At 49.4% G+C, this 57,671-nt stretch carries 54 protein-coding genes and 3 tRNA genes (2 of these 57 cut by a window edge); 15 read left to right on the forward strand and 42 right to left on the reverse strand.

All coding sequences use genetic code 11. From position 1 onward, the window contains the following. On the forward strand, positions 1–1,381 hold the 3' portion of the coding sequence (locus AC566Q_RS16275; RefSeq protein ID WP_499608172.1) for a PilZ domain-containing protein. 962 nt of this gene lie to the left of the window's left edge; 1,381 of the gene's 2,343 nt are visible here — the last part of the coding sequence; its start codon lies beyond the left edge, outside the window; the stop codon is at positions 1,379–1,381. Here the strand turns inward: AC566Q_RS16275 and AC566Q_RS16280 are convergent. Further along, the gene (locus AC566Q_RS16280) at positions 1,374–2,168 is read right to left on the reverse strand and encodes an SDR family NAD(P)-dependent oxidoreductase (protein ID WP_499608175.1); all 795 of its coding nucleotides are present in this window, start codon (positions 2,166–2,168) and stop codon (positions 1,374–1,376) included. The genes AC566Q_RS16275 and AC566Q_RS16280 overlap by 8 nt on opposite strands. Positions 2,169–2,427: 259 nt before the next feature. On the opposite strand from AC566Q_RS16280, the gene AC566Q_RS16285 reads away from it, so the two are divergent. From AC566Q_RS16285 to AC566Q_RS16305, 5 genes are read left to right on the forward strand one after another with little or no spacing between them, the layout of a single operon-like run. Beyond that, positions 2,428–3,084: a methylamine utilization protein gene (locus AC566Q_RS16285; RefSeq protein WP_499608181.1), complete on the forward strand. Its 657-nt coding sequence runs from the start codon at positions 2,428–2,430 to the stop codon at positions 3,082–3,084. Further along, entirely contained in the window at positions 3,081–4,673 is a 1,593-nt protein-coding gene (locus AC566Q_RS16290; protein WP_499608185.1) for a sensor domain-containing diguanylate cyclase, read from the forward strand. Before AC566Q_RS16285 ends, AC566Q_RS16290 begins: the two co-directional genes overlap by 4 nt. A 6-nt stretch (positions 4,674–4,679) precedes the next feature. After that, the gene (locus AC566Q_RS16295; protein WP_499617530.1) at positions 4,680–5,402 is read left to right on the forward strand and encodes an EAL domain-containing protein; all 723 of its coding nucleotides are present in this window, start codon (positions 4,680–4,682) and stop codon (positions 5,400–5,402) included. Between the two features lie 10 nt (positions 5,403–5,412). Beyond that, the gene (locus tag AC566Q_RS16300) at positions 5,413–6,249 is read left to right on the forward strand and encodes a DUF3034 family protein (protein WP_499608189.1); all 837 of its coding nucleotides are present in this window, start codon (positions 5,413–5,415) and stop codon (positions 6,247–6,249) included. Beyond that, on the forward strand, positions 6,243–6,662 hold the full coding sequence (locus AC566Q_RS16305; RefSeq protein WP_499608191.1) for a group I truncated hemoglobin: 420 nt from the start codon (positions 6,243–6,245) through the stop codon (positions 6,660–6,662). Before AC566Q_RS16300 ends, AC566Q_RS16305 begins: the two co-directional genes overlap by 7 nt. 278 nt (positions 6,663–6,940) lie before the next feature. Here AC566Q_RS16305 and istB read toward each other — a convergent pair whose 3' ends face one another. From istB to AC566Q_RS16355, 10 genes are all read right to left on the reverse strand, one after another. Then, a complete protein-coding gene (istB, locus tag AC566Q_RS16310) occupies positions 6,941–7,681 on the reverse strand; it encodes an IS21-like element helper ATPase IstB (RefSeq protein ID WP_123324632.1) in 741 nt (246 codons plus the stop codon). A 9-nt stretch (positions 7,682–7,690) separates the two neighbouring features. Continuing rightward, the gene (gene istA, locus AC566Q_RS16315) at positions 7,691–9,223 is read right to left on the reverse strand and encodes an IS21 family transposase (RefSeq protein WP_499608196.1); all 1,533 of its coding nucleotides are present in this window, start codon (positions 9,221–9,223) and stop codon (positions 7,691–7,693) included. A 102-nt stretch (positions 9,224–9,325) separates the two neighbouring features. Continuing rightward, positions 9,326–9,643 carry a hypothetical protein gene (locus AC566Q_RS16320; RefSeq protein ID WP_499608200.1) on the reverse strand — a complete coding sequence of 106 codons (318 nt, stop codon included), beginning with the start codon at positions 9,641–9,643 and terminating at the stop codon, positions 9,326–9,328. A 40-nt stretch (positions 9,644–9,683) separates the two neighbouring features. Then, positions 9,684–10,184, reverse strand: coding sequence for a hypothetical protein (locus AC566Q_RS16325; protein WP_499608203.1), 501 nt, complete (start codon positions 10,182–10,184; stop codon positions 9,684–9,686). A 476-nt stretch (positions 10,185–10,660) separates the two neighbouring features. Further along, positions 10,661–10,737, reverse strand: a tRNA-Arg gene (locus AC566Q_RS16330). A gap of 19 nt (positions 10,738–10,756) precedes the next feature. After that, positions 10,757–10,833: transfer RNA gene (locus AC566Q_RS16335), tRNA-Arg, on the reverse strand. A gap of 21 nt (positions 10,834–10,854) precedes the next feature. Further along, a tRNA-Ser gene (locus tag AC566Q_RS16340) sits at positions 10,855–10,945 on the reverse strand. Between the two features lie 280 nt (positions 10,946–11,225). Beyond that, positions 11,226–11,417, reverse strand: a complete 192-nt coding sequence (csrA, locus tag AC566Q_RS16345; protein ID WP_105936514.1) for a carbon storage regulator CsrA — start codon at positions 11,415–11,417, stop codon at positions 11,226–11,228. 125 nt (positions 11,418–11,542) lie between these two features. After that, entirely contained in the window at positions 11,543–14,140 is a 2,598-nt protein-coding gene (gene alaS, locus AC566Q_RS16350) for an alanine--tRNA ligase (RefSeq protein WP_499608206.1), read from the reverse strand. A gap of 203 nt (positions 14,141–14,343) precedes the next feature. Next, positions 14,344–14,799, reverse strand: a complete 456-nt coding sequence (locus tag AC566Q_RS16355; RefSeq protein WP_499608209.1) for a regulatory protein RecX — start codon at positions 14,797–14,799, stop codon at positions 14,344–14,346. Between the two features lie 94 nt (positions 14,800–14,893). On the opposite strand from AC566Q_RS16355, the gene AC566Q_RS16360 reads away from it, so the two are divergent. Both AC566Q_RS16360 and AC566Q_RS16365 read left to right on the forward strand, forming a co-directional pair. Then, complete coding sequence (locus AC566Q_RS16360) at positions 14,894–16,129, forward strand: GNAT family N-acetyltransferase (RefSeq protein WP_499608212.1); 1,236 nt, start codon at positions 14,894–14,896, stop codon at positions 16,127–16,129. Between the two features lie 15 nt (positions 16,130–16,144). Then, the gene (locus AC566Q_RS16365) at positions 16,145–18,217 is read left to right on the forward strand and encodes a M13 family metallopeptidase (RefSeq protein WP_499608215.1); all 2,073 of its coding nucleotides are present in this window, start codon (positions 16,145–16,147) and stop codon (positions 18,215–18,217) included. A gap of 82 nt (positions 18,218–18,299) precedes the next feature. Here AC566Q_RS16365 and AC566Q_RS16370 read toward each other — a convergent pair whose 3' ends face one another. After that, entirely contained in the window at positions 18,300–18,599 is a 300-nt protein-coding gene (locus AC566Q_RS16370) for a hypothetical protein (protein ID WP_105936509.1), read from the reverse strand. A gap of 179 nt (positions 18,600–18,778) precedes the next feature. Between AC566Q_RS16370 and AC566Q_RS16375 the strand changes: the two genes are divergently transcribed. Further along, a complete protein-coding gene (locus AC566Q_RS16375; RefSeq protein WP_205664812.1) occupies positions 18,779–19,552 on the forward strand; it encodes a 3-keto-disaccharide hydrolase in 774 nt (257 codons plus the stop codon). Positions 19,553–19,603: 51 nt separating this feature from the next. On the opposite strand, the gene AC566Q_RS16380 is transcribed toward AC566Q_RS16375, so the two are convergent. Next, on the reverse strand, positions 19,604–20,458 hold the full coding sequence (locus AC566Q_RS16380; RefSeq protein ID WP_105936508.1) for a LysR family transcriptional regulator: 855 nt from the start codon (positions 20,456–20,458) through the stop codon (positions 19,604–19,606). A 132-nt stretch (positions 20,459–20,590) separates the two neighbouring features. Between AC566Q_RS16380 and AC566Q_RS16385 the strand changes: the two genes are divergently transcribed. The 3 genes from AC566Q_RS16385 to AC566Q_RS16395 all read left to right on the forward strand — a co-directional run bounded on the left by AC566Q_RS16385 (position 20,591) and on the right by AC566Q_RS16395 (position 23,503). Beyond that, positions 20,591–21,274, forward strand: a complete 684-nt coding sequence (locus AC566Q_RS16385) for an FMN-dependent NADH-azoreductase (RefSeq protein ID WP_499608222.1) — start codon at positions 20,591–20,593, stop codon at positions 21,272–21,274. Between the two features lie 240 nt (positions 21,275–21,514). Then, positions 21,515–22,927 (forward strand): family 43 glycosylhydrolase, encoded by a 1,413-nt coding sequence (locus AC566Q_RS16390; protein ID WP_499608225.1) that lies wholly within the window; start codon positions 21,515–21,517, stop codon positions 22,925–22,927. A gap of 234 nt (positions 22,928–23,161) precedes the next feature. Then, positions 23,162–23,503 (forward strand): hypothetical protein, encoded by a 342-nt coding sequence (locus AC566Q_RS16395; RefSeq protein WP_499608228.1) that lies wholly within the window; start codon positions 23,162–23,164, stop codon positions 23,501–23,503. 55 nt (positions 23,504–23,558) lie between these two features. Here the strand turns inward: AC566Q_RS16395 and AC566Q_RS16400 are convergent, their stop codons facing one another. After that, complete coding sequence (locus AC566Q_RS16400) at positions 23,559–25,220, reverse strand: vWA domain-containing protein (protein WP_499608231.1); 1,662 nt, start codon at positions 25,218–25,220, stop codon at positions 23,559–23,561. 328 nt (positions 25,221–25,548) lie between these two features. Here AC566Q_RS16400 and AC566Q_RS16405 point away from each other — a divergent pair, with 328 nt between their 5' ends. From AC566Q_RS16405 to AC566Q_RS16415, 3 genes are all read left to right on the forward strand, one after another. Next, positions 25,549–26,418: a tyrosine-type recombinase/integrase gene (locus tag AC566Q_RS16405; RefSeq protein WP_499608236.1), complete on the forward strand. Its 870-nt coding sequence runs from the start codon at positions 25,549–25,551 to the stop codon at positions 26,416–26,418. Between the two features lie 10 nt (positions 26,419–26,428). Further along, a complete protein-coding gene (locus tag AC566Q_RS16410; protein ID WP_342632605.1) occupies positions 26,429–27,610 on the forward strand; it encodes an IS91 family transposase in 1,182 nt (393 codons plus the stop codon). 438 nt (positions 27,611–28,048) lie between these two features. Continuing rightward, positions 28,049–28,540, forward strand: coding sequence for a hypothetical protein (locus AC566Q_RS16415; RefSeq protein ID WP_499608242.1), 492 nt, complete (start codon positions 28,049–28,051; stop codon positions 28,538–28,540). A gap of 572 nt (positions 28,541–29,112) precedes the next feature. Here AC566Q_RS16415 and AC566Q_RS16420 read toward each other — a convergent pair. From AC566Q_RS16420 to fliJ, 28 genes are all read right to left on the reverse strand, one after another. Further along, positions 29,113–30,606: a methyl-accepting chemotaxis protein gene (locus tag AC566Q_RS16420; RefSeq protein ID WP_499608246.1), complete on the reverse strand. Its 1,494-nt coding sequence runs from the start codon at positions 30,604–30,606 to the stop codon at positions 29,113–29,115. A gap of 13 nt (positions 30,607–30,619) precedes the next feature. After that, complete coding sequence (locus AC566Q_RS16425; protein WP_105933547.1) at positions 30,620–31,150, reverse strand: PAS domain-containing protein; 531 nt, start codon at positions 31,148–31,150, stop codon at positions 30,620–30,622. Positions 31,151–31,361: 211 nt separating this feature from the next. Further along, positions 31,362–31,952, reverse strand: a complete 591-nt coding sequence (locus AC566Q_RS16430; RefSeq protein ID WP_499608250.1) for a DUF938 domain-containing protein — start codon at positions 31,950–31,952, stop codon at positions 31,362–31,364. Positions 31,953–31,957: 5 nt separating this feature from the next. Next, a complete protein-coding gene (gene metH / locus AC566Q_RS16435; RefSeq protein WP_499608253.1) occupies positions 31,958–34,582 on the reverse strand; it encodes a methionine synthase in 2,625 nt (874 codons plus the stop codon). A gap of 9 nt (positions 34,583–34,591) precedes the next feature. Beyond that, the gene (locus AC566Q_RS16440) at positions 34,592–35,647 is read right to left on the reverse strand and encodes a homocysteine S-methyltransferase family protein (protein WP_499608256.1); all 1,056 of its coding nucleotides are present in this window, start codon (positions 35,645–35,647) and stop codon (positions 34,592–34,594) included. Positions 35,648–35,650: 3 nt separating this feature from the next. After that, on the reverse strand, positions 35,651–36,589 hold the full coding sequence (gene metA, locus AC566Q_RS16445; RefSeq protein WP_499608258.1) for a homoserine O-succinyltransferase MetA: 939 nt from the start codon (positions 36,587–36,589) through the stop codon (positions 35,651–35,653). 359 nt (positions 36,590–36,948) lie between these two features. Continuing rightward, positions 36,949–37,365: a DUF2802 domain-containing protein gene (locus tag AC566Q_RS16450; RefSeq protein WP_499608262.1), complete on the reverse strand. Its 417-nt coding sequence runs from the start codon at positions 37,363–37,365 to the stop codon at positions 36,949–36,951. Positions 37,366–37,389: 24 nt separating this feature from the next. After that, positions 37,390–37,878 carry a chemotaxis protein CheW gene (locus AC566Q_RS16455; RefSeq protein ID WP_105933542.1) on the reverse strand — a complete coding sequence of 163 codons (489 nt, stop codon included), beginning with the start codon at positions 37,876–37,878 and terminating at the stop codon, positions 37,390–37,392. Positions 37,879–37,896: 18 nt separating this feature from the next. Continuing rightward, positions 37,897–38,661 (reverse strand): chemotaxis protein CheW, encoded by a 765-nt coding sequence (locus AC566Q_RS16460; RefSeq protein WP_499608265.1) that lies wholly within the window; start codon positions 38,659–38,661, stop codon positions 37,897–37,899. A gap of 1 nt (position 38,662) precedes the next feature. Next, positions 38,663–39,430 (reverse strand): ParA family protein, encoded by a 768-nt coding sequence (locus AC566Q_RS16465; RefSeq protein ID WP_499608269.1) that lies wholly within the window; start codon positions 39,428–39,430, stop codon positions 38,663–38,665. Positions 39,431–39,461: 31 nt separating this feature from the next. Beyond that, on the reverse strand, positions 39,462–40,634 hold the full coding sequence (locus AC566Q_RS16470; RefSeq protein WP_499608272.1) for a protein-glutamate methylesterase/protein-glutamine glutaminase: 1,173 nt from the start codon (positions 40,632–40,634) through the stop codon (positions 39,462–39,464). Positions 40,635–40,661: 27 nt separating this feature from the next. Next, the gene (locus tag AC566Q_RS16475; protein ID WP_499608274.1) at positions 40,662–42,917 is read right to left on the reverse strand and encodes a chemotaxis protein CheA; all 2,256 of its coding nucleotides are present in this window, start codon (positions 42,915–42,917) and stop codon (positions 40,662–40,664) included. A gap of 12 nt (positions 42,918–42,929) precedes the next feature. Beyond that, complete coding sequence (locus AC566Q_RS16480) at positions 42,930–43,679, reverse strand: protein phosphatase CheZ (RefSeq protein ID WP_105933537.1); 750 nt, start codon at positions 43,677–43,679, stop codon at positions 42,930–42,932. Positions 43,680–43,713: 34 nt separating this feature from the next. Further along, the gene (gene cheY / locus AC566Q_RS16485) at positions 43,714–44,097 is read right to left on the reverse strand and encodes a chemotaxis response regulator CheY (RefSeq protein WP_105933536.1); all 384 of its coding nucleotides are present in this window, start codon (positions 44,095–44,097) and stop codon (positions 43,714–43,716) included. Positions 44,098–44,141: 44 nt separating this feature from the next. Next, the gene (locus tag AC566Q_RS16490; protein WP_123326531.1) at positions 44,142–44,870 is read right to left on the reverse strand and encodes an RNA polymerase sigma factor FliA; all 729 of its coding nucleotides are present in this window, start codon (positions 44,868–44,870) and stop codon (positions 44,142–44,144) included. Between the two features lies 1 nt (position 44,871). Further along, positions 44,872–45,732 carry a MinD/ParA family protein gene (locus tag AC566Q_RS16495; protein WP_105933534.1) on the reverse strand — a complete coding sequence of 287 codons (861 nt, stop codon included), beginning with the start codon at positions 45,730–45,732 and terminating at the stop codon, positions 44,872–44,874. After that, on the reverse strand, positions 45,729–47,084 hold the full coding sequence (gene flhF, locus AC566Q_RS16500; protein ID WP_499608282.1) for a flagellar biosynthesis GTPase FlhF: 1,356 nt from the start codon (positions 47,082–47,084) through the stop codon (positions 45,729–45,731). Before flhF ends, AC566Q_RS16495 begins: the two co-directional genes overlap by 4 nt. A 33-nt stretch (positions 47,085–47,117) precedes the next feature. Beyond that, positions 47,118–49,220 carry a flagellar biosynthesis protein FlhA gene (gene flhA, locus AC566Q_RS16505; protein ID WP_105933532.1) on the reverse strand — a complete coding sequence of 701 codons (2,103 nt, stop codon included), beginning with the start codon at positions 49,218–49,220 and terminating at the stop codon, positions 47,118–47,120. A gap of 177 nt (positions 49,221–49,397) precedes the next feature. Then, complete coding sequence (gene flhB, locus AC566Q_RS16510) at positions 49,398–50,522, reverse strand: flagellar biosynthesis protein FlhB (protein WP_296046614.1); 1,125 nt, start codon at positions 50,520–50,522, stop codon at positions 49,398–49,400. A 15-nt stretch (positions 50,523–50,537) separates the two neighbouring features. Then, a complete protein-coding gene (fliR, locus tag AC566Q_RS16515) occupies positions 50,538–51,320 on the reverse strand; it encodes a flagellar biosynthetic protein FliR (RefSeq protein WP_296046612.1) in 783 nt (260 codons plus the stop codon). Beyond that, positions 51,321–51,590, reverse strand: a complete 270-nt coding sequence (gene fliQ / locus AC566Q_RS16520; RefSeq protein WP_499608286.1) for a flagellar biosynthesis protein FliQ — start codon at positions 51,588–51,590, stop codon at positions 51,321–51,323. Between the two features lie 4 nt (positions 51,591–51,594). Further along, a complete protein-coding gene (gene fliP, locus AC566Q_RS16525) occupies positions 51,595–52,344 on the reverse strand; it encodes a flagellar type III secretion system pore protein FliP (protein ID WP_499617532.1) in 750 nt (249 codons plus the stop codon). Position 52,345: 1 nt separating this feature from the next. Next, a complete protein-coding gene (gene fliO, locus AC566Q_RS16530; RefSeq protein ID WP_105933527.1) occupies positions 52,346–52,837 on the reverse strand; it encodes a flagellar biosynthetic protein FliO in 492 nt (163 codons plus the stop codon). After that, entirely contained in the window at positions 52,797–53,207 is a 411-nt protein-coding gene (gene fliN, locus AC566Q_RS16535) for a flagellar motor switch protein FliN (protein WP_105933526.1), read from the reverse strand. The genes fliO and fliN overlap by 41 nt, the downstream gene beginning before the upstream one ends. 34 nt (positions 53,208–53,241) lie before the next feature. Continuing rightward, a complete protein-coding gene (gene fliM / locus AC566Q_RS16540; protein WP_499608289.1) occupies positions 53,242–54,300 on the reverse strand; it encodes a flagellar motor switch protein FliM in 1,059 nt (352 codons plus the stop codon). A 12-nt stretch (positions 54,301–54,312) separates the two neighbouring features. Further along, the gene (fliL, locus tag AC566Q_RS16545) at positions 54,313–54,843 is read right to left on the reverse strand and encodes a flagellar basal body-associated protein FliL (protein ID WP_499608292.1); all 531 of its coding nucleotides are present in this window, start codon (positions 54,841–54,843) and stop codon (positions 54,313–54,315) included. Between the two features lie 82 nt (positions 54,844–54,925). Beyond that, positions 54,926–57,103 carry a flagellar hook-length control protein FliK gene (locus AC566Q_RS16550; protein ID WP_499608295.1) on the reverse strand — a complete coding sequence of 726 codons (2,178 nt, stop codon included), beginning with the start codon at positions 57,101–57,103 and terminating at the stop codon, positions 54,926–54,928. A 109-nt stretch (positions 57,104–57,212) separates the two neighbouring features. Next, positions 57,213–57,671: the 3' portion of a flagellar export protein FliJ gene (fliJ, locus tag AC566Q_RS16555; RefSeq protein WP_296046598.1), read on the reverse strand. The gene runs 6 nt beyond the window's last position; only the last 459 of its 465 coding nucleotides appear in the window; its start codon lies beyond the right edge, outside the window; its stop codon occupies positions 57,213–57,215.

Consider the following 57,671-nt stretch of genomic DNA (forward strand, 5'->3'; position numbering starts at 1 on the left):
ATTACAACGCATTATGAAAGAGCTTCATGCTTTTAACGAGGCGTTCGTACTGCGGCTAACCATCACTCAACGAGGCAGCGCTCCTGTTTCACTGTGCACCACGGTACGCCAGTTAGAACGGCAAAACCTGCTGGCTAACTTTGTTCAGTTGGGACTGGAACATGACAGTTTGGAACTCTGGCAGTATCGCCTGACTAAGGTTAGCCGTGGCAGTCAGGAAACCGCTCGGATACTGCAGGATATGTCGCATCAGGATCACAATGATATTTTGTCTATGGGGCACATTCTGTATATGCGCTCCATCGATGAGGCTGTTGGCCCGTTAAAGTTACTCAGCGCACCCAACAAAGCGAAGCTCCCACGACAGTATATTGATAACGATAGCCAGTATCCCCTGCGTTTCGTTATGAATGATGATATTGACCGGCGTAAGCAGCCCCGTTTCAGAATTGAAACCGATGCCGTCATTAGAGTCAGCCTGATGAGCAGTTACACTGGCACGGTCAGGGATTTTTCGCTGGGCGGGGTCCAGCTGCAACTCCATAACTGCGATGAAACCGTGCTGCCGCCCGAAGTGAAAGTGAGCATTGTTGATTTCAAACTGAAATCACAACGTTATAAAGTGCTCGACTACCAGCCGAAAACGGGGATTTTAAGGCTACTTGCTATCACTACTGACAACACATCCAAGGTACTTAAAAAGATCAGTTCCGCATCGTCACTGCAATCCAGCATTGAAAATATCGTGCTGCAACAATCGTTGTATTTCCGCTATATTTGGGAAGTGGTGAGCCGCCATTATCCGAATGCCGCATTGCAGGTTGTCACCGGCAGGCAGATGATTCACCGCATGAAAACCTTGTACACTACACAGCATAATAACGACCTGCACCCTTTCGCGGTGTGCGATCACAATGCACCGCTGCATGGATTTTTTGCCGATATGGGTAAATCGCCGCCAGATTCTTCGGTATTACGCCGACTGCTGCAGCAAGCCGAAAGGTATCACCTGGCCATTCATTGTGAGCGCAAAGCCGACAATAAACTGATTAACCTTACCCAGGTGCAATGCTTTGAGTCGTCACTGCGCTATAAAATTAAACAATCACTGGAAGAAGAAACTCAGCTCTACGTGGCGGGTATTGAGTGCCAGAAAAATGAATCGGTCACCACCCCGATGTCCAAACAACGACTGGCGCTGTTGTCACGCATCGACCTGGATGTTTATGAAAAACTGCAGGCCCTGCAGCAAAATTACTCCCATGTGATTCATATCATCGATCTGTCGGCGTTGCTCCATTCCTTTCTTAAAACCGGTATTGTACCGGATCCGACAAAGGAGAATGCCGCTGCTGCGGCACTCACCGACAAGGTTACATAATAAAGTCGACCACTCCACCGTCTACACGCAGTGCGCTGCCCGTGGTGGCTGACGCCAGTGTCGAGCAGGTGTAAGTGATCATGCTGGCCACTTCCTCAACCGTTGCCATGCGTTGGATCACCGAAGACGGACGATTTTCCATAACAAACTTCACCCCGGCTTCCTCAATAGAAATGCCGTTTTCTTCGGCTGATTGCGCCAGAAATGCCTGCGCGCCCTCACTCAGGGTCGGCCCGGGTAACACTGCATTCACGGTTACACCGGTGCCAGCCAGACGTTTAGCCAGGCCTCTGGATAAACCAAGCAGCGCGGTTTTACTTACGCCATAGTGAATCATATCGCCGGGAATATTCAGGGCAGACTCAGATGCTACATACAGGATCCGGCCCCAGCTATTTTCAACCATGGCGGGTGCATAATGACGACTGAGACGAACTGCCGACATCACATTCACGTCGTAATACTGCTGCCAGGTATCATCGTCAGTATCAAAAAAGTCCTGGGTACCGTAGATGCCCAGGTTGTTAACCAGAATATCTGCAGCAGGTACCGCCTCAATAAGCTTATTGCAACCTTCTGCACTGCTTAAATCTGCCGCAACCCCTGAGACATCAGCATTGGCAATCGCTTGCTTGACCGCATCCACTGCCTGAGCAACTTTTTGTTCGGTACGGCCATTAACAATAATCTTTGCACCGCATTGAGCAAGCTGTTTGGCCGCCCCCAGCCCGATCCCCTCGGTTGAACCGGTAATAATTGCCACTTTCTCATGTAAATCGATTTTCATTTGCTAAACTCCTTGTTTGTAGGGTGTATTTAGTTATACGCTGAAGTGGTTTTTTCGTCATAAGTGATTGTGAAACGTTATATTTGAAGGAATAGAATCTTACCTTACGCCGCCAAAGCCGATTTGAGTAAAACCTTGTTCTAAATAACTATTGCATAGCTTTAGACATTGTTGCTAATGTGTGAGTTGATGTTTAGAAACTGCTTTTGTCGTACCAAGAGTGGTTCGATGCTTTGGGTTGTTTAAAGCACACAAGAATATGATTATTTTAAACATTTTATTAAGAATAACGCTGTTCACAATAACGTTAACCAGCAGCGCTCTGCTGGCTGCAAAAACCGTCACTCTGGTTGATGAGCAGGGCCGGCCGTTTATTAATGCCGTGATCAGCGTGGCGGCCACCGCCGGGGAAGCGTCGTCCCCCTCTGCCCCACCACAGCAACCTGCCATAATGGACCAGGTAAATCGCCAGTTTGAACCTACTATGCTGGTTATCGAACAGGGCCAGACTGTGGTGTTTCCCAATAGCGACAACATCCGCCATCACGTTTATAGCTTCTCTCAGCCCAAACCTTTTGAAATTAAACTCTATGCCGGTGACTCAGTGCCGCCCGTGCAGTTCAGCAAACCGGGTATCGTGGTGCTGGGCTGTAATATTCATGACTCCATGCTCGGCTTTATTTACGTAAAAGATAACATCCCCTCGTGGCAAACCAATCAAAATGGTCAGGCCGAAATAACCACCATGCAAAATGAAGTGCTGATTTGGCACCCGGATTTCTCTGTTAACCACCTTGAGCGATTGCCGTATGCGCTAACAGCCGGAGACGAGCCGGTCACAATTACGCTGCCACGTATCACCCAACTGGAAACATCCAAACGGGTATTTGGCAGCAGCAAGTTTAAGCGCCAATGACGGTTACCCTACGTCAGTCGCTGTTTCAGATACTGTTTATTGGTATTTTTATCACAGCGTCGATGATCCTGGGGAACGTCTGGACGGTCACCTCAAAGACCGCCTTTAATCAGGTAACCAAAAATATAGACGTAGCCAATTCCGTACTTGAGCAACTGCTGCAGGACCGCAGTGAACAGCTACTCAATTCGGCACGGGTACTCACTGACGACTTTGGCTTTAAGCAGGCGGTGGCCACCGGAGATATTCCAACCATTCAGAGTGCACTGCAAAATCATGGTCAGCGGATTGAGTCAGACTTTATGATGCTGACTGACTTATCCGGTAAAGTACTGGAAAGCCAGCCCGGCTATTTTGCCCGCGGCAGCGAATTCCCTTATCCCGATATCATCAACACGGTGCTTGAAGACGGCGGTTCGGAGAATGCCATCATTGTAGACGGCAGCCTGTACCAGATAATAATGTTACCCGTTTATGCCCCTAACCCCATAGCCATTGCCGGTATAGGCTTTATGGACGGCGATGCGTTTCTAAAGCAGGTTAAAAAAATCATTCAGGCTGATATCATCGTTTCTTCAAAACGCTCAGTGAATGGCGCTCATGTGGTATTACACAGTAGTCTGCCCTACATACAGGCTCAGCGAGTAATCAACGCTGATCAACAAACCCTGAACTGGTTCGATGTGACATTTTCACGCGATACCCCTTACCTGACTCGGGACATCAAGCTACCCGACACACTGAGTAATGAAGTATCAATAACTCTTGCCGTAGACGTATCAACACACTTTGACAATTTTACCCAACTGCAATTTAATATCCTTGGCATTTCTTTGCTGGCTATCGCCGGCTCTATGTTGCTATCAATGTTTATGGCTAGTCGGGTCAACAAGCCAGTGGCCAGCTTAGTCACAGCAGCCAATCATCTGGCAGACGGTAATTATGAACAAAGTGTAAAAACCTCCGGGCATTTGCAGGAAATTAACGAACTGTCAGATGCCTTTGTGCGAATGAAAGACAGTATTCAAAGCCGTGAGCAGCGTATTCTGATGCAATCGCGGCTGGACATGCTTACCCGCCTGTATAACCGCAGTTACATGGAAGAACTTATTCAGCAGCGCCTGGATGCCGGTGAATACCTGCAGGTAATCGGTATCAATATTCGCGATTTCAGAACCATTAATGATCTGTATGGCTATTCCAATGGCGATACCTGCATAATTTCAATTGCCGAGCGTATTAAACGCTGGCGTGGCACGGCGGCCCGCTTATCCGGCGGCGAGTTGGTGTGGTTTGCCAACGAACCACTCACTGATGAACAGTTGGAAACCTTCCATACGATTCTGGAACAACCGGTTGCCACTCAGCAGTTGGTGATGCCAATTAAACTGGTATTTACCGTAGTGAACTGCCCTGCTGATGCTAATAACGCCCAGGATCTTTTCCGGCGCATGAATATTCTGCTCGATGAAGCAGAAATGGGCGCTAACTGGCTGCTCCAGTTCAGTTCAGAAATAGAACAACGTTATCTGCGCCGGCTTAGTATCATCACTGAGTTAAAAGAAGTGCTGCAGAGCGAACAGGATTAGTTATCGCTGGTTTATCAGCCTAAGATTTGCCTCAAAACTCGTCAGGTAAACGGCCTTGAAGCGCTTATTCGCTGGAACAGTCAGCGCCTTGGTTTTATTCCGCCAGACGAGTTTATTGAGATTGCTGAACAGGCGGGATTTATTGAACAGGTGACCGACTGGGTACTTAATCGGGTCGTTGCCGATATCCTGATACTCCGTGCGCATCAGATACATATCAAACCGGCAGTCAACTTGTCGACCCAGGATATTCAAAACCGGCCATTACTAGAACGGCTCATTGCCTTACTTGATGCCAATGAATTAAGCGCCGACAATATCACCCTAGAGATCACCGAAAGCGATTTGGTAGCCGATGCTAAGATTGCCATCGCCAACCTGCAATTTTTGCAGGATAAGGGCTTCAGTATTGCTATAGATGATTTTGGCACCGGCTATTCATCGCTTGCCTATTTAAAGAATTTACCCGTATCAGCGATTAAAATTGACAAGGCGTTTGTCCTCAACCTCAGCACCGACACGGAAGATCAGCAAATCGTGCATACGGTGCTAAGCCTTTCTAACATATTTGATTTAGAAGTTGTGGCAGAAGGTGTAGAAGATGCCAAAGCCATGGAGATCCTGGCTGAATGGGGTTGTGATACTGAACAAGGCTATTATATTAGTCGCCCGCTACCACTTGGCGGACTGATTGACTGGCTTGCTTCATCTGACTATTACCAACACTAGGGAGTTTTGCGTGCGACTAACAAAACTGATAAGCAGTACCCTTGTATTCTGCACCGGCTTGGCCTGCGCCGGTGACGGTAAACTGATAGGATCCGCGGGCCTTAATCAACTGGAAGGCAGTGGCGGTGGCGGCATTGTGCCCTGGGCCACCTTATCGGGTTACGACACTCAGGATGAGGTTTCAGCCAACGCATTTATCACCCAGGTTAATCTGGAAGACTACCGTCTTAACGTACTGGGGGCGAGCGTGTCTCTGTATGACCGCGCGGAATTCAGCGTTGCGCGTCACGTGTTTGACCTGACTACCCTGGGCGGTGAGATAGCGCAAACGGTTTATGGCGCTAAATTTAAACTCTACGGCGATGTTATTTACTCTGACTGGCCACAAATCAGCGCAGGCGTGCAGTACAAGGATCTGGAAGACACTGCCATAGCCAATTTAGTAGGCAGCGAAGACACCTCAGGTACAGATATTTACCTGGCTGCAACTAAAGTCCATTTGGGCGCGGCCGGCGGCTACAACCTGGTATGGAACCTTACCGGCCGGCTGACCAAAGCAAATCAGCTGGGTCTGCTGGGTTTTGGCGGTCCGCAAAACAGCGATTATGAACTGATGCTGGAAGGCAGCCTTGGCGTGTTGTTTTCCCGTCACTTTGCTGCTGGTGTAGAGTATCGTCAGAAGCCCGATAATTTGGGGCTTGGTGAAGATGACTGGATGGATGTTTTTGTGACCTATATCCCGTCAAAGAAAGTTAACTTTACCCTGGCGTGGGCAGACTTAGGCAGTATTGCCGGTGCTACCGGCCAGCAAGGCTTGTATTTATCTGTGGGAGGCCAGTTATGGTAAAACACCTGTTGGTTATTGCTACTTGTTTAGCAATCCTGAGCGGCTGTGCCAGTCGTTCTGGCACGCTGTATGAAGAACTGGGCGGCCAGACAAAAATTAACGAAATCGTTGAGAACTTTGTTTATGAAATCGAGTACAACGACACTATCCTGCCCTACTTTGCCGACACTGATATTGAGCGCTTTGTTGCAAAGTTTTCAGAACAGCTCTGTATGCTAGCCAACGGCCCCTGTGAATACACTGGCGACACCATGGAGCAGGTACATGGCGGTATGAACATCACAGAGGCTGATTTCAATCTGACCGTAGATTTATTCATTAACGCCATGAATAAAGCCAATGTCCCCCATACAGTGCAGAATAAACTGATTAATCGAATGACACACACCCGCGAGCAAATGCTGTATCGCTAAGCACAAAGGAACTGACACAGTCATTCAGCGCTGATTAACCCATTCCCCGCAACCTGGCGGGGATTTTTTTGTCTGTGGGATAATCGGTCAGGCTTTGCTATCCACTTCTTTACACCCTGCAATTTGCGGTATCAGAGCTTTAAAGGGGGCAATCTGGCTTATCGGCGTTCCCGCCGCTACTTGTTCGGCTATTCCTGCATGCATATTCCGGCTTATCCGGACACCAGCACCGGTTTAATCCGGACGCCTGTTTTCCTCGCTTTTCTCTAATCCTATTTTTATCCTATCTGTCCGGATTGTGCCAGCTTTCTCATTGATTCTCCTCCCAACTCAATCCGATGGCTGTTGTGGATCAGCCTGTCCAGCAGAGCATCTGCCACCGTTGCATTGCCTATCATGTTGTACCATTCTTTAACCGGGAGCTGGCTTACCATGATTGTACTGGCTGTTTGATAACGATCCTCCAGTAACTCCAGTAGATGACCGGCTTGCTCCTGGTTCATCTTTTCCATTCCCCAGTCATCGATTACCAGCAGCTGTTTCTTTGATAAGGCGAGTAGCTGTTTTTGATAACTGCCATCCAGCCGCCCTGAACTCAGATCATCCAGTAAACGGCTAAGACGATAGTAACGAACGCTGTACGTCTGCTCACAGGCCTGGGTTGCCAAGGCGCAGGCTACGTAAGTTTTTCCGGCACCTGTTGGTCCGGTGAGTAGGATATTCTGGTGCTTTAGCAGGTAGCTCCCGGTTAATAGTTCACTTATCTGGATACGTTTTAGCCCCCGATCTTCTTTGTAGATAAGCTGATTGGGTGAGGCATCAATACGTAACTTGGCTTGTCGTTTCAGGCGTTCGATCCTGGCCTGGCTTCGCCCCAGTACCTCGCACTCAAGAAGCAGGCTAAGCCGCTCCTCGAACGTCAACTCAGCATAGGTGGAGAGTTGCTCTCGCTGTTGCTCAAGGCCCTTGGCGGCATGGCCAAGACGCAGGGTTCTTAGTTGCTCATTAAGCTGATTCATGTCGTTCTCCTAGTGGTAACTATTTGGGCCACGCACATTGCTGTGCTGGATATCCGGGGTGGTATGAGACTCACAAGATAACTGGCCTTCCCGGTGGTTTTTAAGCAGGTTTCTGATAAAGCGCAGATAGGGCTTATCTACCATCAGCGCATCTTTGCAGGCTTGTTCCAGGCGCACATCGCCGTATTTTTTGGTGAGATTAAGCAGGCCAAGGCAACTGCGGTACGCTTGCGCGGGATGATCTTTGGCGCTGAGCTGAGCACTGACAACCTGTCGGGTCGCAGCCCCAACATTGCCACCCCAGCTCAGCAGGCGCTCCGGTGACCACTTCTGGTACTGATGGTTGCTGGGCATATGCTCCGTGTGTGTACTGAGGCCGTGCGCTTTCTTGCTGGTCGGATGTTGAGACACCAGGTTTCCCTGGTGGTAGATCTGGATTAACCGCGCGTTCGCCTCCAGTTCAACATGCTGGCCTACCAGTTGATGAGGGACTGAGTAATAGTGCTGTCGGTATTCGATGTGATAGTCCGGTCCTACCTTGGCGCGTTTGCTTTCTGTATAGAGGTAGCGCTGGACCGGGAGAGGTTTCAGCGCGGGTTTATCCAGGCTGTCGAATAAAGCTTTGCGGCTGGCACCCAGTTGTTTCATCTCTCTTTGATTCAGCTCATCCATCAGCTCCCGGATCGCCAGATTTAATGCATGGAAAGTGTGGAATATGCGGTGGCGAAGACGCATCATGATCCAGCGTTCAACAATCAGTACCGCGTTTTCTGCTTTGGCTTTATCCTTCGGTTTATAAGGCCGTGCGGGCATCACCGCTGTACCGTAATGATTCGCGAGTTTACGATAACTGTCGTTGAGTTTCGGCTCGTAACGATCCGTTTTGGTGACCGCGGCTTTAAGGTTATCCGGGATCAGAAGCGCTGGCACGCCTGTGAAGTGCTCAAAGGCGTTTGCGTGCGCTTCCAGCCAGTGCTCCAGCTTTTGACTGGGGCAGGCTTCAACGTAGGTGTAATTGGATGCTCCCAACGTTGCCACAAAGATCTGCGCATACCGAACCTCTCCGGTATCAGGGTTCACGACCGGGATTGTCGGGCCACAGTAGTCGATAAACAACTTATCGCCGGCAGTGTGGATCTGACGCATACTTCGCTTTTGCATCTTATGCCATCGAAGGTAATGCTCACAGAACTGACTGTAACGGTAGGCTCTGTGTTGATGCTCGGCGACATATTCTTCCCACAGAAGCTGCTTTGTCATGCCCTTACGCTTAAGCTCGATAAAGCACTGAGCGAAATCAGGCATGATCTTATTTTGAGCTGCCGTTTTATCCCGATACAGGGCCTGCGTTAACTCGGTATCGGAGCAGTTGTCGGTAAGTGGCCAACGCAAAGCGCTTTGTTCAAAGCGCGTCAGGATATCAGAGATGGTTGAGCGTCCAGCTTTGGTACAGGCGGCGATCTTTCTGACAGACAAACCACATTCGAATTTAAGGCGCAAAATCTCTTTGATATTTGCCATAGATGTCCTCTTTTTTGTCATGTTCACGTCCTCGCTATAATTCAATTGATAACGAGGATAGTGACTAATTGATTTAAAAGAGAAAAGAGAGGTATTCCGGCATTCCGGACAATGATTCCGGAGTTAGACGAAAACTGGCTGGTTTATCCCGGAATCGGTGTCCGGATTAAAACGGAAAGGGTGTCCGGATAAAGCCGGAATCGATGTCCGGTTTGCTCCGGTGTATGCACCTGCAAACTCAGCATCAGACAATGCGCTTCTTAGTACCTTGTCCATACAGCTGCAGAAGGCTACCGCGTGGTCATCCTGACGCTCAATGCCCCGTGCTATGCAACCCTGCTTTATTGAGCTCTTGAACGCTTCCAGCTGTTCTGAAGTAGCACTGCCTCTGGCACTGACAGAAAAGGTAACAGAAAGTGCAATGAGCAATGCATATTTCATTGGGATCTCCGGGTTATGTATTTATTCAACAGGATTAGAACTATCCGTTTGCACAATGTTTAAAATTACGTTGCATAATGAAGAAGTAAATAAGTTGCATGACTAAACCAAACCCCATACCAGAGATAAGCCAGGTATTTTCTGGCAGGTCAGTCATGGTATCCACAAAAACAGAGCTAAGCAGAATCCCATACACCAGGCCAAGTAACAATGAAATTAACCAAACCTGTAATCCTACCGGCAAGGATAAAGCTGCCCAACGGAGGAAGAACGCCTGACCATCCCCCTGCTTATTAGTGCGATATAGTAGCCTCATTCCCCAGAACTGCAGTAGCGCAAAAGCAAAGAAGTTGGCGATTTGATACCAAAAGGCAAATACGTCACTTTGTGTGCAGCTTACCGCCACTGGAAATACCATCGCACTGGCAAACAACATGCTGAATACGAGCAGGTGTTTGAAAGCTAAATCTTCGCTGACTTCTTGTTGATGAAGTTTAGTGGACAACGCCTTAGCGTTGATGAAATAGAGATCTTCAATCATAACGTCCTTATTAAAATAACTACCTGTAATACAAAGCAGATTACTCTAGTGGTTTAAAAAAGGCCAGATGATGCAACTCGGTCGGCATGACAGAGTAATAAGGCTCTCACAGGCGAACTCTTGCAAGGTAACAGTAATAGGTGGGATTAGGCTTGATGACGAATCACACGCCCGCATGGCGTGGCTGGGCGATGCTACAGGGATGTATTTAACTATGATTAGCAAGAGCTTGTAATGTTAAAAGCATCTAGCTCGATTCAGAATCCTGCACACCGCAGAAAGCAAAAAGGCCTGCATTTCTGCAAGCCTTTTTTTGGAATGTGGTGCGTGTGGATGGGTGAAGCTGGTGGTTTTAAGCAAGTCAACAATTTGACTTGCTCCGGCTGAACGCCCTCCGCTCTGTCGGGGGGCTGGAAATCCTGACACTCCGCACAAAGCAAAAAGGCTTGCATCTCTGCAAGCCTTTTCTTGGAATGTGGCGCGTGTGGAAGGATTCGAACCTCCGACCGCCTGGTTCGTAGCCAGGTACTCTATCCAGCTGAGCTACACACGCGAAGTTTTAATCTAGTGAGTGGCGCGTGCGGAAGGATTCGAACCTCCGACCGCCTGGTTCGTAGCCAGGTACTCTATCCAGCTGAGCTACGCACGCGCTGATACACTAAATTAAAAATGGCGGAGAGGGAGGGATTCGAACCCTCGATACGCGTAATGCGTATGGTTCCTTAGCAGGGAACTGGTTTCAGCCACTCACCCACCTCTCCGTCATGTGGGGCTGCATTTTAATGACATGCGGTGGGAAGTCAATGCTTTTTTAGATAAATACATTTCGTATGCCGGGATTTTAAACAATCACTATATTTTGCCTGAAAAGCACACATTTACTGCCCAAAAAAGCATCATTTACAGCCATTTACACCCATCTGCCAAAGAGCTATGAAAGCACATCAGCGACTTAATTTACGCCGCACCAATAAAAAAGGCCGGAAAAAACCGGCCTCAATACTGATAAATGACCAAAAAACTGGTCTAACCACTTATTGTTTACTTGTTACCATCAGGCTGACCGCCTTTTTCAGCCTGGATGCGCATGTAAATTTCTTCACGATGCACCGAGACTTCCTTTGGTGCATTTACACCAATACGTACCTGATTACCCTTAACGCCTAATACGGTTACGGTAACATCGTCACCCACCATCAGCGTTTCACCCACACGACGAGTTAAAATAAGCATTCTTTTGCTCCTGGTTCCTTGATTACATTGCCTCCGTGCGGTCTTCGACGCCTTTCACTCCGTAAAAGCGCTTTCGGTGTAATTAACGCTGGTGTCACGACAACATTAACCCACCAATACTTGCATTATAGCTTATCTTCCAACCAAACGTTAACAGACTGTAACGCAGCGGCTAAATTTTCTGGCTGACTGCCGCCAGCCTGTGCCATATCAGGGCGACCACCGCCCTTTCCGCCAACTTGTGTCGCGATATGGTTAACCAGTTCACCAGCTTTCACTTTGGCGGTTAAGCCTTTGGTCACCCCAACGATAAGGCTAACCTTACCGTCTGCAGGCACACCCAGCACAACGATGCCTTCACCAATACGGTTTTTCAGATCATCAACCATGCCGCGTAATGATTTGGCCTCAACCCCTTCAAGCTCTGCAATGAGGACTTTATTACCCTTTATATCCACGGCATTGCCAAGTAGATCAGCGCCTTGTTGGCTTGCCATCTTTTGTTTAAGTGAAGTAACTGTTTTTTCTAACTCTTTTTGTTGAGATTGCAGTTGGGTTACTTTCTCTGTAAGACCACTGGCATCGGTTTTTAACAGTCCACAGGTAGTGTTCAGTACCGCCTGCTGCTGTTGCACATAAGCCAGCGCGCCCATACCGGTTACCGCATCGATACGACGCACACCGGAAGCAATACCACCCTCGGTTACAATTTTAAATAAACCGATATCACCGGTTTGCTTAACGTGAGTTCCACCACAAAGCTCAGTGGATACCGGCCCCATGGAGACTACGCGAACTTTCTCATCGTATTTCTCGCCAAACAGCGCCATCGCACCGGTCTTCTTGGCTTCTTCCAGATCCATCATCTGCGTGGTTAACGGATGGTTATCCTGAATATCCTTGTTAACCCGTACCTCGATATGTGCCAGTTGCTCGGCAGTCACGCCCTCAAAATGAGAGAAGTCGAAACGCAGGCGCTCGGCATTTACCAATGACCCTTTCTGCGTTACATGGTCGCCAAGAATATCGCGCAAAGCTGCGTGCAATAAATGCGTGGCACTGTGGTTCTTCCTGATAGCGCTGCGCTTGGTGTCATCAATTTTGGCAACCGCTTTGTCGCCTTTGTTAATGGTGCCTTTTGCCTTACCGCGGTGGGCAAAAGCATTACCCATTTTCTGGGTATCGGTAACAAGGAACTCACCATTAGCCACTTTGAGTACACCAGTATCGCCAACCTGACCACCAGATTCAGCGTAAAATGGCGTTTGATCCAGTACTACAACTCCTTCCTGACCATCGGTCAGTGCTTCACAAAAGCTGTTGCCACTGATTAACTCCACCACGTTGGCATCGCCTTCGGCATCGGTGTATCCGGTAAAGGCCGTTTGAGAGTCAACTTTTAAGGTGCTGTTGTAATCGGCGCCAAACTGGCTGGCTTCCTGAGCGCGCTGACGCTGCGCCTGCATTGCCGCCTCAAAACCTTCTTCATCGATTTTATAGTCATGTTCGCGGGCTACGTCGTTGGTTAAGTCTACCGGGAATCCGTAGGTATCATAGAGTTTGAAAACCAGTTCGCCAGGAATGGTATCGCCTTCCAACTCATTCAGCGCATCGTTGAGCATATTCATACCACGGGAAAGCGTTTTGCTGAACTGCTCTTCTTCTACGCGTAATACTTTTTCAATAACCGGCTTCTGATCCGCCAGCTCTGGATAGAAACCGCCCATTTCCTGAGTCAGTGCATCCACCAGCTTATAGAAGAAAATGTCATTGGCGCCCATTTTGTAACCATGGCGAACTGCACGGCGGATAATCCGGCGCAGTACATAACCGCGGCCTTCGTTGCTAGGCATTACGCCATCGCAAATTAAAAACGCACAAGAACGAATGTGATCGGCAATCACCCGCAATGATTTATTGTCCAGGTCTGTTGTACCAACAATTTTCGCGGCAGCATTGATCAGATTTACAAACAAATCGATTTCATAGTTGCTGTGCACGTTCTGTAGAATGGCAGAGATACGTTCCAGCCCCATACCGGTATCAATCGACGGTTTAGGCAGCGGCTCCATAGTGCCATCAGCCTGCTTGTTGAACTGCATGAAAACCAGGTTCCAGATTTCAATAAAGCGGTCGCCGTCTTCCTCTGGAGTGCCCGGAGGACCACCCCAGATGTGCTCACCGTGATCGTAGAAGATTTCCGAGCAAGGACCGCAAGGACCAGTATCGCCCATCGACCAGAAGTTGTCTGAGGTTGAGATGCGGATAATTTTTTCTTTCGGTACACCAATGGTGTTTTCCCAGATATCGAAGGCTTCATCATCCTCAGAAAAAACGGTAACCAGCAGTTTCTCTTTTGGCAGACCCAACTCTTCGGTTAAGAACGTCCAGGCAAACTGAATAGCTTCTTTTTTGAAATAGTCACCAAAGCTGAAATTACCCAGCATTTCGAAAAACGTATGGTGACGCGCGGTATAACCCACATTCTCGAGGTCGTTATGCTTACCACCGGCGCGAACACAACGCTGTGACGATACCGCTCGGGTATAGCTGCGTTTTTCGGAACCGAGGAAAACGTCCTTAAACTGGTTCATACCCGCATTAGTAAACAATAACGTGGGATCATCTGCTGGTACCAGTGAAGAACTGGAAACAGCCTGGTGGCCATGCTGGCCAAAATACTCGATAAATTTGCGGCGAATATCAGCAGTTGATAATGTCATTGAAATCCTGAAATCCTTAGTTAACCTTTAACTTGTATGCAGCCTGTGTGCAGGAAATTCAACTATTCAGCACACTTTTGGCCACATTATTATGAGGCCGCAACAATACCATGGTTAATGCTGTTTTGTTAAGCAATCCACCGTGAAAACAGGCGAATCATCACCATAGAAAATATTGATTAAGGGCAGCAGGCATTGCCCGGCTATTCGTGGTCTTCGTCGAAGGCGTGTTGGATATGGTCAGAATAGAAGCCCCGATACTGTAAAAAGCGGATTTGTTTAAACTTTTCCTTGTCGGTCGCCGGTGGTTTAAGGCCAAACCGCTTGCGTCTTACCTGCCCGGCAAGCATGAACCAATCAGTGTCATTTTCGAGCATTGCCTGTTCCAGCAACGATTCATCAATAGAAAATTGCTGACACTCTGCCTTTATCCTGGCCGGCCCCTGCCCCTTAGCTATTCCCGATCGCACTTTCATTTCGGCAAAACGGGCGTCACTTTGGATCCCGGCTTGTTTAAATTCCTCTACCACAGGGGCACAATCGTCCATTGCAAAACCTTTCTGTGATAATTTTCGTAACAATTCGTGATAAGCATGCTCTCGTCGCGAAAGCATGCGGGTAATCGACTCTATAATGATTTTACGTGGGTTATCTGTCATTTTACCGATGATTTTTTAGAACTTAGCACTCAATATATGCCCGGTATCATACCAGCTATTATGCATTACTGCGGGCAGGATATTTCATAAGACTATGCAAAAACAAGCCGCGGATAATACGCTTACTTTTACCCTGCATCATAGCATCAACGAAATAGATGCGTCGCAGTGGCAGGCGCTGGCCGAGCAGGCTGGCCCGTTTTTGCAATATCAATGGCTTAAAGCACTTGAAAATACCGGGTGTGTCGATAACCACAGCAATGGGCAAACCGGCTGGCAAACGGCATTCTGGAGCGGCTCGCTCAACGGTGAGCTCAAAATAGTAGTACCGGGCTATTTAAAAACCCACAGTTATGGCGAATACGTATTTGATCATAGCTGGGCCAATGCATACCACCAGCATGGTATGGACTATTATCCTAAATGGATTGCAGCCATTCCCTTTACCCCGGTTACCGGCCCACGCGAACTGACTGCCAGCGACGTTTCTGCCGCACAGTGGCACAGCCTGGTTAATCACATCAATGAATGGGCCAGCGACAATCAGTATTCATCATGCCATTGGTTGTTTAATCCGCTTGATTCCCAAACCGACTTTGCCAAACTGGGCTTTAGCTCGCGTTTCAGTGTGCAGTTTCAATGGATGAATCGCGGCTATCAGAATTTTGATGACTTTCTTGCCCGGCTGACATCCCGCAAGCGCAGAAGCATTCGTAAAACCCGTAAGCGTTTTCACTCGCCTTCTCTGCGTGTAGAAAGGTTACACGGTGACAAACTTAGTCGCGATGACATGGCGTTTTTTGTCCATTGCTACCAGGACACGTATCTTAAGCGCAGTGGCCACACCGGCTATCTAACCCCTGCCTTTTTCGATGCGCTGTATGCCCATTGCCGGGACAACATTATGCTGGTGAAAGCCACCCATAATGACCAGGAGATTGCTGCAGCCCTGTTTTTATTTGATGATACAGGGTTGTACGGGCGTTACTGGGGTTGCCTGGAAGATGTTGACGAGCTGCATTTTGAGTGCTGCTACTTTCAGGGCATTGAATTTGCCATAGAACAGGGCTTGCCGCTGTTTAATCCCGGTACGCAGGGCGAACACAAAATTCTGCGCGGTTTTGAACCGGTTTATTGTGTATCTCATCATAAAATGCACGATCCGAGGTTTCATCAGGCTGTGGCAGATTTTTTACAGCGTGAAAAACCGGTTATCGAAGACTATTTCAATCAGGCCCGGGATGTATTACCTTTCAACGCGGACTATCTGAACGAATTTGTAACACCAACAAGTACAAACGGGGCGACAATAACGCCTGAAAAATCCTAACACAGAGACAACAATATGAAGTACACATTGCTCGCAGCTACTATTGCTGCATCGCTGGCCCTGACGGCCTGTTCCAAACCAGAAACCACCACGCAAACCGCAGACACCCAAACTGAAGCGCCCGCCGCTAAAGCCGAAATTGGCTCATTTGGTGTAGACCTGAGCGCCCGTGACGAAAGCGTTAAACCGGGTGACGACTTTTTTATGTACGCCAGTGGTACCTGGTATGAAAACTACGAACTGCCTGCAGACAAAACCCGCTTTGGTGCGTTTAATGCCCTGGCCGATCGCAGCGAAGAGCAGGTTAAGCAAATCATTGACGACATTATGGCGTCGGATAACTTAACCGCCGAAGAACAGCTGATTCACGATTACTACACTGCGTATATGGATACTGAAACCATCAACGCTAAAGGCATTACGCCAATTAATCCTACGCTGACTGACATCGACAACCTGTCGTCGGTTAAAGCGCTTACCGAATTCTTCGGCGAAAGCTGGCTCACCGGTACATCAGCGCCTTTATACGGTGGCCTGTGGTATAACCGCCTGGATCCAAACGAGTACCAGCTGAGCGTGGGTGTTGGCGGTCTGGGCTTACCTGACCGTGATTATTACCTCAACGATTCAGAGCGCTTCAGCAATATCCGTGACGCATACGTAAAGCACATTGCTGAGATGCTGACCTTTGCCGACGTAGAAAACCCGGAAGAAAAAGCCCAGACCATTCTGGCGCTGGAAACCAAAATTGCAGAAATTCAGTGGCCTCGTGAAAAGCGTCGTGACCGCGACCTGACATTAAACCAGGTCGAGCGCAGCGCGCTGGCTGACATGTATCCTGACTTTGACTGGAATGCCTGGTTAGATGCCATGGGCTTTAAAGCGCCTGAGCTGAATATCTCCCAGCCACAACCGGTAAAAGACGTTATCGAAATCATCAACGATACGCCACTGGATGACTGGAAAACATACCTGACCTACCACACTATCTCGAATAATGCGTCGATGCTGTCAGATGACATCTATCTGGCCAACTTCGACTTCTATGGTAAAACCCTGAGCGGTCAGCAAGAGCCTCGTCCACGTTGGAAACGTGCGCTTAGTGCCATGTCTGGCACTACCTCTTTAGGCTTTGCCATTGGTAAGAGCTATGTGGATCGCTTCTTCCCGGAAAGCTCTAAAACGCAAATGGCTGAACTGGTAGAAAACCTGCGTGCCGCCCTGGGCGAACGTATTGACGGTCTGGACTGGATGGGCGAAGAAACCAAGGTCAATGCTAAAGCCAAGCTGGCCGCGTTTAACCCTAAAATCGGTTATCCGGATGAGTGGATTTCTTATGAAGGCCTGGAAATTACCGACCAGGATCTGCTGACCAACGAACGTAACATCAGCAAGTTCTTCCACGCCAAGCAGGTAGAAGATGAATTGGAACCCACTAACCGCGAGCGCTGGGGCATGACGCCACAACGGGTAAATGCTTATTACAACTCATCGTTCAACGAGATTGTCTTCCCGGCGGCTATCCTGCAACCGCCATTCTTTGATCCTAACGCCGATCCGGCAGTGAACTACGGTGCTATCGGCGCTGTTATCGGTCACGAAATGGGTCACGGGTTTGACGACCAGGGCTCTAAGTCTGATGCCAAGGGGATTCAGCAAAACTGGTGGACCGACGAAGACCGCGCAGCATTTGAAGCAAAAGCCGACATGTTAGCCGCCCAGTACAGTGCTTATGAGCCAATTGAAGGTAACTTTGTAAATGGCCGTAACAGCCTGGGTGAAAACATTGGTGACGTAGGTGGTCTGTCGATGGCTTACCATGCTTACAAACTGAGCCTGAATGGCAAAGAAGCACCGGTTATTGACGGCCTGACCGGCGATCAGCGTTTCTTTCTGGCCTGGGCGCAGGTTTGGAAAGAAAAGCGTACCGAACAAAGCATGCTTAACCAGTTACGTGCCGGTACTCACTCTCCGGGTCGTTACCGTGCACTGGCACCACGTAACCACGATGCATGGTACGAAGCCTTTAACGTACAACCAGGCGATGCCCTGTACCTGGCACCAGAAGAACGTGTAAAAATCTGGTAATTACCTGCCAGTAATACAACAATGCCAAAAGCAGCCTCCGGGCTGCTTTTTTATGTTTGCAATACAACCGGCACCTCGACTACTACCGGCTTACGGCAAGCGTCATAGCCACGGCTAAAAACCAAAGAAGTGAAATAACCAACACGGACTTCAGGGTGCTGGATTGCGCTTTCGAGCGATAGAATGAAAAAGCAGCATAGGCCGCGGGAATCAACGCTGCGACACCGCCAAAGATAAACGCTTTGACGATGCCAACCACTGGAGCCCATGAACTCTGGATAATCAAAAGCTCAAACAGCAACTCCACAACACCAATGCCTGCACAACCGAAAAATAACCCAAATGCCCTGTCCTCAGACAGTTTTAACTCTGGCGCCGTCAACCTTAACCGCCATGCATTGAGCTCCTTTTTATAACACTATCACCGTAGCACGCAAAATATCACGCCACAAACACTCGCCAGCCTGCAGCAAAAGCGCTCGTGTCCGGTTTGCTTAGATTGTGAAAATTTGGTAAACAGAGCACATAGTACTTACCATACACTCAGATTAAGGTGCCCTAGTGATTGCGAAGTTGATATCGAAGTTCCGCCCGGGTTTTGTTGCCACGCTAACCGCACTGTTAACCGTTAGCTTTAACGCTCACAGCACTCCCGATAAAGCAGTATCAGGTTCACTTCTGGCGGCCCCACACAACCAGCTTAGCCAGAAAGAAAAACAACAGGGCTGGCAACTGCTTTTTGATGGCGAATCACTCAGTGGCTGGCATGTGTTTCAGTACCCGGATACGGTCCCGGCGTGGACTGTAAAAGAAGATATGCTGACCTTCAATCCGGCGGCGCGAGGCCTCCAGCATGGGGATTTAGCCACCGATAAGGTGTTTGAAAACTTTGAATTAAAGTTTGAATGGCAATCGCCAGAAAACGGTAACAGCGGAGTGTTTATTAACGTTCAGGAAACGCCAGAAAGCGTGACACCCTGGCAAACCGGGCCGGAATATCAGCTCCTTGGCGTAGCTCATGGCGATAACGCGGATCCCGTGAAGCGCTCTGGCGGGATTTTTGGCTTTGCCTCACCGTTAACCGCCTCAGACTTTCTGGCCAGCAGTGGCTGGAACCAGTCTGTTATTAAACAGCAGGATGGCAAGGTTGAGTTTTATCTGAATGGAAAATTAACTGCCCGCGCCGACCTGACCAGCGATCAATGGCAGTCACAGTTAGCCCGTTCAAGATTTAAGGATCAGGCGGGCTTTGGCGCCTATACCAAAGGCCATATCGTGCTGCAGCAGTGGACATCACTGATCTATTTTCGCAACATTAAAATCAAGTCACTCTAAGGGCTGTTGCGGCGGCAAGACATGCCGAGCTTGCCGCGCTTTTGTTTAAGGTCAGTGCTGCTTAAGTAACTCCTCCAGCCATTCTATAAACATTACGTTGTGCCGGGTAATTAAGCTGTCTTTGTTTTCAATGTAGTAGCACAAAGCAGAGTCAATTGGAGGGTAGCCTGACTCCGTTAGTAATCCCGCCTTAACGTAGTCCCGGGTAAGCGTTGTTGAGCAAAATACGCAGGCGTTTTCCAGCAGAGCCTGCTGAATCCCAAACAACTCCTGATCAAAATAACGTACCTCAAACTGCCTGTACGATAAATCGTTATGGTTTAACCACGCCTGCAATGGGACTTCGGGTAAAGCGCTGTTTTTCCAGCGGGTGGTGTAAATTGTTATTGGCGAAGTCTGGTCCAACTGAGTAGTGAGCCGGGCATTGCCATACAAATTAAACCGTTCCCGAATAAGCACGTCACCATCGGCTTGCTCAGCCAAGGCACCAAGTCGCACAGACAGGCTGAAGTGGTCGGTGTTAATTTCCTCACCACTGGTTATGTTCACTTTACTGTGCGGATATTGCTCATAATAACGCTGTAAAGCAGGTAACAGTGCCAGGGCGGCAAAGGATGAAGTGGTAGCCACTTTGATTTGTTTATCGTTTCGTGAAATGTCTTCGAGCGCCGTGTTAATGGTTTGAAAGCCCTGACTGGTAGCAACAGCTAACTCTCTACCTGGCGCTGTAAGGATGACTTTTCTGGTCTCCCGCCGAAATAAGCTCACATTTAACCGCTGCTCAAGATTAGTAATGTGGTGAGACACCGCGGTAGGAGAAATCGATAACTCAGCAGCGGCCGCCTTAAAGCTACCCAGCCTGGCTGCAGATTCGAACGCCTTTAACGCTGGCAAAGAAACTTGCATGTTGTACTCCCGCTACTCAATGACACCAAAATAGATGAGTTTTACTCATCTGTAAATGTTTTTTACTCGGTTGTCAGTGGCTTGGTAACGCCTGAAAATAACGGTAAAAGTTAACCAACAAAGGTAGTTACCATGAGTGTTATTTTACATGTAGATTCCAGCGTCAGGGCCATTTCCAATAGCAATCCTGAGCACGACTCCATTTCAAAAAAGCTGGCAAGACAGTTTATTAGTAAGTTACAGAAAACGGCGAATACAGATGAATATATCTATCGTGACGTTGGAGTGAATCCGCCGCCCTATATTACTCAGGATTGGATAGGTGCGGTATTTACGCCTGAACAGAAAAGAACCGCCTTACAGCAGCAGTTGCTGGCCCCGTCTGATGAACTTATAAGCGAAGTTGAAAAAGCCGGAATCATTGTGATTTCATCGCCCATGTACAACTACGGCATGCCCGCTCAGTTAAAAGCCTGGTTTGATCAAATTGTGCGTATTAACAAGACCTTTGACTTTGATTTAGCCCGCGGTGATAAACCACTTGCGCCTCTGCTATCGGGAAAAATCCTGGTGATCATTACCTCCAGCGGCGAGTTTGGTTTTGAACGCGGTGGCATCAACGAAGGCGCCAGTCATTTAGTCCCGCACCTGCGTACACTCAGTAAATACCTGGGCGTGACAGACATTTATGAGATCGCTTCTGAGTATCAGGAATTTGCTGACCACAGGCATCAGCAGTCACTACAACAAGCCAGATTAAAAGCTGATGAGATCGCTCTGCTACTGGCCAGCAAACAAACTGCCGTTGCTTGCTAAATACTGAGCATTGCCCTGAAATTGCTGGTGGCACTTTGTTTACGCTCCATCAGCCCGTCTTTTGTATGGCAAATATTCCCATCGTCATGCATCAAAATAGAAAGAATTAACACCACCCCCCCTTATCCAACTGATTACCCTAGCAATAATTAAATTTGTTAATTTTATGATTTTTCATTTGCCAATCATTAACAATAGATCAACAATATAATAGTAATATAATATAATAGGATATTTACTATGCAATTATCTGTATTTGGTCGGGCGTTAGCTATTGTTGCACTGGGGTTGTGTGCGGATATGGCAAATGCTATCGATAACGGTGTATACACCATTACCTCTAAACACAGCGGCAAGTTAGTGGAAGTGGGCGCCGCCGATGTGAATGATGGCGCTAATGTTATTCAGTGGTCAGCGAATGGTCATAACACACAGCGCTGGCTGATTGCCGAGCAGTCAGACGGTTACTATAGCGTGATCAACTTAAACTCAGGCAAGGCGCTGGAAGTGTTTGACTGGCAAACCAGTAACGGTGCCAACATCGTGCAGTTTGAGGATCGTGGGCTGGCCAGTCAGCGCTGGCAAATTAATGAGCTGTCTGACGGCACCGTTAGCTTTATCAACAAGCACTCAGGTAAGGCCCTTGATCTGTATGGTTTTGACACCTCTGATGGTGCCAATATCGCACAGTGGGATTACTGGAGTGGTGACGCCCAGCGCTGGCAACTAAATAAACTTGCCAGTGTTGAAAATACGCCCTGGGATCCGTCAACAACAAATGGTGCCGTAAGCCACTGGCCATTAACCGGGAGCCTGGTCACCCACGACCCAACCCTGGCTTATGAAGATGGCCGCTGGTGGATCTTCCAGACCGGCCCGGGCATTGCCGGAAAATGGTCGGATAACGGTGTAACCTGGAACGACGCACTGGCAGTCTTCCCTAATGGCCTTTCCTGGTGGGACAACTATGTACCGGGTCACGACGGTCAGGATGTCTGGGCCCCGGACATTAAACACTACAATGGCCGGGCTTGGTTGTACTATTCTGTATCGACCTTTGGTTCTCGGGTTTCTGCAATAGGCCTGGCTTCGGCTCCCAGTATAGCCAGCGGCAGCTGGCGTGATGATGGACTGGTGATCAACACTACTAACAGCAATAACTACAATGCTATCGACCCTGAATTAGTTAAAGCAGAAGATGGTAGCCCATGGATGACTTTTGGTTCGTGGAACTCTGGGATCAAGGTAACGCGCATTAACCCGGTCACCATGAAGCCCTTTGGCCCGCTTTATAGCATTGCCAGCCGCTCAGGCGGAATAGAAGGTCCGGCGTTAATCTACCGTCAGGGCTACTATTATTTGTTTGTCTCCATTGGCGAATGCTGTAAAGGTACCGACAGTACCTACCGTATTGCTTATGGACGCTCCACCGATATTCGTGGTCCGTATTTAGATAAAAATGGCCAGGATATGATGCAGGGTGGCGGTACGATTCTGGATGGAGGCAATTCACAATGGGTTGGTCCCGGTGGTGAAGACATCATGAATACCGATGTAATTGTGCGCCACGCCTATGATGCCAGCGATAACGGTGTACCCAAGCTGCTGATCAGTACACTTAACTGGGACAGCAACGGCTGGCCTCGCTACTAGCCTCCCCGGCTGACGACTCATTATTAAACAAAGGGTATCGGTCACTGATTGATGCCCTTTTTCTATTTGACCTGAAAAAGCGGTTGCCAAAGAGTTGCTTAAGATAGTCGGTAGACCGGCAAACTCTGACTGCGCTAAGTACAAGCTAACTCGCCCTGTGTACAGTTGTCTCAGTACGCCGCTAATTTATGCTTTGTCCACGAGCATTCAAAACATCAGCGATAAGGAAATAAGATGGAACTTAGTCAGGCTAAAGACGTGATTTATACCCTCTCGCAAGGAATAGATCCGGCATCCGGGGAGGTACTATCCGATAACAGCTGTTTTAACCAGCCGATTATTATTCGGGCACTTTTTATGGCCCACGAAGCACTCGACAGGTCAGTTAAGTACCAGCAGAGAAAATCGTCATTGCCGCCCAATGCCGGTAAACCCTGGCCTGATGAGGAAGACGAACAGTTAGCTGCCGCCTTTGATTCGGGTAGCAGCATTTCTCAGCTGGCTAAATCCCATCAGCGTACGTCGGGTTCTATTAAAGCCCGGCTGGAGAAGCTCGGTAGAATCAGCGGCGCTTAGTGTTTACATCTAAGCACTTGTAGCTAATAAGCGCTGCGATGGTTTTTGCCATGAGCTAAAATTCGGCTTCTTCGGCCATTTTTGCCTGCCGAATCAGTTGAGTAAACTCGCCACGGTAACCATAATAGTCCTCGCCCTTGTTTGCCAGCGCCAGATTAAATGCATCATCTAATGACCATTGGCCGGTATACTTACCGTCTTTCATTACCTGAGCAAAACCGGCCACCGCAGTGGCAAAGTTTACTTCCTGCATGATCGCAGGCGTAGCATTGATGGCGCTCATAATTGGTTGATCCAGCAATTGCGAAGTCTCCTCACCCGGCAATTTATAACGGATTTTTAAATACCCCAATTCTGCTAAAGCGTCATTCGCCGCGCCGCTGTTGCCACTGGTATAACGGGATTCATCCAGGTAGCTGCCCGGCTGGCCGTTAAGGGTAACCTCATAAATTGCCGTTACGGCGTGGCCGGAGCCAATATCACCGGCATCCACTTTATCGTTATTAAAGTCTTCTGCTTGCAGCGCCCGGGTTTCATATCCCAGTAACCGGTATTCATTCACCACCGCCGGATTAAATTCCACCTGGATCTTGAGATCTTTAGCAATGGGAAACAGTGATGACGTAGCCTCTTCCACAAACAGTTTTTGCGCTTCAGCCAGCGTATCAATGTACGCTGCGATCCCGTTGCCATTCTGGGCCAGCGACTGCATTAACGCGTCCTTATAGTTACCACGCCCAAAGCCAATTACCGACAAATAAATACCGCTCTGGCGTTTACGCTCAACAAAGTCTGTTAACTGTTCAGGGTCCGACAAACCAACATTAAAGTCACCGTCGGTGGCGAGCATAATACGGTTTACTGCCTGCTCATCAAAGTTCGACTCGGCCAGTTGATACGCCAGTTGCAGGCCTTCGCCGCCAGCGGTGGAGCCACCAGCTTTCAGTTTATCCAGCGCTTCGATGATTGTTGCTGCCTGCGCTACTTTTGTCGGCTCGAGCACGGTACCAGCGGCTCCGGCATACACCACAATAGCTATGGTATCGGTTGGCTTGAGTGTTTTAAGCAATAGCTTGATGGATTGCTTCACCAGCGGGAGTTTATCCGGCGCGTTCATCGAACCTGACACATCCAGCAGAAACACCAGGTTACTATCCGGCTGTTCGCTTTGCTCCAGTTCGTATCCCTGAATACCAATATGCACCAGCTTACGATGCTCGGCCCAGGGCGAATCATGTACCACTACGGTGGGCAAAAAAGGCCGGTTCGCACTGGTTGGAAACGGATAGTTATAGTCAAAATAATTCACCATTTCCTCCAGTCGCACGGCGCTTTTCTCGGGCAGATAGCCACGGTTTAACTGTTTACGCACAAAACTGTAGGAGGTCGTGTCCACATCGGCAGAAAACGTTGATACCGGTTCATCTTTAACCTGCTTGACCGGATTGGCATCAAACTGCTCGAAGTCGTCCTGGTACTGTGGCTGTACAGGCGCCGGTATAGGCGCCATACGGCTGTCAGCTACCGCGAGCGTCCTGACCATTTCGGCAGCAACGTGTCGCTCGCGCTTTACTTTCATCTGTTCGGCTTTTTCGGCTGCCTTACTCGCCTGTCGCTCAGCGGCCAACTCTTGTTCGCTCGGTCCTGAAGTACAATTAACCAGCGCAACTGTCATGGCAATTACCAACGCGCTGCGACCAAACCTTGTTTTTGTCATTTTCTGCTCCATGAGATCAAAGGTAATTGATAAATCAACGATAACAGTGGCAACTTAACTGTAAGCTGAATAGCCGCACAAAGAAAAGGCAAGCGAACATGCTTGCCTTGTTTTTGTTCACATATCAATGTGAATAAGTTCAACTTGACCTGGCAGAGTACAAATCCAGAACTCATTTGATTCTGAAATTTCTGTAATTGGTCAAAGGACTAAACCGCTCCGCGGTAGTAGTGCCGCCCCCACCTCATTAATTATATTCTGATCTCGTTCCCCGCTTCTAAGCTGAAGGAAGGGCAATGTCGCCCTGAATTCACTCAGGAGTGAAACCATGAGTTACTTTGAAGGATCCAACCCCTTACGCCAACGCATGATTGAAGATATGACCATGCGTAGGCTCAGTCCTAAAACGCAAATAGGCTACATCAGAGGCGTGAAGAAACTCGCTACCTTTTTGAAACGCTCGCCAGAGGATGCCACGGCTGAAGAATTGCGCCAATTCCAACTCACATTGGCCGAGCAAGGTACATCTAACATCACCATCAATGCCACGTTATCGGGTTTAACGTTCTTATTTCATAAGTCCTTGAATCGACCTGATGTGATGCTCAAAGTCAGTACCGTGCCGGTGCCAAGAAAGTTGCCGACGGTATTGAGTAAAGAGGAAATCAAGCAACTGATTGATGCCACACATAGCATCAAATACAAAGCTGCTTTCTCGGTCGCTTATGGGGCTGGTTTGCGGATTGGTGAAGTCGTGGCACTGAAGGTCACGGATATCGATAGTCAGCGCATGCTATTGCGCGTTGAGCAAGGTAAAGGGAAGAAAGACAGAATGGCAATGTTATCGCCCATGCTGTTGAGTACACTTCGCCAATGGTACAAACATGCCAAAGCGCATCACCTAATGCTACCGGGTGGGTGGTTGTTCCCAGGGCAGAATCCGTTAAACCCTATTGGCACCCGTCAACTCAGTCGTGCCTGTCAATCTGCGTGTCTGGATGCAGGACTGAATAAAAAAGTCTCCATGCACACCTTACGGCACAGTTTCGCCACGCACTTACTGGAAGATAAAGTCGATATTCGCATCATCCAAACGCTGTTGGGGCATAGTAAACTGGAAACCACTGCGCTGTATGCACAAGTCGCCAGTAAACTCTTGCGTGAGGTGGTGAGTCCGTTAGATACACTGGCATTGTGAGCGTGACGTTATGTCGAGTTGTTCACGGCCACCGCTTGAGGTGGCGGATGTGTTTCGTCTGTCTGGTACGCAGTATAAAAGCGCTCAGCATGGGCGTTTAAGCTTAGCTCAACTGAAAGTGATGTCAGCCATTGAGCGTTGTCGAAGTGCCCAATTAGGTGCTCATCACCTGCACTGCGAACACTGTCATACCGATGCCATCGCATATAACTCCTGCCGTAATCGTCACTGTCCGAAGTGCCAGGGTTCAAGCGCCAAACGCTGGTTTGCAGCCAGAGAGCAGCAGTTGTTACCTGTAGAGTACTACCATGTGGTGTTTACCTTACCTGGTGAGGTAGCACAACTGGCCTTTTACAATAAAGCACAGATGTATCAGTTGTTGTTTAAAGCCGCATCACAAACGTTGCTGACCATTGCCGGTGATACGCGACACTTAGGCGCTGAGGTTGGCACCACTATGGTGTTGCATACGTGGGGCTCCGCGATGATGCATCATCCTCATGTGCATTGCATTGTGCCCGGTGGCGGGCTGGATAACGCAAAACAATGGAAAGCGTGTAAAAAGGGCTTCTTCTTGCCGGTCAGAGTGTTATCACGCTTGTTCCGCCGTTTGTATATGCAAGGCGTACGTGAGTTATACGAATCGACGCAGTTACTGTGCTTCGGGGAGTTGACGCAGACCAGTGGCTTTGAACACGCCGGGCACTTTATGGCATGGTGCAAACAGCAACAATCCATGGAATGGGTGGTGTATGCCAAACCGCCGTTTGCAGGACCACAAGCGGTGCTGAAGTACCTGTCGCGTTATACGCATCGTGTAGCGATTGCGAATCGCCGACTACAATCCGTTGATGAAACACATGTCTCGTTCACCTATAAGGATTACCGGCGCAAAGGAAACAACATGCACCGGACGATGCAACTGACGTGTGACGAGTTCATGCGTCGATTTTTATTGCATGTCTTGCCAACCGGGTTTCATCGTATCCGGCATTATGGGTTACTGGCCAGTAAAGCCAAACTCAATATGGCCAGACAAGCCCTGCACGTAGCTCCGCCGCCAGACATCAAAAAGACGGCCAATGAATCGGAGACAGACTCAGCCCCCTTCGTGTGCAGGCAATGTCAATCACCGATGAAGGTGTCGGCGCTCAGGCTACCTGCATACTTACCAAGAGCGCCCCCTAAATAGGCGGGGTGCTTAAAGAGATAAAAAAAGCGCCTTTACTGGTGAGGATGATGCTTTACCTGAAACGCTATAAACCCCATGACAATGAATAGAACGAGACAACCGAGCTGAATAAAAACGTGAAAATCAGATGCCAATAGAAACAAAGCACCACTGGAAACACGTGATCTTGGCGATCATCCTCTACAGCAGACTCACATTCACCATCGAAATCCCCATAGCCAAACCACAGGGGTAACATCCCGCGGTTTCGTCCAACGAAGATTATCTGATATCTGCCCGAGAGTAGGACATCAAGGTGGATCTGAATGGAGGGCAGATAACTGATAATCTAAACACTACCGGAATTTGAAAAGCATCAAGCTTAGTTACCTGGAGTTCCTTAGAGCTGATATTGATAGTGTCAAAAAACGATACGATGATGTCGTTCCAAGGAGCGAGGTGTCTGCGATGCACCCAGGCTGTCACGATAGCAAGTCGTGGCTGGAAATTCTTACAAAGAAGGATTCTAATGCCGAAATTCCTGCTGAAATCGTACAAATTGATAACCTCTTACACCGGGCAATGCAAAGTGTCAGTGAAGAACCTCCCTATTATCCTTTGATAACGTACACAACAATGCCTTCTACTGAGATCAGTCATGATCACCCTTTATGGAAGCTAAAGAAAGAACATACAAAAGTCATTTCACGCTACCTAAATTCAGAAGTTGAAGTGCAGGAAACAACGAAAAGTCTTTATTCATCTCCTATGTTTGACTGGATCAACGGGGATAATGTTGAACAGCGAAAACGGTGGATAATGGGTGCAGAGTCCTTATTGGATGAACTGGCGAACCATTACATCCATGTCAAGGAGCTTGATGAGCTACTGGCAAAGCTACTAAATCCCTACCGCTTTCTCTTCTTGTTTAGAATTTATTGGCGCGTGTGAGCTATTGCAGGAGCGATAACGCACACTCAAGTGAAACGATCACGTCGTCATGCGCAATAGAAAATCCATCGGCGTCCGGTCGAGCTAACGAGAGTAGTTTGCTAATGGACACCTCTGCTTGTTCCGTGCGCCAGCTGGCATTCAATACAGCTTAGTGCTGCAATGGCGTAAAAACGTCAATATCGAGAATAGGCATGTGCATTCCTTTGGGTAAACTGTAAGTTTTATTTTGTGAACTGAGTAACATACGTATCAGAACAATTAAAACTATCTCCTATACTTCGTTACAGAGGGATAGTTAAGTCGTGCTACTTGAGTTAAACGAACGGCATCTACGTGAACTGTCTTTTGTCACTTAAATCCATCAAAAATCAGGTTCGCAAGCAACCGCTATCCGTACAGGCTGTGTGAAAAATATAGTCTTTAGCTGACGATTACAATCCGACCATCTGATGTCCGCTTTCCGCTCTTTGCAGCCATTGTTCAGTTGAGGACCGTTAGGTTTGTTTGAACACAAAATCCGAAATTGTCGGATGTATAGAATCAGTACATTTTATGTTTAACCGCTGGCATTAACGCACCGCCGGTAACCTGTGCTTTTCATCCACCAGCCTGGTCAGACAGTTGATTACCTGTGAACTGTTTTGCTCAGCTAAACTCATATGATGAATAATGCCATCAAACACAGCATCACTGCGCAGCCAGTCCTGGGTGACGTATTCCATCGCTTTATGCACATTCTGGTGCACGCCGGCATGATAGCTGTCCAGCTCCTTGAAAGCATTGAGACCGCTAAACATCTCTTTACCAATACCTTCGAAGTACCATTTACCTAAACGGCACGACATATGGTCAACTTTTACCGCATCGGCTTCTTTGCCTTCGGCATCATTCTCCATTGCGATGTAACCGTTCTGCATGTAAATGATATGGTCGAGTTTCACCAGTGAAGCAAATGAGCTGTCTTTGGTCTGGCCGATCAGCGTAATGGTATCGTCGGCGGCTTTCGCTACCGATTCAAAGTTGGTATGAAAACTGGAGACTTCATCACCGATGTCTTTGGTGCTCTGCGCAACTTCCAGCGTTTGCGACACCATCGTGTCTATCTTGCCGGTCAGGTTAAAAATAATATCGCTGATTTCTTCGGTGGATTTACGGGTACGATCGGCCAGATGGCGAACCTCATCTGCCACCACAGCAAAACCCCGTCCCACTTCACCGGCCCGGGCAGCCTCAATGGCGGCGTTGAGGGCCAGTAAGTTAGTTTGCTCAGCAATATCGCCTATCAGTTTAACGGTTTCGGCAATGCGGCTACTTTCCTGAGCTAACAGATTGGCCGTCTCTTCCACTGACACCATGCGCTCATTAACCTGTTCGATGGAAAGCTTAAGCTCACCTACCGTTTTAGAACTGCGATCAGCGCCGTGTTTACTCTCACCGGCAATGGAGAGTACATCATCCATTTTCTCCGATAACGTGACCATTTGACTCTGACTGTCTTTGAGATTATCCAACAGGTTGCTGGTATTAAGATGATGCATTTCGCTGAGAAGGCGATTTTGCCGGGCAAAGGTATCAGCTTTTTCCATGGCGCCTATGGCACCGTTAACGTTGTTCATGATCTCTGCAAATTCTCCCGGCAGGCCTTTTACCAGGCCTTTGCGGTAAAACTGGCGTTTGCCCGCCCGTTCAAAACTGTTAGACAGCTCTTTAAAATTCGTTTCAACGATATCAAGAAAGTCGTTGAGCTCCCAGGCCACCTTACCCACTTCGCCTAGCCCACGGGTTTGTGTAACCCGCACGTGCGTATTGCCCTGAATCGCTTCTTTAAGGGTTAGATGAATGGCGCTTAGTGCATCAATGGGCCGCTGATGGTCGCGATAAGCGTATATAGCAAACACCACGGCGATTATCGGCGAACTCACGTTTACGAACCCTACGCCGTTAGCAATGATGCTATACACCGCCAGGACAACGGTTAGCACGATAAATACCACACAGTTTATTAAAAACTTCTGCGATAAAAAGGGAATGTTTTTACTGACGTTACTGGTGTTTTCTTTCATGATAGCCATTCCCTTAACAGTGCTCTTCGTAGAGTCCGATGACAAACTCTTCGTAACCCAGGCCGGTCTCGCTTTTAACGTGCTCCTGTAACCAGTTCCAGGAATCGGTTGGCGCTGTTTCTTTGCGACTGCGCTGTTCTATTTCCCGCATCTGACGGTAAACCGGCTCAATAACCGCCAGTGCGGCTCTCGGCGCCTGGCGGCGAACAGAGAAAAAGCCTTCTACATTGCCCTTATTAAAGTCAGGTGTGACATTGGCAAATACCCAGTAAAAATTGCCATCGGAGGTCAGGTTTTTAACAAACCCAAAGAATTCGTGTTTGGATTTAAGGGTTTTCCACATTGCGTGATACACGCCTCTGGGCATATCCGGATGACGAATAATATTGTGTGGCTGGCCGAGCAACTCACTTTCAGCAAAGTTAGAAACCCGCATAAAGTGCCGGTTTGCGTAAGTCAGGTTGCCGCGTAAGTCGGTTTTACTCACGATAAGTTCGTCGGCAGAAAAGGTTACTTCTCTGGTATTAGCAGAAACTGCAATCACATTCTTCTCACTTCTTTTATCCTTTGGCCTTCATAGCCCACGGCTGACGCCGACCAGTACCCTGAAGACATCAACGGGCATGCGGCCAGCATTCTTTACTTAAAAAATTAGTTTAATATCAGGCGTTTCGCAATATTAATTATATCGTCAGCGAAACCTGAACCTTAAGCGCTAATCGAGCATGGGATCATCGTGAGATGTCTGGCAACAATTAGCCCTGTTTGCGCCAGATAAGACAGAGGTTGTTGGCCGGCATGTCAATTATATCAGTCAGTTGCATGGAATTGCCTACCCAGGACAATAACTCTTCGATAGATTTATAGCCGCCGAGTCCACGCTCCAGCAAGCTGTAATGAAAAGCTTCATTACTGGCACTGGAAAAAGCGTTTTTATAAATGAACGGGCCATACTGACAAAATACACCGCCAGCAGGTAATAATTTAGCAATCCCCGCCATCATCTGTTGAACTTCATGAGCAAACATAATGTGCGCCGTATTGGCTGAGTAAACCGCATCAAAGCCATTTTCGGGAAAGCTATCCTGGCCAATATGAAGCGGGATTGGTGCGGCAAGATTTGGCAAATTTGCTTCGTTAACCCAGGCATTAATGCCCTGATGATGTACTGGCACATCACTGGTTTGCCAGTGCAGATGGGGCAACCCCTCAGCAAAGTGTACCGCGTGTTGCCCGGTACCGCTGCCTATCTCCAACACTTTACCGGCCTGTTCAAAAGCCTCACGAAGCACCGCTAAAATCGGTGCTTTGTTGTTTTCACAGGCCTGACTAAAGGGCTTGGACATAACCGTTAATCGCCGAGGTTAGGCGCCAGCCATTTTTCGGCTGTTTGCCGATCCCAGCCTTTACGCTCGGCATAACTTTCCAGCTGATCCGGCTGAATTTTCGCCACCGCAAAATAGCGGGCTTCGGGGTGAGAAAAATACCAGCCTGAAACAGAAGCACCCGGCCACATAGCGTAGCTTTCGGTGAGTGTCATACCGGTATGTTTCTCGGCGTCGAGTAAATCCCAGATTAGCTGTTTCTCAGTGTGTTCCGGGCAAGCCGCATAACCGGGCGCCGGGCGGATACCCTGATATTTTTCGCGGATCAGCGCGTCGTTATCCAGGTTCTCCTGCGGGGCATATCCCCAGAACGCCTTACGTACGCGCTCATGCAGATACTCGGCGAATGCTTCGGCCAGACGATCTGCCACGGCTTTGACCATTATGGCGTTGTAATCATCGCCCTGGGCATCATACCGGGCCGCCAGTTCATCTTCGCCGATACCACCGGTCACCGCAAAGGCACCTATATAGTCTTTGATGCCAGAGCCCGCTGGTGCCACAAAATCGCTTAAGCAGTAATTAGCCCCTTTAGGCTTTTGCGTTTGCTGACGCAGGTGATGGGACACGCCCAGGGTTTCTGTACGTGACTCATCGGTGTAAATCACCACATCGTCTTCCTGACGATTGGCCGGAAATAAACCCACAACACCTTTTGCTTCCAGCCCGCCGTTAGCAATGAGGTTATCGAGCATTTCGTTGGCATCATCAAATAACGACTGGGCCTGCTCCCCTACCACTTCGTCGGTAAGAATACGCGGGTATTTACCGGCCAGTGACCAGGTGAGGAAAAACGGCGTCCAGTCGATGTACGCACGCAAGGTGGCAATATCCGCCGTAACAGCGGTTACCCCGAGCTTGTTCGGCGTTACCGGCGGCACGCTAAAATCCGGCACATGCGCGTTAGCACGGGCCTCTTCCAGCGTCACCGGTTTGGAACGTGGCTTTTTACGTGCATGCTGGTCGCGTACGATATCGTATTCTTTAGCCAGTTCTTTGGCGTAGATATCGCGGGATTCTCTGTTCAGCAGTCTCTGGCAAACGCCTACCGCGCGACTGGCATTAGGTACATAAGCCACCGGTGCATGATAATTTTGCTCAATTTTTACCGCGGTATGGGCTTTAGAGGTGGTTGCGCCACCAATCAGCAGTGGCAGATCGAAATCCAGCCGTTCCATTTCTTTGGCCACGTGCACCATTTCATCCAGCGACGGTGTAATCAGCCCCGACAAACCAATCATATCGACGCTTTCTTCTTTGGCTTTTTGCAAAATGGCTGCACAGGGCACCATGACGCCCATATCCACCACTTCGAAGTTATTACACTGCAGTACTACCCCTACAATGTTTTTACCAATATCGTGGACATCGCCTTTTACCGTAGCCAGGAGGATCTTGCCGTTACTCTTGGTATCTTCAGACTTCTCGGCTTCGATGTAAGGTTGCAGGTAAGCCACGGCTTTTTTCATTACCCTGGCAGATTTGACCACCTGAGGCAGGAACATTTTACCTTCACCAAACAGGTCGCCTACCACGTTCATGCCGTCCATTAACGGCCCTTCAATAACGTGCAGCGGTTTATCTGCTGCCTGACGAGCGGCTTCGGTGTCGTCTTCGATAAAATCGGTGATGCCTTTTACCAGCGCATGTTCCAGTCGTTTATTAACCGGCAGATCGCGCCAGGCAAGGTCTTCTTTCACCACGGCCTTGCCATCACCCTGGTATTTAGGCGCTAGCTCAAGCAGTTTGTCTGTAGCTTCACTGTGGCGGTTGAGAATAACGTCTTCAACGGCGTCTCGCAGTTCTTCTGGAATTTCATCGTACACTTCCAACTGGCCGGCGTTAACAATGGCCATATCCAGACCTGCGCGGATGGCGTGATATAAAAATACCGAGTGCATGGCTTCACGTACCGGGTTATTACCGCGAAACGAAAACGAGATATTCGACAGACCGCCAGACACGTGTACATGAGGACAGGTTTGACGAATCACCCGGGTCGCTTCAATAAAGTCCACCGCGTAATTGTCGTGTTCTTCAATCCCGGTGGCCACGGCAAAAATATTCGGATCGAAAATGATGTCTTCCGGCGCAAAACCGACTTTTTCGAGCAGTACCTGATAGCTGCGCTGACAAATTTCAATCTTACGCGCTTTGGTATCGGCCTGGCCTTTTTCATCAAACGCCATGACGACCGTTGCCGCACCGTAACGCTTAATTAGTTTAGCCTGATGAATAAAGTTCTCTTCACCTTCCTTAAGGCTGATAGAGTTAACAATCGCCTTGCCCTGCACACATTTCAGACCGGCTTCAATGACTTCCCATTTTGATGAGTCAATCATAATCGGCACCCGGCTGATATCGGGTTCTGAGGCAATCAGATTAAGAAAGGTTTGCATGGCCTCGACCGAATCCAACATAGCTTCGTCCATGTTGATATCGATAATTTGCGCGCCGTTTTCTACCTGCTGACGGGCTACGTCGAGTGCCGTTTCGTAATCGCCTTCGAGGATAAGACGTTTGAATTTGGCAGAACCGGTGACATTCGTGCGCTCACCGATATTAATAAAACTGGAAAATTCTGCAGACACAACTATTCCTCAGTGCACGAAAGGTTCTAAGCCGGATAAACGCATCTTCGGCTCAAGCTTAACAATTTCACGCGGCGGTACGCCGGCCACCGCATTGGCGATGTCGCGAATATGATCCGGCGTGCTGCCACAACAACCGCCCACAATATTTACCAACCCGGACTCAGCCCATTCCTGAATGTGCTCAGCCATTTCCGGCCCTTCCATATCGTATTCACCAAACTCATTGGGCAAGCCAGCATTGGGGTGAGCCGATACCAGGCATTCGGCCACATTGCTGATTTCTTCCACATACTGGCGCAGCAGATCCGGCCCTAAAGCACAGTTGAGACCAAAGGACACCGGTTTAATATGGCGCATGGAATAATAAAACGCTTCGGCTGTCTGACCCGACAACGTGCGCCCGGAGGCATCGGTGATAGTGCCAGAAATCATGACGGGCAATCGCAGATTGAGTTTCTCAAAAACGCTTTCAACAGCAAAAGCAGCGGCTTTGGCGTTCAGCGTGTCAAAGATCGTTTCAATCAGAATAAGATCGGAACCGCCTTCAATCAGCGCTTCACAACTCTCACTGTAGGCTTCCACCAGCTCATCAAACGTCACATTACGTTTACCCGGATCGTTTACGTCCGGAGAGATCGATGCCGTTCGGCTGGTCGGGCCGATGGTACCGGCTACCAGCCGTGGCTTATCCGGATTCTTCGCGGTGTATTCATCGCACGCTTTGCGGGCCAACTGCGCTGCGGCCACATTGATCTCTCTGGAAATCGCCTGCATATCGTAGTCGGCCATAGAGATCGTGGTGGCGTTAAAGGTGTTGGTTTCGATGATATCCGCACCGGCCTCAAGATACTGACAGTGAATATCGTAAATAATGTCCGGCTGGGTGATTACCAACAGATCGTTATTGCCTTTGATGTCGCAATGCCAGTCTTTGTATTGTTCACCGCGATAGTCTTCCTCTTCAAGCTTGTGTTGCTGGATCATGGTACCCATGGCACCATCCAGGATTAGAATGCGGTTGGCGGCCAGATCAAATATCTGTTTGTCTGTGTATCGGCTCACGTGCTACCTCTTGCGCTGGTCTTTTTCCACCAGCTGGTTTAAATCGTATGGCGTTGTCTGATAAACGTAGTAGTTTATCCAGTTGGTAAACAGCAAACTGCCATGTGCGCGCCATCTTACCACGGGAGGCTTGCCCGGGTCGTCACCCGGATAATAGTTACACGGAATTTTTGGTTCTAAGCCAGCGTTAAGATCTCTAACGTATTCGTCGTTGAGTGTTTCCGGATCGTATTCCGGATGGCCGGTAATAAATACCATCCGCTTATCATCCGACGCCACTACGTAAGCCCCGGCTTCAGCTGACTCGGCAATCACACTGAGGCCGGGAATACTATTGTAATCGGCCGGATCAATGTAACCATAGCGGGAATGTGGCGCATAAAACTCAGAGTCGAACCCCCGTAACAGTTCGTTGAGAGGATCGTTCACCTGGTGATGAAATACACCAGACAGTTTTTCTTCACGCAATATGCGCTGAATGCCATGAAAGTGATACATTGCGGCATGGGCAGCCCAACATAAGTATAAGGTAGACTGCACGTGCCGGTTCGCCCATTCCAGAATGGTTTTCATGGTATCCCAGTAATTCACGTCTTCGTAGTCGAGCAAGGCCAGCGGTGCGCCGGTAACAATCAGACCATCGTAACGCTTCTCTACTACATCACTGAAGTCATGATAAAACGCATCCATATGCGACTGAGGCGTATGTTTGGGGGTTAAATCATTGATTCGGATTAAGTCCACATTGATTTGCAGCGGCGTATTGGAAAGGAGCCTTAATAACTGAACTTCAGTCTCTATTTTATTCGGCATCAAATTGAGAATAGCCACTTCCATGGGGCGAATATCCTGACTCGCCGCTCGCTGACTATCCATGGTGAAAATATTCTCACCCAATAATACGTTTTGTGCGGGCAGATTTTCTGGGATCCTGATTGGCATGGCAACTCCGGGCAATGTGGTTATGCAGCTATTGTCGCTAAAGTTTGACCAATGTCAACATCTTTACGTCTAGACGTCTAAACGTTTAGCTATATCCAAAGCGATGCTACCCGAAGTGTAAGTGATTTATCGCCTCCTTGCCGGTGAATGTGGCTGAATTTGCAGCGATCAGTAAAAAGCCCCGACCAGCGGGGCTTTAGTTTATTGCCTTAAAAAAGGATTAAGGGAAGTCAGCATCAATGCGCTCAAAAAGGATTTCGCTGTCCTCATCAGCAACAAAAGCACCATTTATCTGCAAGGCAATGCGTTCGATATTTTCAATATTGCCGTTACCGTCATCCTGGGGAGTGAAGGTCAGCCTATTTGGGCTGATGGATGTTCATCAGCAACTGGACTTCCGCTAAGGGCAGATCGCAGTTGTGCATGACTTCTTCGGCGCTGGCTCCCGACTGGATCATTTCAGCGGCACGCTGATACAGACGGCTGTCGGGATCCTGCTCGCCTAAGGCGCTAAATTGCTGTTGTAGAGCAGCCAGTGCCGCTTCGGTTTGTTCGGTATTTTTGGCCACTACCAGACTGCGCGCCTGAATCTCTTCAAGCGTGCTGGCGTTGATATGGAGTTGCTTTTTAAGGGCGCTGAGTTGCTGTTGTTGCTGAGCCAACGCTTCGGTCAGTCGTGCATTACTGCGACGACTGACAATCCAGAGGACGATGGTAAAGAGCACCGAAAGGCATAAAGCAGCACCGGCTATCAATAAAGACAGATTAACTTCCATGTGAAGAAAGAATGGCCGTTTTGATTACAGACTGCTTAACTCGTCCCATTCCTCGTCGCTGAGAAGTTTATTGAGATCAACCAGAATAAGCAGTTCACCGTCGCGGTTACTGACCCCCTGGATAAATTTAGCACTTTCTTCGGTGCCCACGTTTGGCGCGCTGTCGATTTCTGACGATTTCAGGTAAACCACTTCAGCAACGCTATCTACCAGAATACCCACCACCTGTTCATCAGACTCAATAATGACCACGCGGGTATTATCGGTGACTTCTTCCGGTGGTAACCCGAAGCGAGCACGGGTATCAATAACGGTTACCACGTTACCACGCAGGTTAATAATACCCAGTACGTAATCCGGAGCGCCCGGCACCGGAGCGATCTCAGAATAACGTAATACTTCCTGCACCTGCATTACATTAATGCCGTAGGTTTCATCGCCTAACCGATAGGTTACCCATTGCAATACCTGATCGTCGACATTGCCTGCGTTATTATTTCTGTCATCACTCATGCACTTGGCTCCACTTGACTATAGTACCTGGTCTTTACTGCCCAAGCCGTTATTCAGCATTGATATTAGTTCATCAACATCCAACAATGCACACATTTTATCTTTTACCATACCGGCGAGCCAGGGACGCTTTGCATTCGCCTGACGCCATTTTACATCGTCCTTGTTTAAGGTCACCGTATTCACCAGTTTTTCACTGGCTAATCCCCACGAACTATCACCTAACATAATGAGATACTGATAGTTTAGCTTATCCGCCAGAGTTTGATCGTATTTTTCCGGCATAACCCATTGCGCGGTATCCACAACGCTTAATTTTTCTTCCCGATGCAGCATAACACCCATAAACCACGCGGGTTTCCCGAATAACGGACCAATCTTGGCCAGGTTATGAATACCGCCCAGAGTGATCAGTGGCACAGCCAGTGTTAAACCGGCCACCTCAAAAAACAGTGCCTGGAAAGCATTATCCAGACGCTCTTCAAGGGGTTTTAAAGGCACTTCAGGTGGCGGTACCGAGGCTTTCTCCTCAACGCTTGCTTTCACTTCAGCGATGACTTCTTCGGCGGCAACCTCCTGTTCGGTTTCAACCGGCTCGCTGACTGGAGGAGATGCCGGTGGAGGTGTCGCTTCCGGTACTTCCGGCGTCAGCTCTACCGTTGCCTTTTCTAACAGTTTGGCGGTGCGCGCCGTTACGTCTGCCGGATCGTCGGCATCGCGTAACAAACTGCTGAGGTATTCTTCCATCACCTCTTCTTTAGCAAACGGTGTATCTTTGCTCATATTAGTCACTATCCAGGACGTTGAGTAGTTTCTCGTAAGCGAACACGCCACGGGCTTTGGGATACACTATGGACGCCGGCGCCTGTATCTGGCTGGCGTCGCGGAATCGGGTATCCACCGGTATCATACCTTTCCAAATCCGTTCTTTGTAGTCCAGCAGCAATTGCTTTTGGGCTGCTATAGCCGCGTTGATACGCCGATCGAACATGGTCGGCACTATGGTTGTATCAAAATCCCGGGACAGGGTTTTACCCATAATTTTTAGCGTATGCATCATTCTGTCGAGCCCTTTCAGCGCTAAAAACTCAGTTTGCACCGGCACAATCACTTTCTGACACGCCGCCAGCGCATTCACCATAAGGACACCGAGTACCGGCGGACAATCTATCAGCACGTAATCGAATTGCGACTCAATTTGTTGCAGTGCCTTTTTCAGTACCAGCCCCATACCAATCTGGTTGCCCAGCGACCGATCTAAGGTGGCCAGTGCCATGGTGGACGGTAAAATAAACAGGCTGTCGAGTTTACTGGGACATAAACAGTCCAGTACCTTATCGTCACTTAAGCCGGAAGGATTAGCAAAAATGTCGTACACTGAACTGGAAAGCTCTTCCGAATCAATGCCGAAGTAATAGCTGAGCGAGGCATGCGGATCCATATCTACCAATAAAACGTTAAAACCACGCTTTGCCAGTATTCCTCCCAGAGTGACTGTCGTCGTTGTTTTGCCGACGCCACCTTTCTGATTGGCTATGGTCCAAATTTTCAACGCTTTTCTCCCGCCTGCCAGTAATTATTGATCAGGACATTTCGGTTTTAATGCATTCACCAATGTCATTAATGTCAATATTCACTTCGGCAAGTCTGTCGACCGTTACCGCCTGTGGCATACCATACACCACGCTGCTGTCTTTATCCTGCGCCCAGACCTTCGCGCCGAGCGACTTGAGTGTCCGGCATCCTTCGCGGCCATCGGCCCCCATACCGGTCAGAATGACCGCCAGGGTATCGCCACCATAAATTTGTGACAGGCTGTTAAAGGTGATATCCACACTGGGCTTGTAACCAATATCCGAAGAGTTTACCTCTTTGATCACAATATAAGCATGACCGGCGCGCTTTTCGACCTCCATTTGCTTACCGCCCGGCGCCAGATAGGCACAGCCTGCCTGCACAACCTCGCCATGTTCAGCCTCTTTGACCTGAATCTGACAGTGCTGATTCAACCGTTCTGCAAATGCATGGGTGAAGGTACCCGGCATATGCTGAACCAGAAAGATTGGAAAAGGAAATCGCGCAGGTAAATGGGTTAACACTTTTTGCAGCGCAACAGGGCCGCCGGTTGAAGCACCAATTGCCAGACACCGGTAGCGTTTGCCACTGCGCTGAACCTGCGACACCACAACCGGTTCAGCGCCATCCTGACTACCACTAAGCAGGGTTGAGCTTCTGACAAAGGTCGATCTAGGCGCATTAGACGGCATCGGTCGCGCCGGTTTAGCGGGTGCCGGCGGGGCTTTTTTCAGCAGACTGCCGGGGCGCGGCGTGGGCCGAGGTCGAAGCGATGCAACCGGAGCACGGCGCGCCAGCAAGCGCACTTTAGTTCTTAACAGCGTTGCCGCATCACTGCGATCTTTGGCGATATCCTCAAAACGCTTGGGCAGAAAATCCACCGCGCCGGCTTCCAGTGCGTCCAGCGTGGCTTTAGCACCTTCATGGGTCAGTGAAGAAAACATGATAATCGACACCGGACATTCGGCCATTATCCGCTTGACCGCTTCAATGCCATCCATCAACGGCATCTCTACGTCCATAGTGACCACATCCGGACGCAGCGATTTGACTTTTTCTACGGCTTCGCGCCCGTTGGCGGCTTCACCGACCACTTCCAGTGATCGGTCTTCGTTCAGAATATCTTTGACCCGACGGCGATAAAAGCTGGAATCGTCAACAACCAGGACTTTAAAAGCCATTCAATAACAATCCTCTTCTCTACGCCGTTACTTGATCGCTTTGCGGGCGTATCGCTTAAGCAGGCTCGGAATATCCAAAATCAGTGCAATACCACCGTCTGAGGTAATGGTTGCCCCGGCCATACCAGGCGTACCTTGCAGTAAGGCATCCAGCGGTTTAATCACCACCTCTTCCTGACCGATTAAGGCATCCACCACAAAGCCCACCTGCTTGGTACCCATTTGCACCACAACCACGTGACCTTTGTCGCGCTCAATATTTTTAGGGCCACGGATCAGCCATTCGCCAAGGAAAAACAAAGGGATCGCCTTAGAACGCACTATCATGGTTAACTGACCATCAACGGTATTAGTCTTTTTAATATCCATGTTAATGATTTCGCTAACCGCGCCCAGCGGTAACGCAAAGGTCTGTTTGCCTACCACGATCATCAATGTTGGCAGAATCGCCAGCGTCAGCGGTACCTTGATTTCAAGGCGGGTACCACGACCAAGCTGTGAATCAATATTCACGGTACCGTTGAGTTGGTTGATCTTGGTTTTCACCACGTCCATACCAACGCCACGGCCAGAGATGTCACTGATTTCCGTTTTGGTTGAAAACCCTGGCGCAAAGATCAGATTAAACGCTTCAACATCTGACATACGCGCTGCCGCATCGGCATCGAGCACGCCGCGGGAAATCGCAATGTCTTTCAGCTTGTCAGGGTCCATCCCCTTACCGTCGTCTTCGATGACCAGTAAGATATGATCCCCTTCCTGAGACGCTGACAACTTAACTTTACCCATGCGGGGTTTGCCGGCTGCCTGACGGTCATCGGGCATTTCGATACCGTGATCCACTGAGTTTCGCACCAGGTGAACCAACGGATCGGCCAGTGCCTCTACCAGGTTTTTATCCAGATCGGTTTCTTCGCCTTCCAGTTCAAGAGTAATTTCTTTCTTCAGGCTACGCGCCAAATCCCTTACCACCCGGGGGAAGCGACCAAATACTTTCTTGATTGGCTGCATGCGCGTTTGCATTACAGCCCCCTGCAGGTCGCCAGTCACAACATCCAGGTTAGCAATGGCCTTGGACATTGATTCATCGTTAATGCTAATGCCCAGACTCAGTAGTCGGTTACGCACCAGTACCAGCTCACCAACCATATTCATAATCTGGTCAAGACGGCGGGTGTCCACCCGTACCGTTGTTTCTGGCTGTGGCGCAGCAGGTGCAGCTTTTTTCTCTTCTTTTTTGGCAGCAGGTTCGGCTGCTTTAGCCGTTGCAGCCGGCTTACTTTCGGCTTTGGCTGGCGCAGGCGCCTTAGCTGCCGGTTTGGCCGCTGGCGTTTCGGCTTTAGCCGGTTCGGGTGGCTTGTTTTCGACTTTTACCCGTGGCTTCTCAGCCGGTTTGTCTGCTTTGGGTGCGCCAACACCCGGACCTTTACCCTGACCATGTAATTGATCGAGTAAGGCTTCAAATTCGTCATCAGAGATTTCTTCATCGCCTGCCGACTCTGCGGCCGGAGCCGGACTGGCCGGTGGCGGGGTAGCAGGTGCAGCAGCTTCGCCGCCAAACTGGCCCTTACCGTGTAACTCATCGAGCAGCGCTTCAAACTCATCGTCGGTAATGTCTTCCTCACCGCCACTGCTGGCTGTAGGCGCAGGTGTTGGTGTAGGAGCCGGAGCTGGCGCTTTAGTGGCCGATGCGCCCGGTGCTCCACCGGTGCCATGCAGTTCATCCAGCAACGCTTCAAACTCATCTTCTGTGATGTCTTCAATCAGCTCTGCTGGGTCTTCTGTAGCAGCGGTATCTTCTTCCAGTTCGAACGTTTCTTCTTCTACAACAGGTTCGGGTTCGGCAACGGGCGCTTCTTCCTGAGTGTCGCCAAAGATATTTTCTCCGGGTGTTTCGGGATTACTGAGTTTATGCAGTGTTTCAACCAGCGCCGCGTCAGCCGGTTCCAGCGGCTCGCGCATTTTGACCTTTTCAAACATCTCGACCACAACGTCGGTGGCTTGCAGGATAGTATCCATGAGCTCCGGCGTAAGAGAACGCTGGCCATTGCGCATAACGTCAAAAACGTTTTCCGCACCGTGGCAAATCTCGACCAGTTCGGTCAGTGACAAAAATCCGGCACCACCTTTTACCGTGTGATAGCCCCGGAATATAGCATTGAGAAGGTCCTTATCCTCTGGATTGTTCTCCAGCTCGACTAACTGCTCCTGGAGTTGCTCAAGAATTTCTCCGGCTTCAACCAGAAAATCCTGCAATATATCTTCATCGACATCAAAAGACATGTATCCGCTCCCCTAAAAACCCAGGCTGGATAAAAGGTCATCCACATCATCCTGGCCAGACACCACATCGTCGCGCGATTCGGCATCAATAATTGGCCCTTCAGCAACAATTGCTTTTTCGACCTTCGGCTGCGATGTTTTGGCAGCTTTTGTCACTTCTGCTCCGCCGAACACAGTAAGCATGTGGACCAGACTGTCTTCTACTTCTTTAACCAGCTCTATTACGCGCCGGATAACCTGACCGGTTAAGTCCTGATACCCTTGCGCCATCAGCACTTCGGTGAGTAGCCCCATCATCTTATCGGCATCTGTCAACGAAGACTCAAGATGTTTATCCAGGTCAAGACACATGGATTTAAATTCGTCGAGTTCGATTTCGCGGTTCATTAATTTTTTCCACTCAGGCATCAGACTGTCTAATTGCCCTTTCATGGTTTCCACAATCGACATGCTCTGTTCAACAGCATCCATTGTAGTATTAGCCGCTTTTTCGGTTTCTTCAATAACGTAGGTTAATCGGGTTTGCGCATCCGGGATATCTTCGTTTGCCAAACCGGCAATCCGTTCATCCAATTGAAAATTATTTAATGAGTCGTGCAGCTGACGGGTAAGCTTACCCACCTCAGCGAATAATTCGACAGACTCTTTCATGGTGACAGCGTCAAGCAGGGCATTAGCAGAATCGGTATCACCTTCTTCCAGAAAGGTAACCAACTGCTTCGCTTCATCCAGCGTAATGGGGACTTTCTTATTTTCAGTCATCCAGTTGTCCTCGGCGGTTAAACACGTTACTGGATTAACCTAAACGTTCAAAAATCTTTTCTAGTTTTTCTTTTAGTGTAGCGGCAGTGAACGGTTTAACTACGTAGCCATTAACACCCGCCTGGGCGGCTGCTACGATTTGTTCCTTTTTCGCCTCGGCAGTCACCATCAGTACCGGTAGATGCTTCAGGCTATCGTCAGCACGAATCGCGCGCAGCAGGTCGATCCCCTGCATGCCAGGCATGTTCCAGTCGGTTACTACAAAGTCAAAGTCGCCCTGCTGCAGCATTGGCAGCGCAGTACTTCCATCATCGGCCTCCTGAATATTGGAAAAGCCGAGATCTTTGAGTAAGTTTTTGATAATACGTCTCATCGTAGAAAAATCATCTACCACGAGAATTTTCATATTCTTATCCAAAATTGCCTCCAGTGAGGATAGTCATATTGTTAGTATAGTTAATGTTACTCACCAGTCTGCCAGGACCGCATGCGCGCTTTAAGTTTTAACATCGCCTGGCTGTGAATTTGACTGACCCGTGATTCACTTACCTCGAGAACCTCGCCGATTTCCCGCAGGTTTAATTCTTCGTCATAATACAAGGATAGTACGATCGCTTCACGTTCTGGTAATGTAGTAATAGCATGCGCCAGCGCTTTTTGAAATGAACCTTGCATTAAATCTTCCAGCGGTGAATCCGTGCCCCGCGACTCATCCGTCGCTATCACGTCTTCAGACACGCCTAAGTCTTCAATACCAACCAGTTTGCCGGCATTGACCTCTGATAACATCTGGTGGTATTCGGGCAGCGACACATTGAGTTTAGCAGCAATGTCAACATCCCGTGCATCCCGCCCGGTTTCACGCTCTACCTGGGAGATCGCATCAGAAATGGCCCGGCCGTTCTTATGGACCGACCGGGGTGTCCAGTCACCCTTGCGAATTTCGTCCAGCATGGCACCACGGATGCGAATTCCGGCAAACGTTTCGAAACTGGCTCCTTTACTGCCATCAAAGTTTTTCGCCGCCTCAAGCAGGCCAATCATACCGGCCTGGATCAGGTCATCAACAATTACACTGGCTGGCAGCCGCGCCATTAAATGGTGAGCAATACGTTTAACTAAAGAAGCATGTCGCTCAACCAGCTGCGCTTTATCGGTTTGTTGTTTGTACGCTGCAGCTTTGCTATTCACGCTATCTCCCTGCCACCTTCGACGCGATCAATTGCTCGACGAAGAACTCAAGGTGTCCGCCAGGCTGCGCCGGGATAGGCCAGGTCAGTGCTTTTGTAGCCAGTTGACCAATGGCGACCGATGCCGGAGATGATGGGAATGCATCAACAATGGCGGTTTGTTTACGAACCGCCCGGCGAATATTTTCATCAAAGGGGATAGTTGCCACTAATTCCAACGCCACGTCGAGGAAGCGACCGGTAACTTTCGACAACTTACTGAACAACTCCTGCCCCTCACGCACGTCCCTGACCATGTTAGCCACTATCTTAAAACGGAAAATGCCGTGATCGCGGTTAAGGATCTTGATAAGTGCGTAGGCATCAGTGAGTGAGGTGGGTTCGTCACATACCACTACCAGAATGTCCTGGGATGCTCTTGAAAAGCTCAGCACCATGTCAGAAATACCCGCGGCCGTATCGACAATAAGCACGTCGATTTGCGAACGCAGTTCACTGAATGCACGAATGAGCCCCGCATGCTGAGTGGGCGACAGCTCGGTCATCGACTGGGTACCGGAGGTCGCCGGGGCAATTTTGATCCCATGCGGACCGGTTACCAGTACTTCGTCAAGCGTGCATTCGCCGGACAACACATGAGACAGATTCTTCTCTACGCGTAATCCCAGCATCACGTCTACGTTGGCCAGGCCAAGGTCTGCATCCAGAACCATGACCTTTTTGCCCTGTTTTGCCATTGCAATAGCGGTGTTCAGAGTAACGTTGGTTTTCCCTACTCCGCCCTTTCCGCCAGTTACGGCTATTACCTTGATTAATCGTGATTGATTCATCTTTCGTAAGCTACTCGCCTGGTCTTCAATCATACTGCCTGTGCTGTGTTTACATCGGAACTGCTATTAGTATGATTCAAACCATACTTTTTATAAAGCTTTGCTGCTAAAGAGATTATAGATTTTGCATTAGCAACATGAATATCCTCAGGCACCTGTTGGCCATCGGCAACATAACTGACTGGCAACTGCGCTTCAATTACATTACTGATCACCTCACCTAAACTATAGCACTCATCCAGCTTAGTGATGATACATCCTTGCAAATCAATACTCTTATAGGCATTTATTATGTGCTTAAGTGTAGCCTGTTGCGTGTTACCCTGCACAACTAAATAGTTTTTTACCTGCTGACCGCTCACCTGGCCGAAGGTAGCCAACTGACTGATCAGGCGACTATCGCGCTGACTAAAGCCTGCGGTATCAATCAGTACCAGGCGTTTATTACGTAACTGGAACAGCAAATCGGCTAATTGTTCACCAGACTGCGCTTTACGAACCGGGCAGCCAATTATTTTGCCGTAGGTAGCTAACTGCTCATAGGCAGCAATGCGATAAGTATCAATTGTAATCAGAGCAACCTGGTCGGCACCGTACTTTTGTGCATAACGGGCAGCCAGCTTGGCAATGGTAGTGGTTTTGCCGGTACCGGTTGGCCCGACCAACGCCACCACACCCTGTTGGGTAAGAATATCATCGTTGTTAGTGGTCAGACGATTGGACAATAGTTTTAGCAGATACAACCAGGCTTCACGCTCGTTGCACTCGGCCGGGGTATAAGTTACCAGCTGGGCTGCCAGCGTCTGGCTGATGCCCATGTCGCAAAGCTGCTGAAGCAGGTAACGCTGCTGCGGTTTAAGCCGCGAGTGTTGCTGTTGTTGTATATCAGCCAACTGGAACTGCAAGACATTGCGTAGTGAGGCAATTTCAGCACGAATATCGGCCAGGCTACTACCACCGCTAAGCTCGGTTTCTTCGTTTTCGACATCAAATACCGGGGTTTCCGGCTTAGCCGGGGCAACCTCAGGAGCGGGTTTAGCAGGCGCGCGTTTTTCCGCTTCCGCATTGGCTGCTTCAACGCGCTGGGCAACGGCGGCCTTCTGCTCAGCCTGCTTCTCCAGCAGAGCACGCAGGGTATCCGGACCATCATCACCAATAATTTCACTCAAGGTCGGCAAACCACCTTCGCTTTGCTTAGCTACCTGCGCTTTGGGTTTAGGCGGTACCGATAATTTAGCGACCGGCTCTTTATCGTAGGCCGCTACCAGTTCGATGCCGTCGGCCACTTTGCGGTTTGACATGATCACCGCATCACTACCCAGTTCATTTTTTACCTGGCTTAATGCTTCACGCATGTCTTTGCCAAAAAATCGTCTAATTTTCATAATGACCTCTTAGGTATCAGGGTGCCTGTCAGATTACTGACCGACGGACGAAACAATGCGTACCTGCTTATCATCCGGGATTTCCTGGTACGACAATACATGCAAGCCACTCACTGCATTCTTTAAGAATCTCGACAATACCGGGCGTAACATGCCCGATGTTAATAATACGGCTGGCTCACCCGCCAGTTCCTGCTGCTGACCAGCCTGTTGCAACGACTGTTGCAGGCGCTCAGCCAGCCCCGGCTCGATACCGGCACCATCATCGCCGCCAGCCTGTAATGACTGATGTAACATCTGCTCTAATTCAGGTGCCAAAGTGATCACCGGCAGTTCTGCTCCACCGCTGTTAATTTCCTGCACGATTAAGCGTTTCAGGGCAATGCGAACGGCGGAGACCAATACGTCAGGATCCTGACTCTTCGGGGCATACTCAGTCAGCGTCTGTACGATAGTACGCATGTCACGAATAGGCACGCCCTCGTACAACAAGGTTTGCAGGACTTTTACCACGGTTGCCAGCGACAACAGATCCGGGATAAGCCCTTCAACCAGTTTTGGATTATGTTTGGCCAGCATATCCATTAGTTGCTGCACTTCTTCAAAGCCCAGCAGTTGATAAGCATTGTTGGTTAATAACTGGCTCAGATGGGTTGCAATCACAGTCGCCGCATCAACCACGGTATAACCCAGGGTTTGCGCATGCTCACGCTGCGCTGGCTTAATCCACACCGCATCCAGGCCGAAGGCTGGATCACGGGTAGCCCGTCCCTCCAGCTTGCCAAAAACCTGGCCAGGATTAATCGCCAGCTCTTCGTCATGGCTGACTTCGGCATCGCCAATGGTCACACCGAGCATGGAAATGTTGTAAGCGTTAGGATCGAGATCGAGATTATCGCGGATGTGCACCGGCGGGATTAAAAAGCCCAGTTCCTGGGACAGTTTCTTACGCACCCCTTTAATCCGCGTCAGTAATTCGCCGCCCTGGGTTTTATCCACCAGCGGAATTAAACGGTAGCCGACTTCCAGACCAATGGTATCCACGTGCTGAACGTCATCCCAGCCCAGTTCTTTAATCTCTGCCGGTACATTGTCTTCAGGGTTATCGCTGACTACCGGAGGGGCTGGTTGCTCAGCCTTGCGTTTTTCAGCATAGCTTTGATAGTACGCATAGCCGCCGGCCAGCGCCGAAAAGCCGAGGAAGGCCAGATGAGGCATACCGGGGACAATACCCATAACAAACAGGATCCCGGAAGAAATATACAGCGCCTTTTTGTTACCCAACTGGGTGGTAATCTCGCTGCCCATTTCCTGGCTTTCATTTTCACGCGTCACAATAATGGCGGTGGCCACTGACAGCAGTAATGAAGGAATCTGTGCCACCAGACCGTCACCGATGGTCAGGATGGTGTAGACCTCCAGCGCATTGCCGAAAGACAGATCATGCTGAATCATACCGATAAACAGGCCGCCGACGATATTAATAAGCATAATGAACAGGCCGGCGATGGCATCGCCCTTTACAAATTTTGACGCACCGTCCATAGAACCGTAAAAGTCGGCTTCAGCGGTGATATCTTCGCGACGACGGCGAGCCTCGTCCTGATCGATATAGCCAGCGTTGAGGTCGGCATCGATAGCCATTTGTTTACCCGGCATGGCGTCGAGGGTAAAACGAGCCCCTACTTCGGAAATACGTCCGGCACCAGCGGTAACTACTTTAAAGTTAATAATCAGCAAGATAGCAAAGACAACCACACCCACAGCGTAGTTGCCGCCAATCACCACTTCACCAAATGCTTCGATAACTTTACCGGCAGCATCGCCCCCTTCGTGGCCATACAGCAAGACCACCCGGGTCGACGCGACATTGAGGGCAAGACGTAATACCGTTGCAATTAGCAGGACCAGCGGGAAGATACCAAAGTCCACCGGCCGGTTGGTCAGTACCGCAACCAGAATAATTACCAGTGACAGTGCGATGTTGAAGCTGAATAGTACGTCGAGCAAAATCGGCGGCATGGGCAAAATTACCATACCCATAATGGCCAGCAGAACCAGAGGTACGCCTAAGCCCTGACTTAACTGTTGAAGCCGGGTTTTATCAACACGCTGCAGATATTCTGTTAACACCATAACGAGACGTTCTCAATCACCGATTTTTGACACTAAAATTCGCTTACAGAGACTACTTCAATCCCCGTGCCAGCTTTTTGTGTCTGCGGCTTAAGTGCTCAAATTGTCATCAACACTGATTTTGGGGGCCTGACAGGCAGCGACTAGCGGCCCGTCAGGATAATGAGATAGCCGGAATTAATAACGCATATCAGGAGGGATCGGCAGGTTATGCGACAGGGGTTTAGGTCGTTTGGCTTTACCAGCTTTGTATTTCTTAAGCTGGAATACGTATGCCAATACCTGGGCAACCGCCATAAACAATTTATGCGGGATTTCTTCATCCACTTCGGTGGTGTAATAAATAGCCCGGGTCAGCATGGGAGAAGGGATGAGTGGCACATCATGAGCGGTGGCAATTTTTCGGATATGCATGGCCAGCTCATCCGAGCCCTTGGCGATAACCACCGGTGCCCGCACACCATGCTCGTCATATTTGAGCGCCACAGAGTAATGAGTCGGGTTGGTAACAACTACGTCAGCTTTAGGCACTTCCTGCATCATTCGCCGTGCTGCTGCCTGATATTGCAATTTACGGATGCGCCCTTTTACCTGTGGGTCACCTTCTGAGTTTTTGCGTTCATCCTTTACCTGCTGCTTGGTCATTTTCATTTGTTCATTGTGCTTATACGACTGATACGGCACATCAAATAGCGCAATAGGCACCATGCCGAGGGTGAGCAGGAAAAAGGCCCACTCAATCATATCCAACGCGTGGAAGATATTCAGCGGGTATATTTCCTGATCGAGATGCAGCGCTTCATCCTGAAATAAAGACAGAGATATCAGCGCCATAGCGCCAATAACAATAAACTTGGCAAAGGCTTTTAACAGTTCCACCAGGCCGTTTATGCCAAACATCCGCTTCATACCACTTAGTGGATTAAGCTTGGAGAAGCGAGGCGCGGCAGAATACCAGGTAAAGTTATAGCCACCCAATGCGATAGAGCCATAGATACCGGCAATCATTGAAACAAACATAAATGAAAGTACCGGCGTACTGACTTCGGTGATAGCCACACCCCAGGCGGAAAACATGTGGGTGGGATCGTAGGTTTCGTCCCGCGACAGGGTAAACATCCGCCCAGAAATGGCAAACAGGGCTTCGGCGATAAAACTGCCAAACAGCAACAGCATCAGACTACTCGCCACCAGCACCAGTGTGGTGGAGAGCTCTCTGGAACGAGCAATCTGCCCCTTGCTGCGGGCATCCTGTATTCGTTTTCCCGTGGGGTCTTCTGTTTTTTCTGAAGAATCAGCCATCGTCGCTCAGCCTTATCAGCTTGGACAAATCAGTAGCAGCTCACACATAAACTGTTGAGCCCGTTGCCACTGATTAGCAAAGTGAGTAGAAAAATTATCCAGCGTTAACCAGATAATAATTAAGCCCATTATCTGCGCGATGGAAAAACCAATGCTGAAGATATTGAGCTGTGGCGCGGCTTTGGTCATAACCCCGAACGCCAGATTAACAATTAACAGCGAAACAATCGGAGCCAGAGACAAGGTTAATGCCGCCACAAACATCCAGCCAGCCCAGTGGGCAATATCACGGAGTTGTTCTGCGGCAAACCAGGCTTCGCCAATGGGAAATGCTTCAAAGCTCATCACGATCATTCTGATCATGGCCAGGTGTCCGTCCATGCCCCAGAACAACAGCGTAGCCAGTATCAGATAAAACTGGCCTACCGCCGGCACGTTAATACCATTTACCGGATCCACAATGCTGGCAAAACCAAGGCCGGTTTGCATTGCAATGACCTGCCCGGCCAGCACAAAGGTATTGAGCACCATCATTGATAAAAAGCCCACGGCAATGCCAATTAACAACTGCTGGATGCCAATTACGAATGTACCTAAATCAACCATTTGAGTGACAGGTGTAGGCGGTACCACCGGCATTATTACCAGTGTCATTAGCATCGCCAACAGCGCTTTTACCTGAGGCGGGATGGACTTGGCGCTCAGTCCAACCATCGCGGAAAACATCCCGCTGATACGCATAAATGGCAGCAATAAATCAGCCAGAAACTGATTAATGGCGGCCAGTTCGACTTCCATTTAGCCCACCACCTGCGGAATTTTCTCAACCATATGGAAGGTAAAATCCATCAGCTTCTGCACCAGCCAGTTTCCCCCCCAGCTCAGCGCCAGCAGCGTAACAATTAAGCGCGGCAGGAAACTCATGGTTTGTTCGTTGATTGAGGTGGCCGCCTGGAAGACTGCCACCACCAGGCCAACAATTATGCTCGGTACGATCACTGCCGACACCAGCAGGATCACCATAAACATAGACTCACGCAGGATTTCAACAAAGACCTCTGGGCTCATCGGGTCAGACTCCCATTCCGAAACTGGTGGCCAGGGTGCCGAAAATCAGATTCCAGCCATCCACCAGTACAAATAACATCAGTTTAAAGGGCAATGACACGATCATCGGTGACAGCATCAACATCCCCATCGCCATCAATATCGAGGCGACCACCAGGTCGATTATCAAAAATGGAATAAACAGCATAAAACCAATCTGAAATGCCGTTTTTAATTCACTGGTGACAAAGGCCGGAATAAGGATGTTCAGCGGTACTTCGGTTGGATCGGCGTATTGGTCTTCCTCACCGGCAATCGACACAAAGGTTTCTAAATCCTTGACCCGGGTTTGCGACAGCATAAAGGCACGCATGGGCCCTTTTGCCTGCTCAAAGGCCTCCATGGAGGTCATCTCTTCATCCAGATAAGGCTGTAATGCGCGAACGTTAATTTCATCAAACACCGGTGTCATGATGAACAGTGACAAAAACAGACTCACGCCAACCAGAATCTGGTTAGAGGGTGACTGCTGCAGACCAATGGCCTGACGCAAAATTGACAGTACCACGATGATCCGGGTAAACGAGGTCATCATCATGATAAATGCCGGGATCAGGCTCAGCGCGGTCATGATAAACAGCGCCTGAAGGGTCATGGTGTAATCCTGGGTACCATCGCCATTATTAGTAACGGTAACGGCCGGGATACCTTGCTGAGCAACGGCTGGTAGTGATAACAACAAACCGCCCAACAGGAGTATGACGATGGCTTTCATTCTATTTGTCATCGTTGTTGTCCTTCATACCCGGATTCATTTTTTGCGCCATGGCCTGCACCAGCTTTTGTTTAAAAGCCGCGCCACCACCGCTGCCAGCGGCATTGCCGGTCACGTTTTCCAGGGGCTGTTCGAGTTTGCTGAGGTGATTGATGTTTTGCGCGGTCACGCCAATCAGGTGTTGCTCATCGCCTACCTGTAACACCATAACCCGCTCGCGGGCACCGGCCGACAGGCTGGCAATGACTTTTAACTGACCGGAGCTGCCGGGAGTGACATTAAACCGTCGCATTACATATGCGAGGGAAAATATAATCGCGACAATCAGCAGCAATGATAGAAAAATTGACAGTACCGAGCTGGGATTGGTGATGGAGTTGGCGGCCTGCGCCTCAGCACAATACAGGGTTGAAACCAGGGAGACAAAGCATCCCCCTGTTTTGAAAGGAAATTTACCTGAGCTTTTTGATTCTCTCGATTTGACTAATAACATCCGTTAACCGAATCCCGAACTTGTCGTTGACCACTACTACTTCTCCATGAGCAATCAGCGTGCCATTTACAAGAACGTCTAACGGTTCACCTGCTACGCGGTCAAGCTCAACCACTGAGCCCTGGTTTAATTGCAGCAGGTTACGGATACTGATCTGACTACGACCGACTTCCATGGAAATGGTTACCGGGATATCCAGAATGGTATCGAGTTTCTTTTTCTCTTCCTGGGTGATGGGCGCGTCATCAGACAGTTCGTCAAGTTCAGCTACGCGGACGCCGTCGTCGTCACCCCCTTCGCTTTCGGACTCAGCATCGGCCTGTTCAGCCATGGCTGCGGCCCAATCGTCCATACCGTCTTCTTCACTCATGATCTCGCCTCTTATTTCTCAATCTGTCTTGCGACTATAAATCTTCTTCCAGTACCTGCAGTTCGGCATCGTTATCGATGATCCGGCCACCGCGGGTAAGTAACTGTAACTCAGACTTCACGGAGGTAGGTCTGGGTATCTTCTCGGCAATCTTCAGGGCCAGATTTTCCCTCGACCGCCCCAGCTTAGCCCGGAAGGTAGGTAAATCTTCAATCAACACTGTAATATGCTCGGGCATTTCAATAGGGATAATATCGCCGGGCTTGAAGTTCATGACATCCCGTAATGACACCTCAAAATCCAGCATGTGCGTGCTGAGTTCCACATGCACGTCCATAATTTCATCCCGCAGCGCTTTACTCCAGCGCAGATCCGTATCTTCCTTATCGCTCTGCACACCGGCATCGAGCAGTTCACGGATGGGTTCCAGCATCGAGTAAGGCAGTGACACATGGAAGTCACCACTACCACCGTCCAGCTCAATATGGAATGAACTGATCACCACTACTTCCGTGGGGCTGACAATATTAGCCATGGCCGGGTTAACTTCGGAGTCGAGATATTCAAACGACACATCCATTACTGGCGCCCACGCTTCCTTGTAATCCTCGAAGATGATTTTCAGCAGCATCTGAATAATCCGCCGCTCAGTGGGCGTAAACTCCCGCCCCTCAATTTTCGCGTGGTAACGGCCGTCACCACCAAAAAAGTTATCCACCAGAATAAATACCAGCCGCGCTTCCATAGTGATCAGGCCGGTGCCCTTTAACGGTCTGAAACGCACCATATTCAGGCTGGTTGGTACAAACAGGGTATGAATGTACTCACCAAACTTAATCATCTGAATACCGTTAATCGACACTTCCGCACTGCGGCGCATCATATTGAACAGACTCACCCGTAAATGCCGGGCGAATCGCTCATTAACAATTTCCAGTGTTGGCATTCGGCCACGAACGATACGATCCTGTGATGAAAAGTCATACTCGAGCGCCGACGAGTCTCCCGGCTCATGGGCGACTTCTTCTTCCTCGACGTCGTCTACCCCGTGGAGCAGCGCATCAATTTCATCTTGTGATAATAAATCGCTCACAGCGAACTCCTGCTATTGCATAACGAAGTCGGTAAACAGTACCCGTTCAACCACTTCACCACCGGCAATGTCCTTCAGTGCATTTTGCACCGCTTCCAGGGCATTGTCTCTTAACTCAATTTTACCCGGCTCTGTGACCAGGTCATCAGCGTTGCTGGCGCTGAAAGTTTGCAGCAAGGTACCTTCGATTAAAGGAATATGCGTTTTTGCCTTTTCCTCGTTATCGGTACCACGCACCATTAACTGAACTTTAATCTGTACCAGTCTGTCACGGCCTGAACCCGGCACGTTAAATACAATCGGCCGCGGCATTGCTACATAGAGGGCAGTGCCAACACTGGCGTTAGCCTCTGGCATCGCTGCCGCCTGGCCACCACCTTCGGCCGCCAGCTCCTCTGCTGCTGTTGGTTCATCACCGCCGGCAAATAAGAAGAAGTACGCTGCACCACCACCGCCAATCAGCACTACGGCGATAATGATGATCAGCATCAGCTTGCTTTTCTTACCACCGGTTTCTTCAATCTGTAACTCTTCTTCAGCCATTTTCCAACCACTCTCACATACACAAATTAGGCGTATTATGTCTGCTTACCAATAAATGGCAACGGCAAACGCTATGTTTTCATTAAACATAGTCGTCAATCAGGCCGTTTGCAGGTCGGACAACGTGAGTTTCCTGACTTTTTGTCTCTTCGTCAGCCGATTCACCAAAGCCACCACCCTGCCGATCGGCAAATTCTCCGTCGCCAGCCTCACCACTGTTTTGCTGACTAACAAAGGACTCGCCTAAATCCAGCCCCTGTTCTGAGAACATGTCACGTAACCGCGGCATAGCTTCGTTAAGTGCTTCTTTAGCCTGCTGGGATTGCACCACAAAACTTACTGATGCGCTGTCGCCCGACACGTTCAGGCGGATTTGCATGCTGCCCATTTCCGGTGGATCAAGACGGATTTCAGCCATCGACTGACGACCATTTACCATCCAGCGGATCTTCTCAGCAATTTGTTGCTGGCCCTGAGTTTGCTGCACATTGACCGGCTTATCAAAAACGGATTGCTGTTGCATGGATTTAAGGGCATCACCGTGCTGCTGGCGGGTTTCATGAACCAGCACGTCCCGGGCTACAGTGATCAGCTCACCTAATTGTTGTTCCTGTCCCTGGCTCATGCCTGCCATCGAAGCAAGCTGGGTGAGTTGCTGAACATCCTGCATGACCGGTAACGCTATATTCTGCCCATTTTCCGGGGCGACATCCTGCACGGTTTGTTGCACCAGTGCTGCCAGGTCAATCCCCGGTTGATGGCCCTGCTTTAACTGCGTGCGCATTTCTTCAAGGCCGCTGGTTAACTGGCTGCGCATCTGACTTAACTGGGTATCGGTGAGTGCCGGATTGGCTTTACTGGCACTATCGGTCATCACCTGCGCCAGTTCCTGTAAAGTCTTATCGTTACTGCCGCTAAGCAACGATGTCAGCGCATCAGGTTCAGTGCCTTTAACGGGCACTTTGTCGGTATTTACGGTAGTCTCTGTTTTCGGTGCGTCTGCATTATGCTGAGCCTGGCGCATAAGGCTTACCAGCAACGCGGCCTGATTGATTAGCGCTTCGTCTGTTGTCTCTGCCACGGCAATTGGTTCTTCGGCCAGCTGCACGTTAGCCGCTGCTATCTCAGGTAATAACGCCTGTTCACCTTCCTCGGCGGCTGGTTTGGTATCGTTGTTGGCGTTCTGACGCTCATTGGGTAATCCCTGCAACAAAGCCATGGCCAAAGCCAGCAGGTTTTCTTCTGACAATTGCGCCTCTTCAGCAACTTTATCCGCAGACTCCGCCGTCATGTTCTCAACAGCCGCTAGCAAGGCCGGGTCAGAGGTAAATTTGCTATTTCCCGTTCCTGCTTCTTCACTTTCTGCGCTGGCTTTGACCTGCTTCACCAATGCCAGCAAATCGGAGAGTACCTGTTCAGCACCTCGCATTTGTTGCAGTGGTGAAGCCTGAATATCCTCTGGCAGCTCACCTGGCAACAGGCTATTCAGCCAGTCCTGCAATTTGGTTAGCACGTCCCCCTTTATGGGCTGCCCCATATCGGTTGGCAACATACTGATAATATCTTCGTTACTAAGCGGTTCATTGATACTTGCTGGTTTGTCTGTGGCCGGGGTTAACTTATCCTGCAGGGCTCGTACGGCATCTACCAGAGCAAGATAGTCCGGTTCGCCATCGGCCGTGGGGGCAGTATTGCCGCCCAGCAACATGGCAATATCTGCAATATCCTCCTCGGCAGCGGCAATGTTGTCGATGCGCTCCTGAGTTGTCTGAGCGGCAGAAACCTGACGCTCGTCAGTCTCTATCTGCTGTTCAGCGCCGCTGGGCATTTTACCTGACGTCGCTTTGGGGTTGTTTGCTGAATCATCAGCAAGCTTGTCTGCTGTTCCACTGGCTTGATCGCCAGTTGACTCACCGCTCTCTGTTTTTGCCGTACTGTTAGCCTCAGCGGTTTCTTTGTTGCTCTGCCGGGCTGATGACGAGGCCGCAATTTCTTCATTCTCAGACGCTGACTGACTCTCTTTAGCGGCTTTGCTTTTTGCCTCAGCAGTTTGTTCGTCGCCACGTTGACGATTGAGTACCTCGGCAAAGCTATCTTTTTCCGGGGCACTTTTACCTGACTTTGCCGCTGCCGACGGGTCAGGGCTGACAGGTACTACAGACTCTCTGGTTTGAGCCGGATCACGTTTGGCAGCACTTTCCGGCAATGTCTCCGGGAAGGCGGCAATTTGTGATCGTTGCGTGGCAAGCTGTTGCATCATAACCGAGTCCTCAATACCTAACTGCTTGAATTTGATGTGTTGTTACATCAGTATTAGTCGCTTCAGCAAAGATTTTGCAAAGAATGCGCCACTTTTATCAAAGGCGGATTCAGGAGATAGAGCGGCGTAGCAGACGCTGGGTAGCCAGCTCATCCATCATCTGTTGCTCGAGACGATTGTCGATAATCTGCAGGCTCTGGTCTTTCTTTTCGATGAGCTTTTCAACGGCCTGACGTCGGCGCTGCTGAGCTAGCCACTGAGTACGACGCTGGTCGGCCGCCATTTTACACTGGGCAATAACATGCCCCTGCTGCTCACAGGCTTTATCCAGCTTGGCAACAAAAGACAAACGCTGTTGGTAGTGATGCGCTTTTACGCCACCACTGCCCTCCTGCTGGAGCTGCCGCACATAATCCATGCGGTACTGTTGCAGGCTGGTGAGTTTGGTACGCTGTTGCTGAAGATAATCCTGAGCCAGACGAAAGGCATTTAAGGCTTTGTTTTCTTTTTCCAGCTCCATGCGTAAAACGGTGGCTAGCTGCTCAATAGAACGGGTAACATCGTTACG

It is taken from the genome of Alteromonas sp. H02 (assembly GCF_059682525.1).

Excerpts from the sequence above, each read along its gene's own strand:
- AC566Q_RS16280 (WP_499608175.1), bottom strand. The coding sequence starts at position 2,168 with ATGAAAATCGATTTACATGAGAAAGTGGCAATTATTACCGGTTCAACC.
- AC566Q_RS16285 (WP_499608181.1), top strand. The coding sequence starts at position 2,428 with ATGATTATTTTAAACATTTTATTAAGAATAACGCTGTTCACAATAACG.
- AC566Q_RS16290 (WP_499608185.1), top strand. The coding sequence starts at position 3,081 with ATGACGGTTACCCTACGTCAGTCGCTGTTTCAGATACTGTTTATTGGT.
- AC566Q_RS16305 (WP_499608191.1), top strand. The coding sequence starts at position 6,243 with ATGGTAAAACACCTGTTGGTTATTGCTACTTGTTTAGCAATCCTGAGC.
- istB (WP_123324632.1), bottom strand. The coding sequence starts at position 7,681 with ATGAATCAGCTTAATGAGCAACTAAGAACCCTGCGTCTTGGCCATGCC.
- istA (WP_499608196.1), bottom strand. The coding sequence starts at position 9,223 with ATGACAAAAAAGAGGACATCTATGGCAAATATCAAAGAGATTTTGCGC.
- AC566Q_RS16320 (WP_499608200.1), bottom strand. The coding sequence starts at position 9,643 with ATGAAATATGCATTGCTCATTGCACTTTCTGTTACCTTTTCTGTCAGT.
- AC566Q_RS16325 (WP_499608203.1), bottom strand. The coding sequence starts at position 10,184 with ATGATTGAAGATCTCTATTTCATCAACGCTAAGGCGTTGTCCACTAAA.
- csrA (WP_105936514.1), bottom strand. The coding sequence starts at position 11,417 with ATGCTTATTTTAACTCGTCGTGTGGGTGAAACGCTGATGGTGGGTGAC.
- alaS (WP_499608206.1), bottom strand. The coding sequence starts at position 14,140 with ATGACATTATCAACTGCTGATATTCGCCGCAAATTTATCGAGTATTTT.
- AC566Q_RS16355 (WP_499608209.1), bottom strand. The coding sequence starts at position 14,799 with ATGACAGATAACCCACGTAAAATCATTATAGAGTCGATTACCCGCATG.
- AC566Q_RS16360 (WP_499608212.1), top strand. The coding sequence starts at position 14,894 with ATGCAAAAACAAGCCGCGGATAATACGCTTACTTTTACCCTGCATCAT.
- AC566Q_RS16365 (WP_499608215.1), top strand. The coding sequence starts at position 16,145 with ATGAAGTACACATTGCTCGCAGCTACTATTGCTGCATCGCTGGCCCTG.
- AC566Q_RS16380 (WP_105936508.1), bottom strand. The coding sequence starts at position 20,458 with ATGCAAGTTTCTTTGCCAGCGTTAAAGGCGTTCGAATCTGCAGCCAGG.
- AC566Q_RS16385 (WP_499608222.1), top strand. The coding sequence starts at position 20,591 with ATGAGTGTTATTTTACATGTAGATTCCAGCGTCAGGGCCATTTCCAAT.
- AC566Q_RS16390 (WP_499608225.1), top strand. The coding sequence starts at position 21,515 with ATGCAATTATCTGTATTTGGTCGGGCGTTAGCTATTGTTGCACTGGGG.
- AC566Q_RS16395 (WP_499608228.1), top strand. The coding sequence starts at position 23,162 with ATGGAACTTAGTCAGGCTAAAGACGTGATTTATACCCTCTCGCAAGGA.
- AC566Q_RS16400 (WP_499608231.1), bottom strand. The coding sequence starts at position 25,220 with ATGACAAAAACAAGGTTTGGTCGCAGCGCGTTGGTAATTGCCATGACA.
- AC566Q_RS16405 (WP_499608236.1), top strand. The coding sequence starts at position 25,549 with ATGAGTTACTTTGAAGGATCCAACCCCTTACGCCAACGCATGATTGAA.
- AC566Q_RS16410 (WP_342632605.1), top strand. The coding sequence starts at position 26,429 with ATGTCGAGTTGTTCACGGCCACCGCTTGAGGTGGCGGATGTGTTTCGT.
- AC566Q_RS16420 (WP_499608246.1), bottom strand. The coding sequence starts at position 30,606 with ATGAAAGAAAACACCAGTAACGTCAGTAAAAACATTCCCTTTTTATCG.
- AC566Q_RS16430 (WP_499608250.1), bottom strand. The coding sequence starts at position 31,952 with ATGTCCAAGCCCTTTAGTCAGGCCTGTGAAAACAACAAAGCACCGATT.
- metA (WP_499608258.1), bottom strand. The coding sequence starts at position 36,589 with ATGCCAATCAGGATCCCAGAAAATCTGCCCGCACAAAACGTATTATTG.
- AC566Q_RS16450 (WP_499608262.1), bottom strand. The coding sequence starts at position 37,365 with ATGGAAGTTAATCTGTCTTTATTGATAGCCGGTGCTGCTTTATGCCTT.
- AC566Q_RS16455 (WP_105933542.1), bottom strand. The coding sequence starts at position 37,878 with ATGAGTGATGACAGAAATAATAACGCAGGCAATGTCGACGATCAGGTA.
- AC566Q_RS16460 (WP_499608265.1), bottom strand. The coding sequence starts at position 38,661 with ATGAGCAAAGATACACCGTTTGCTAAAGAAGAGGTGATGGAAGAATAC.
- AC566Q_RS16470 (WP_499608272.1), bottom strand. The coding sequence starts at position 40,634 with ATGGCTTTTAAAGTCCTGGTTGTTGACGATTCCAGCTTTTATCGCCGT.
- AC566Q_RS16475 (WP_499608274.1), bottom strand. The coding sequence starts at position 42,917 with ATGTCTTTTGATGTCGATGAAGATATATTGCAGGATTTTCTGGTTGAA.
- AC566Q_RS16480 (WP_105933537.1), bottom strand. The coding sequence starts at position 43,679 with ATGACTGAAAATAAGAAAGTCCCCATTACGCTGGATGAAGCGAAGCAG.
- AC566Q_RS16495 (WP_105933534.1), bottom strand. The coding sequence starts at position 45,732 with ATGATTGAAGACCAGGCGAGTAGCTTACGAAAGATGAATCAATCACGA.
- flhF (WP_499608282.1), bottom strand. The coding sequence starts at position 47,084 with ATGAAAATTAGACGATTTTTTGGCAAAGACATGCGTGAAGCATTAAGC.
- flhA (WP_105933532.1), bottom strand. The coding sequence starts at position 49,220 with ATGGTGTTAACAGAATATCTGCAGCGTGTTGATAAAACCCGGCTTCAA.
- flhB (WP_296046614.1), bottom strand. The coding sequence starts at position 50,522 with ATGGCTGATTCTTCAGAAAAAACAGAAGACCCCACGGGAAAACGAATA.
- fliR (WP_296046612.1), bottom strand. The coding sequence starts at position 51,320 with ATGGAAGTCGAACTGGCCGCCATTAATCAGTTTCTGGCTGATTTATTG.
- fliQ (WP_499608286.1), bottom strand. The coding sequence starts at position 51,590 with ATGAGCCCAGAGGTCTTTGTTGAAATCCTGCGTGAGTCTATGTTTATG.
- fliP (WP_499617532.1), bottom strand. The coding sequence starts at position 52,344 with ATGAAAGCCATCGTCATACTCCTGTTGGGCGGTTTGTTGTTATCACTA.
- fliO (WP_105933527.1), bottom strand. The coding sequence starts at position 52,837 with ATGTTATTAGTCAAATCGAGAGAATCAAAAAGCTCAGGTAAATTTCCT.
- fliN (WP_105933526.1), bottom strand. The coding sequence starts at position 53,207 with ATGAGTGAAGAAGACGGTATGGACGATTGGGCCGCAGCCATGGCTGAA.
- fliL (WP_499608292.1), bottom strand. The coding sequence starts at position 54,843 with ATGGCTGAAGAAGAGTTACAGATTGAAGAAACCGGTGGTAAGAAAAGC.
- AC566Q_RS16550 (WP_499608295.1), bottom strand. The coding sequence starts at position 57,103 with ATGATGCAACAGCTTGCCACGCAACGATCACAAATTGCCGCCTTCCCG.